This window comes from Variovorax sp. CF079, from assembly GCF_900101545.1.
In the GTDB taxonomy this organism is placed as follows: Bacteria; Pseudomonadota; Gammaproteobacteria; order Burkholderiales; family Burkholderiaceae_C; genus Variovorax.
The window spans coordinates 1-55,914 of the sequence record NZ_FMZU01000032.1 but is presented as its reverse complement, the minus strand read 5'-3'; the positions used below and the strand labels follow the sequence as shown (position 1 = coordinate 55,914).

The following is a 55,914-nucleotide window of genomic DNA, read 5'->3' as shown; positions in this document are numbered from 1 at the left end:
GCATGTACACCGCGGTTTCTGTCCTTGCTGCACTGGCGCGGCGCAACGAGACGGGCGTGGGCGACAACATCGACATCGCGATGCTCGACGTGCAGGTCGCCACCCTGTCCAATCAGGCGATGAACTACCTGGTCTCGGGCAAGGTGCCGCGCCGCAACGGCAACGCGCACCCCAACATCCAGCCGCAGGACGTGTACGCCTGTGCGGACGGCGATGTGATCCTGGTAGTCGGCAACGACGGCCAGTTTGCGAAGCTGTGCGAGGTGTTCGGGCGGCCGGACTGGATCGCCGACGAACGCTTTGCCACCAACGCACAGCGGGTGCGCAACATCGGCGAACTGTCGGGCATGCTATGCGACGTTTTTGCCGAGTGGGAACGCGACCGGTTGATTGCAGCGCTCGACGAGGCGGGCGTGCCTTGCGGCCCCATCAACACCGTGGCGGACGTGTTCAAGGAGCCGCAGGTCAAGGCCCGTGAGATGCTGCGCTACGTGCCGCATCCGAGCGGGGTCGACGTGCCGCAGGTGGCCAGTCCGATGCGCTTTGCCGAGTCGCCGCTGCAGACGCAATCCGCGCCGCCGCTGCTCGGCCAGCACAGCGACGACATCCTGGCCGAACAGGGCTACAGCCCGGCCTGTATCGAATCATTGCGCACTGCGGGAGTGATCTGATGACGGCAAAGATGAAACTGCACTGGTCGCCCAAGTCGCCCTATGTGCGAAAGGTGATGATCTGTGCGCACGAGCTCGGCCTGCTGCCGAGGCTCGAACTCGTGCGCTCGGTTGCGGCCATGCTCAAGCCCAACCCGGCCATCATGGTGGACAACCCCTTGTCGAAGATCCCGACGCTGGTGCGCGAAGACGGCTCGACGCTCTTCGATTCGATCTTGATCTGCGAGTACCTTAACGACCACGCCGGGGGAGCGCTGTTTCCGGCACAGGGCGAGGAACGCTGGCAAGCCTTGCGCTGGCATGCGCTGGGCGACGGCCTGCTCGATGTTCTGATCCTGTGGCGCAACGAGCGCGAACGCGAGCATCCGTTGCAGGCGTTGGTGGATGCCTTCGAGCTCAAGACCCGGGCCTCGCTGAAACTGCTCGACGCAGAGGCTGACCTGATCGGCAGCGCGCCTTTCTCCATCGGCCACGTGACGCTTGGTTGCGCCCTTGGGTATCTCGACTACCGCTTCGAATCGCTGGGCTGGCGCGCGCTGGCCCCCCGTCTTGCCGACTGGTTTTCAACCTTGCAGGCCCGCCCTTCCTTCCAGTCCACGGAGCCCGTCGATGGCTGATCAACCGGCCACACGGTGGTCATCGGTAGAGGCTTTCCGGATTGATGCGCAGCACCCTGGCCGCAACGGCTTCGCTCCCCGCCCAGTCCTTCAACATGGCGAGCAATTGAGAGGCGTCGGGCGCGGGCGTCACGCGCAGGTGCGGCCAGTCGCTGCCCCATACCAAACGCTCGAGGTTGGCTTCGATCATCTTCTGTTGGAACGGCCGCCCCGCGTCCCAGTCCGGTGAACCCAGTAGGTTGCGGTAGGCGCAGAGCTTGACCCAGACCTTGCCGGTTGCAAGCAAGTCGAGCAGCGTGTGGAACCCTGCATCGTCGACGCCGGCGTTGACGTCGAAGCCGCCCATATGGTCGATCACGATGGGAATGGGCAGTTTCAGCAACTGCGGCGCGATGGCCGGCAATGCCTTGCAATCTGTCCAGAGTTCCGCATGCAGGCCGGCATCGGCCAATGCAGGGGCCAGCTCGCACAGGTCGTCGAATGACGTACTACCGGCAAAGTTGGTGCCCGGGCCGCTGCGATGGCTGAAGCGTGCGCCACGCACGCCTCGTTCACGCAAGCCGGCGAGTGCCAGTGAATCACCCGGTTGCACGACGACGACGCCGCGCAGGGCGGGCTGCACGGCCAGCGCATGCAGCAGCAGGGCGTGGTCCTTGCCATACGCACTTGGATGCACCAGCACGCCGTGGCCGAGGCCAAGTCGAGAGAGCAACGCCAGATACGCCGACTCGATCGCTTCAGGCGGCGTATAGCTGCGCTCGGGGGCCAGGGGAAAGCGGGCGTAGGGGCCGAACAAGTGGGCATGGCAGTCCCAGCCCGCGGCAGCCATGCCTGCGTTGTTCGTTTCGCTCATTTCAGGGCAGCTTTCTGAGGCAGCGGGAACGCCGGCGCCACTCCTTCCGGCAGAGGAATTTCGTGGCAATTGAGAGTCATCGCCACCATCGTGTAGTAGCCGACCAGCGCCGTCAGCTCAACCACGGTGCGCTCTCCCAAGCGTGCGAGGGCGACGGCGTAGGTCGCGTCGGATACCGAGTTGTGGCGATTGAGCTCGACGGCGTAGTGGTAGACGGCTGCGTCATCTGCCGACATGCCGGGCGGTTCGGTCTGCGCGAGCAGCGCTTCGATGATCGGCTGCTCGATGCCGGCCTTCTCGGCTTCGACGCGGTGCGCGTACCACTCGAACGGCGAATCGCAGGCGCGACCGGTGACGAGGATGGCGATCTCCGACAGCCGCGGCGGCAGGGTCGTGCCGTAACGCAGCAGGGCCCCAATTGCCTGCCACTTGTCCGCGAGCTCAGGGTTGTGGAGTGCGGCCCGAAGCGGGCCCTGGATGCGCCCGCGCGGCCCGGAGATGATCTTGTCGTAGACGGCGCGCTGCTCGGAGCTCATGGTCTCCGGCGCGGGCAGGGAAATTCTGGGCATGCACGTGTCTCCTGTGGTCGTTCGTTGCCAAAGAGCTTAGGTGACGGAGGTGTCACGCGCATCCGTGCGCGGCGCAACGCTGCTATGCGCGGGCGTGCAACGCGGGGGTCATGCGGGATCGCCGGAATGCCACATGCCGCTGCGTGCGCTGTCCTCCACGATGCTGACGATCTCCGACGCGACGGCCGACACCGCCCGGCCCGGTCCCTTGGAGCGCGCCAACGCCATGGAGACGATCCGCTGAAGCGCCGGCGAGACGATCCTGGCGGCTTGCAGTTGGCCTTCCTGCACTTCCGTCCACACTGCATGAATGGGCAGCACGGTGTAGAGCCTGGCCTCGGCGACCGTCAATCGCATGAGCGGAAGCGAATCGGCCTCAAGGACCGGCGCCAGCGTGATGTGCTCCTGCCGTGCCATCGCGTCGAGCGCCGTGCGCAGCCCGTTCGGTGCGCTCGGCAGGATGAAGGGCAATTCGTGCAGCGAGGCGAAGGGGATCTCCGGCTTCGCCGTCAGCCGGTCGCCCGCCGGCCCGATGAGATAGCTGTCGACGGTCGCCAGCGCCTGCTCCTGCTCGTTCAGCGCGCTGCCGTATCGATACAGGATGGCGATGTCGACGCGCGCGTCCGAAAGCCATTCCTCCACCTGCCCGCTGGACCCTTCGAGGATCTTCAGTTGGATGCCGGGGTGTCGCTCGCGCAACTGCTTGAACAGGCGGCCGACGATTGGATTCGTGATGGAGGGCAGCGATCCGATGGTGACCCGGCCGGAAGGCTCGCGCGCCTCGCCGTGAATCTCCAGTTCCAGTTGCTCCGCGTCCGACAGCAGGGCCTTCACCAGCGGAAAGATGCGCTGGCCCACATCCGACAGCGCCACGCCGCGTCCGGTGCGGTTGAAGAGCCGCGCCTTGCATTCCCGCTCGAGCGCATTCAGGTGGCGGCTCAACAGCGACTGGTTGCTGTCGAGGAACAGGGCCGCGCGCGTCAGGCTCCCGAGTTCGGCAATGGCCAGGAAAGCGCGCCACTTTTGCAGATCCGACGTGATGTCGAGCTGGATTTGAGTGGCTTTGCCAGATTGCATGGGACGTTGTTCGCAGCGCGGGATGCGTGCGATTGTCCCGCGTGCGGGCGGCATGCGAATGCCTGCTTTCCCTCAGAGCGCCTCGTGGTCTGTGCTGGGGGCCACGCATCGCCTTGAGCTTGGGCTTCTGGCCGCACTCGTCCTGTTGTGGTGACCGATCGCAACCACGGTCTCGGCGCCCACGATCAGGAATGCGGGTGCAGACATTCAGCAGAGATTGACCTCGAAGCCCCGAAGCAGGCTCGGATGGCACCTCAATCCTTTTAGCACCGGCGTCTTCCAAGCGCCATATACCGTCCGTTCCGGACGGCAGACCCTGTTGGAGGGCGGCGCGCGCCGCCAGTAAAACTTACACGTCCAACTGTTCGGCGATATCTAAAGCGTCTTCCACTTCAATGCCAAGGAACCTGACGGCGCTCTCAAGAGGGCAAGGCGTTTGGTCTTGCCCGATACCGACAGCCAGCCACTTGGGACTAACGCAAAGCGGCCGAAGCAACCAATTCGAATCACAAGGTTTTCGCATAGAACACTGTCAGCTTGGCAATGGCGGCATCCACATACTTCGGAACCCAATAGGTTTCTATATGCGTGGCGCCCTCGATCCTGAATAACTCCTTCTCCCTCGTGCCGGTGGCCTTGGCAAAAGCATCTTCGCTCATGTACAGGCTGTCTGCCCTGCTGCCCGCGATCATCAGCAAGGGCTGCTGGATCAGTTCAATCTGATTGGTGGCATCGAAGCGCATCAGATCCAGCAAGCTGCTCATGGTGTACTTGAAGGTCGAGTTGGGGTGCGCGTGTGTCTTCCAGTAGTACTCATAGCCTTGCCTATACAGATCGAATGGCAACTTGGCGATCTGCTCATCTGTCATGTCGGCATCTCCCGCATAGAGAACTTGCCCGCCGGACATTTCCTGGGCGCGGGCGGCTGATGCCTGCTGCAGGCGTTGCTGGACGGTGTCGAGTTGAGAATCCACGTAGCCGTTGCGGCGAACTCGCCCGGAATTGAACATGCTCACTGTCGCAATCGACTTGAACCGCTTGTCGGTCTGCGCCGCGGCCAGCGAGTACCCGCCTCCGCCGCAGATGCCGAGCAGGCCCAGTCGCTTCACATCGACGCCGGCATACCGGGTGATGAAGTCCGCCATGCCGTGTATGTCCTCGATGCGGTTCGCAGGCTTGTCCACGCTGCGCGGCATCCCGCCGCTTGCCCCCTGATACGCCGCATCCGCGGCAATCGTGATGTAGCCTTTTTCGGCCAGTCGTTGCGCATAGAGGCCAGCCACCTGCTCCTTCACCCCGCCATTCGGATGCGCGACCACCACCGTTGGATAGCTCTTCTTGGGATCGTAGTTGGCAGGGGTATAGACGTTGGCAGCGATGTCCAAGCCATTGAGCTTGTACTTGACTGGATGAATGTTGACCTTGCCCGGTTCATTCTTTGCGATCGCGCCTTCGTAGGCCAGGGTAAAGGGATTTTTCTTGTAGTCCGCTGCGTCGACCCCGCTCGCCGAGATGCCGATCATTGCGGCCATGAGGGTGTTCTTTAAAGCTGTGTGTTTCATATAAATACGTCTCAAAAAGGTTCAAGGCTTGGAAGGATGTCGAGGGCGCGCTACGACCCTTGCCTGTGCCCTCGCGCACCCTTGCTTCTGTTGCGCGTTGGGCGCTCACTCGTCAGTCCACATCCTTCTGTGCGAGAAATTTTGAAACCAGGTCCGCGATCTGGAAGTTGTTCAAGTCAGACATGGGAAAGTGCGTGTTGCCCTTGATCCCTGCTTCCGGCAGGTGCAGCACCGTCACATCGCCGCCGTGCCGGTTGACCGTATCGCGCCACTGGCGGGCCATCTGCAGTCGCGCACGCCAGCTGTCCTGGGCCGGCAGGTCCATCCGTTGCTCGGGGATGTTGTCGCCGTAGACGATCAGGATTGGAATCCGCGTCAGCGCCATGAATTGCTTCTGTGGTACGGCTTCGCCTTTCACCGTGTCGAACGCGCTCGGGATGGGCGCCGGCACTTCACCCTCCGGAAAGATGAAGCTGCTGCCCGGCTCGAAAGAGACGATGGCCTTGACCTTGTCGTTCTTGACTGCGGTCAGCCAGCCCGGACCGCCGCCTTGCGAATGGGTAAACAAAATGGCCGGGCCGATCCTGTCGAATACCGCCGACACCCCGTCGGAGACGACTTTCATGTCGAACGGCCCGGTGTTCGGTGTCATGGCGCGGAAGAACTGGTTGAGCGTCTCCGGCTTTTGGTCGACCTGCACGCCCTGGAAGTAGTTCGGCCAGAGTCCGACACGGAACTGGTTGAACCATAGCTGTTCATCCGGGGTCGGCTTGAGCGTCGCCTCGGCCATGCTTCGGCCAGCATTGCCGCGCCGCGGCTGGTCGATCAGGTACACGCCGAACCGGCGACGCAGGAAGATGGTCTGGAAGCCTTCGCGGCCGTCGGCCGTGGTTTCCCAGGTCTTGGAGAACTGCCCCGCGCCATGCCACATGACGATCGGGTACTTGCGGGCGTCGACAGGGAGTTGGTAGAAGGCGTATGCGTGATCGCCCCGGTAGGTTTGCCCATCCGGCGCCATGGGCTTGCGCGGGTCGAAGGTGCCCGGCGCAGTGGTCATCGTTCCGCCGGCCGCGAAGCTGCCTTGGTCCCGAATCTGCAGAGCGCCAGTGGCGCTGCCGGGTCCGCCGGCTGCACAGGCGGTGAGCAAAGCAGCCATGACGATGGTGAGGATAGGAGAGATGGCTCTCATGATCAGCGTCCCGTAGCAGCGGCAAGCGCCTGCATCAGTGCAGCGTTGGCACGCTTGGCGGCCTGCTCATCCCCGCGCTCGGCAAGGACCTGCGTTAGTTGCCGCAACTGCGCAGCGCTCAGGCCCACCCGCATGCTGGCACGCATGTGCGACAGCAACTGCGCCTCCACGCCGGGCGTTGCTGCCAGCGCGCCGACCGTTGCCAATTCGCGGCTTTGCCAGTCGAGGTTGTCGCGCTCGAAGATGTCGCCGAACAAATGGGCCTGCAGGAACTGGTTGATGACGGGCGCAAAGTCGAACACCGGGCCAGTGACGGGCGCGCCCGAAATACGGGTCTGATTGGCGGTGCCGGCAGCGCGCAAAGCGTCAGCCGTAGGAATGGCGCGGCCGGGTTCACGCCCCGGCGCGTCTTGGACGCCGCGCTGCTTGCGCGCTTCCACCACCTTCATCAACTCGGCCAGGGCATTGAGGCTGCGCGGAAAGCCCACGTAAGCGTAGAGCTGCACAAGGATTTCCTTGGCCTCGCTGATCGACAGGCCCGCGTCCAGTCCCTGGTTCAAGGAGGCGTTGAGTCTTGGCAAGTCGCTCGTCGCCATGAAGGCGGCGATCAGCGGGATGGCCTGCTGCTTGGCGGACAGGGTGTCGGAGGAGGCGGTTGTGCTGGTCATGGTCTGCGGCACCGAGGCACCCTGGGCCGCCGCGAGGCCGGGCCACTGCCCAAGACTCAAGGCTACAGCGACGGCCAGCGCTGCGGTCGCGCGACATGTGGTGGGCGCTTCATGGGTCATCGGTAACGTGCTCCTGAAAACCGTGATGCTACGGAGCCTGATCGCCTAGATAAAGCCCATGATTGCGCATTCACTACTGAGCTGAACTCATGAATAGTCCGAGCGCGATCGCGCCGGTACGGCACTACGCGCGATGACGCAGGGCCTCGACGATCACCACCAGCGCGCGCGAGGATTGCCGACGGCTCGGATAGTAGAGGTGGTAGCCCGGATAGGGAGCACACCATTTGTCGAGCACCCGAACCAACCGTCCGGCGGCGATGTGCTCCAACACCATGTCCTCCGGCACAAAGGCCAAGCCATAGTCGGCCAGGGCCGCCCGCACGATGGGCGAACTGCTGCTGAACACCCATCGACCACTGACGCGGAACTTGATTTCCTGCCCGTCCTTGTTGAAGTCCCACGGCAGGAGCCCGCCCTGCGTTGGCAGGCGAAGATTGATGCAGTCGTGATGCACCAGATCATGGGGCGTCCTGGGCTTTGCGCGCCTGGCGAAATACGCAGGCGAGCCAACGACGGCTATGCGCAAGTCCGGACCAATGCGCACCGCAATCATGTCCTTGGCCACCTGATCGCCAATGCGCACGCCCGCGTCGTAGCGCTGGGAGGTTATGTCCGACAGCGTGTAATCGACAGTGATCTCGACGCTAATGTCTGGATACTGGTGCAGGACCTTGGACAGCTTGGGCCACAGGATGCTGTTCGCGGCATGCTCGGCCGACGTGATGCGGATTGTCCCCACAGGCTTGTCGTGCAGCTCCTTCACCGCGGCCAACTCGGCATTGATGTCTTCGAATCGTGGGGCAACGCTGCTGAACAGGCGTTCGCCTGCCTCGGTCGGCGCAATGCTTCGCGTGGTACGCGTGAGCAGCCGCACGCCCAACCGGGCTTCGAGTCCGCGGATGGAATGACTCAGCGCGGAGGGCGTCACGCCGACTGCGGCCGCTGCCCGCGTGAAGCTGCCCTCACGCACGACATGAACAAAGGCGAGGACGTCGTTGAAGGTTTGGATGGCCATGCGTGGATTGGTTCATGGAGTTGTGGCCGGATGGCGCAGCGCGTCGATGACCACCGACATGGCGCGTGACACGTGCAGGCGCTTCGCGTAGTAGAGGTGGTATCCGGGGAATGCCGGACACCACTCCTGGAGGACCGGCACGAGCTGGCCCCTGGCGATATGGGCTTGCGCCATCTCCTGCGGCAGGTACGCGAGGCCAAAACCCTCAAGTGCCGCCTGGAGGATCTGTCGGGGTCGGTTGAAGACGAGTTGGCCGTCGACCCGCACATTGATTTTCTGCTTGCCCTTCTTCAGTTCCCAGGCGTACAGGTCCCCGTTGCTCATCAAGCGCAGATTGATGCACTCATGATCGGCCAGGTCCTGCGGCTTCGTGGGGGCAGGGCGCTTCGCCAAGTACACCGATGATCCTACGATCGCAAAGCGAACGTCCGGGCTGATACGCACCGCGGTCATGTCCCGCGCCACTTCATCGCCCAGGCGAACGCCCATGTCGTAACGCTGGGCCACGATGTCGGTATAGCGGTGCTCTGCGGTGATCTCGACCTTGATCTGGGGATACCTGGGGAGCAGCTTCGCAAACGTTGGCCAGAGGACTGTCTCGGCAGCATATTCAGACGCCGTGATGCGAATGGTGCCCGCGGCTTCGTCGCGCAGTTCTGCCACCGCCGTCAGCTCCGCCTCGATCTCTTCGAAGCGAGGAGCGACGTTGTGCATCAAGCGCTCTCCCGCCTCGGTAGGCGACACGCTGCGCGTGGTGCGGGTCAGCAAGCGCACCCCCATTCTGGCCTCGAGAGCGCGAATCGTGTGGCTCAGCGCGGATTGCGAGACACCGAGCCGGGCCGCCGCGCGCGTGAAGCTGCGCTCGCGCGCGACGGCAATGAAGGCCAGCAGATCGTTGTAGCTCTCCATGCTCATTGATGAGGGCTCCTCACAAGTCTTTGCCAATTCTGCCATCTAGTCGCAGGGCGGTGCGATCACCAGAATTGAGCCATGCAAAAACGCAAACTCGGAAAAAGCAACCTCGAAGTGTCGGCCCTTGGCCTGGGCTGCATGGGCCTGAGCCATGGCTACGGCCCGGCCACGGACAGCCGGCAGGCGATCGCCTTGATTCGCACTGCAGTCGATCGAGGCGTCACGTTCTTCGATACGGCCGAGGTGTACGGTCCCTACCTGAACGAGGAAGTCGTCGGCGAGGCGCTTGCCCCGGTGCGCGACCAGGTGGTGATCGCCACCAAGTTCGGCTTCACTTTCGGTGACGACAACCGGCAGCAGATCCTCAACAGCCGGCCGGAACACATCAGGCGGGCGGTGGAAGGCTCGCTCGTGCGCCTGAGAACCGACGTGATCGACTTGCTCTACCAGCATCGCGTCGATCCCGATGTGCCGATCGAGGATGTGGCGGGCACCGTCAAGGACCTGATTGCCGAGGGCAAGGTCAAGCATTTCGGATTGTCCGAAGCGGGAGCACAGACCATCCGCCGCGCGCATGCGGTGCAGCCCGTCACCGCCCTGCAAAGCGAATACTCGTTGTGGTGGCGCGAGCCCGAAGGCGAGATCCTGCCGACGCTGGAGGAACTCGGCATCGGCTTCGTGCCCTTCAGTCCCTTGGGCAAGGGCTTCCTGACGGGCGCCATCAAAGAGGGAGCAACCTTCGGCAGTGACGACTTCCGCAGCAAGGTGCCGCGCTTCGCGCCGGAGGCGATCAAGGCGAACCAGACCCTGGTGGACCTGCTCGGCCAGATTGCCAAAGACAAGGGCGTGACGGCAGCCCAGATCGCACTCGCCTGGCTGCTGGCTCGCAAGCCGTGGATCGTGCCTATCCCGGGAACCACCAAGCTGCACCGGCTGGAAGAGAACGTGGGCGCCGCTTCGGTGGAGCTATTCGAGGCTGACCTGAACAGGATTGCGGGCGCACTGCACGAAGTAAAGATCCAGGGGGATCGCTATCCGGCGGCGTTGCAGGCGCGCGTAGGGCGCTGACCCGGGGGCAAGCATGGTCACGACGTTTCACGATCCGGGCCGCCGGTCAATGATGGCGGCGCTTGCGACCTTGTCCTTTGGCAGCGCCTCGGCGGCGTCGGGTCAAGGCACCGATGCAGTGTGGCGCGTCAGGTCACGCATGCTCGTCGCCTACTTTTCCCGATCGGGGAACACCCGTGTCGTCGCCGGCCTGATCGGGCGCGCGCGGGGCGCCGAGGTGTTCGAGATTCGGCCCGCGACGCCTTATCCGGAAGACTATCTGGAGACGGTGGAGTTGGCGCGCAAGGAGCGCGACAGTGGCCATGAGCCCGCCCTGGAGGCGAAGGTGCCCAACATGGCGGACTACGACACGATCTTCCTCGGCTTTCCCATCTGGGGAGAGACCGCACCGCCGCTCATCCGCTCCTTCCTGTCCGCGCACGATCTGTCCGGAAAGACCCTGGTCCCCTTCGTGACCCACGGTGGCTACGGGCTCGGCAACAGCCGCGCCGTCCTGGCCAGCGTCGCACCGAAGGCGCGGCTGCACGAGGGCTTCGCAATGGAAGCGGATCAGGAAAGACGCACCATGGACCGCGTAAGCGAATGGCTGAAGGCGAGTGCTGCAAAAAGTTGAAGCCTCTGCTCAAAGAATGGAATGACCCGATGAAGAACCGAATGCTTGGAAGCCAACTGGAAGTCTCCGCCCTGGGCCTGGGCTGCATGAGCATGAGCTCCCTGTACGGCCCGCCAGCGGACACGCAGGAGATGATCAAGCTCATCCGCGACGCACACGACCGCGGCGTCACCTTGTTCGATACGGCCGAATCCTATGGCCCCTTCACCAACGAGAAACTGCTGGGCGAGGCGTTTGCGCCGATCCGTGACAAGGTGGTGATTGCCACCAAGTTTGGATTCGACATCGATCTTTTGACTGGTGACCGGAGCGGTGGCACCAACAGCCGGCCTGAGCACATCAAGGCTGCGGTGGAAGGCTGCCTCAGGCGTCTGCGCACCGATCGTATCGACCTGCTGTATCAGCACCGCGTCGACCCGAGCGTGCCGATCGAGGACGTGGCCGGCGCTGTCAAGGACTTGATTGCGCAGGGCAAGGTCAAGCACTTCGGCTTGTCGGAGGCGGGCGTGCAGACCATCCGCCGCGCCCATGCGGTGCAGCCGGTGACGGCCGTGCAAAGCGAGTACTCCTTGTTCTGGCGCACGCCGGAACTGGAGTTGCTGCCGGTGCTGGAGGAACTGGGCATCGGCTTCGTACCCTTCAGCCCCCTGGGTGCGGGATTCCTGACCGGCAAGATCGACGAAAAGACCCAGTTCGATCCAACGGACTTTCGCAACACGGTGCCGCGCTTCTCCCCTGAAGCGCGCAAGGCCAACCTGGCGCTGGTCGACGTCGTCAAGGCCGTTGCGGTCCGCAAGAACGCCACGCCAGCACAAGTGGCACTGGCCTGGCTGCTTGCGCAAAGGCCGTGGATCGTGCCCATTCCCGGCACGACGAAGCTCCATCGCCTGGAGGAGAACCTGGACGCAGTGGAGCTCGACCTGAGCGCGGAAGAGCTCCTTCGAATCGACGAGGAAGTGTCGAAGGTCCAGGTCCAGGGCGAGCGACTGCCCGAGGCCGCGCTGAAGATGACCGGGCAATGAGCTGGAAGTTGGCTGGCGGGGTGCTGCCATCATTCCTTGCGTCGCCCCGAGCAAGAGAACACACGACTCGAGTCAAAACAATCGTGCGTCTCGGTGCACTTGCAATGTTGGGCGCATGCGCGGCTTTCGGGGGCTCCTTGCAGGCGCATGCGGAGGCCAACCGCGTCACATTTCCCAAGCTCGACGAACTGGTGCACTACACCACGGTTCGGCGCGGGAACGTGACCGAGCACATCTCTACTACGCGGGCCGCCATCGAGGCGATCCAGAAGGGTCTGACGGTTCCGAACGGCACGCATTTCGTGCTGGCGGATTATCGGGACGAGAAGATCTACCGGTACTTCGTCATGGAGAAAGGCGCCGGTTGGGGCGCGGACTTCGATGAGCGTCGCCGTACCGGCGATTGGCAGTTCCAGTGGTACTGGCCGGACCGGCAGATCAATCTGAAGGAGAACACGTCGCGCTGCATGTCCTGCCATTCATCGCAGAAGGAGCGGGGCTACCTCTTTACCGGCGGGCGCCTGTCGGAATTTCGCGGCAAGCCCGTCGAATAGCCGCTACCGCGACACAGGAGCCGTGCCTTGACCCCCGTTTTTCTGCTGAGACTGGTGCTCGACTGCACCGCCGCTGGGCTGCTGTTGTTTGCCTTCGCCTATTTCTGGCAGGGCAACGCTGCGCATGAACTGGCCGGCATCGGCATGTTCGTGCTGCTCATTATCCACAACGCATTCCATCGCCGCTGGTTCGCCGCGCTCCCGAAGGTGCCGCGCGAGCGACGAGCGAAGTTCAACACCGCCATGACCATGATGCTCCTGGCCGGGATGGTGGCGCTGCTGGCCACCAGCCTGACGATCTCCGAGACGCTGTTTGCGGGCCTTCGCCTGGATGACGATTCCACGGCGCGGCTGATACATGCCGGCATCGCCTACTGGCTGCTGCTCATCGTCGCAATCCACCTCGGCTTGCGCTGGCCACTGCTCATGGCCGCCGCCCGAAAGCTGCTCGGCATCGCGCATGCAAACGCGGCGCGCACGGCTGTGCTGCGCCTGATGGCCATCGGCATCGCGGTGCAGGGTGTGAGCAGCGTGTTCGCATTGAACCTGCGCTCCCGGCTCTTGTTCCGGATTTCGCTGGACTGGTGGAACTTCGAGGAATCCGTCGTGGGCTTCTTCGGGCACTGCATGGCGGTGGCCGGTCTGTGCATGTTCCTCACCTACTACTCGATGCAATGGCTGCAGCACCGCAAGCGCGTGTCCGCGTCCGGGCGTCCGGCACCAAGGACTCAAGTCATGAAACACAACCCGCAGCCCGAGAGGCTGCAGAAAGACTGAACATGAAACTTCCCGCAGCCGCCGCCATCGCCCTGTCCATGGGGCTGTCCACCGCCTCCGCGATGGAGCCTGCGCCCATCCAGGTCACCCGGATCGGCACCCAGCCATCCAGTGCCGGCGCCGAGCAGAACTTCACTGGCGCGGTGCGCGTGGACTCGCGCTTCCAGGCCGCCGCACCGGCTCGGGTGGGCGGTGGCATCGTGACCTTCGAGCCCGGCGCGCGCACCGCCTGGCACACGCATCCGCTGGGGCAGACACTCATCGTCACTGCCGGCGTCGGCCGCGTGCAGAAATGGGGCGATGCCGTCGTCCAGGAGATCCGTCCAGGCGACGTCGTCTGGATTCCGCCGGGGGCCAAGCACTGGCATGGAGCGAGTCCTACCGTGGGCATGAGCCATGTGGCGATCTCCGAGGCCCTGGACGGCAAATCGGTGGAATGGATGGAAAAGGTAAGCAAGGAACAGTACGGCCAATGACCGCGGCCGCCCCGTGCGCCCCGTTGCTCATCGCCAATCCAATCGGTGCATGCAACTCAGTCGATGAGTTGGCGGCTCTTCAAGACCTCTTCAGCCACTTTGAACGCCTCGCCTGCTGCCGGTAGCCCGCAGTACACGGCCGTGTGCAAGAGAATTTCTCGCAACTCGTTCACGGTGACACCGTTGTTGAGGGCGCCTTCCAGGTGGTGGCGCAGCTGCACGGGTCGATTCAGCGCCGTCAGCATGGCGATGTTGAGAATGCTGCGCAGCTTCCGGTCGATGCCTTCGCGTGCCCATATCCTCCCGAAGCACACCTCCTCCGAATACTCGTTGAGCACGGCCGTGAAGGCATTGGCCTTCTTGTCCTTGCCTTCCACATAGCCCTCTCCCATGAGCTCGTTCATGATCTGTCGGCCGATTTCCTTGCTGCTGCGATGCATGTGCAAAGGTCCTTCAAGGTGGTGTGTACGGCCCGTGGAGCCTCAGAAGTTGTGACGAATTCCCAAGTCGATGCCGGTGGAGGATCGGTTGGGTGCTGTGGTGGCGTTAGCGGTGGCATACCTCGCCCCGCCGCTGTTGCGGATCGTCGCAATGGTCGAATAGATGGCAGTTCGCTTCGAGAGGTTGTAGACCGCGCCGATTGCCAACTTTCTGCCTTCTGGGTCCTGACCCGCTTGCCTTGTCCGGATCGTCGAATAGGACGCCTTGAGCAGCGTCACGCCAACCGGCACTGTCAGCCCCACCAGCCAGCCGGACTGCCTAAGCCGGCCTTGCTGGTCGTGGTTCACATTGAAGGAAAGCCTGGCGACCTCGAAGTCATATGCACCAGCGATGTTGCGATAGATGGCATCCCCGGTGGCGAATGAGGTCTGCATGAAAGTCGCGGCTGCATTGACCGGTCCGCTGTCGTAGGTCAATCGCATCCCGCTGCCCGTGCCATCGCGCTCGGTAGGTGTTCCGCTGGTGTTCTCGCCGAACCAGTGTTGGACGTTGAGGCCGAACCCCCCGAAGACCTTGGGTGTGAGGTAGGTCATGCTGTTCGAGGCCCGAATCTGGTTCGGATTGATGCTGCCCGAGTAATTGATGCCGAGTCCCACTGCCAATGCGAACGGGTCGAACTTGCTGACGAATGTCTCGTAGCTGGGCGACCAATCGCGTCCAAGATGAATTTCGCCCCAGGATCCACCGAGCCCGACGATCGACCGACGGTTGAAGGTCATCAAGCCAGGGGCGGTCGCACCCGTCGGTTGATTGTTGATGTTGGTTGGCTGGCCGGTACCGTCGTCGGCGTTGAGCCCCGATTCGAGCCAGAACATGGCATACAGCCCTCCACCCAGGTCTTCGACGCCCCGAAAAATCAGCTTGCTGGTCGCGTTGCCGCCGCTGAGCAATCCTTTGCGACTTGTTTGCGAGCCTTTGGTGTAGGCCAGTCCAATGTCGACGGTTCCTTGCAGCGTCACGGACGACTGGGCATGTGTGGCGGTGACTGCTCCGAGCAGGGGAAGCAACAGCAGCGATTTCTTCATGGGTCTATGTCTCCGATTGTCCAGATGGAGAGTGGCAGCACTCGTGAGGGTGCGTTCGAGATCGCTGGTGTGGCGACCTCCGCGTCTTCTTCAGCTTCCGGCTTTCGTTGGCCGACTTTGCTCTGAGTGGCTTACGTTCTGGTCGAACCCATTGACCCAGTGCAGTGGTACGAAGCCGATCTCTTCGTACACGAGATGCAGTCTAGAAATGAGTCATCACACAGTCCATGGACATTTCTTGGACACGAGTTGCTGATTTCGTGGACGATCGAAGAGCGCCGTCTTTCTTCATCGCCAATGCGCTATCTCATTGGTGGGAGTAAAGCGTCGGTCCCTTCGCGAACCCCCTGGCCTTGAAGATCATCGCGCCCGTCTTCTTCAGTTCATCTCGCGCCAGGATGACCATCTCGTTGGTCCCTGGAATAAAGGCCATGCTGGTCACTTTCAGGAACTTGTCGTCCTCGCGTCCGGGTACGAGGATCTGACCGATCGGGACACCGCCGGGGCTGAGCACCAGCAGTCTTCCTTGGTGGTAGGCAGCCACATAGAGGTTGCCGTCTGCGTCCGTCCGCATGGAGTCCGGCGCGCGGCCGATGAATTGGTACGGGATAGACGTCCCCCATCTTCCGACCACGCCGGGTGATGCCATGTCGGCGCGGTGGATGCGTCCGGTTGCGAACTCGGAAGCCCACAGCACCTTGCCATCGGGACTGACTGCGACACCGTTTGCGGCGCCAAGCTTGGGAATGACAACGCTGACAGACTGAGTGCTCGGAGGCACGTAGTACACGCCGCCATCCGGCTGGGTGGAGGTGCCGCGGAAGTCCGTGAAGTAGATGCCCCCCGCGCTGTCGAAGGTCAGATCGTCGGCCAGGTACTTGCTCGCAGGCGGCACGATGACCTGGCGATTGCCGCCATTTGAGTCCAGCGCGATGACGGTGCCGGCTTCGAATGTGCCGTTCACTCCGATCGGCCCCAGCCCCGCGACAAAGATGCGTCCGTCCTTGTGGATGGCGAGGCCGGCGGGATGCAGGTCCTTCTCGGAGTACACCGTCGTCAGCTGACGGTCCGGCGTCAGCCGCAGCACTCTGCCCGCGTAGATGTCGAGGAAGTACAGGTTTCCTTGCCGATCGAAGGCCGGCCCTTCCAGCGCCATGTTGCCGCCCTCGCCAACTTTGAAGTACGGCTCGGCCACGGCGGTCGGCAAATCTCTTTCGGGCAGTGGAATCGCGGCCAGACCTTGCAGGCCTGGACGGTAGACGAGGGCATTGCCCACGGTTCCTTGCGGCCCGGCGCATGCCGTCAGGGTCGTGACGACGGCGGTCACGGTGCAGAGCCGGATCGTGCGCCGCCAAAGTGCGGTCTTCGTTGATTGCGTCATCAATGTCTCCTTCGCTTTGCTTGTTGAGAATCCAGTCTAGGAACGGCGCGCGCCAGGAGTCCATCGCTGTTTTCGGGACGCGGCGACCTCGATTTGCGAACGAACGCAACGGCTACAGCAGCACGCTCGTGAACACAGGTGCACGTTTCTCCGCGAACGCGGCGAGCCCTTCTGCATAGTCGACCGACCCCAGGATCTCGGGGAGCGCGGCGCGCTCCAGCTGCAATGCGGCCTGCAAAGGCAGCTCGATGCCCTGGTGCGCTAGCCGCTTGATCATTGCCAGCGCAATCGCGGAGCGGCTCGCGAGCAGACGAGCCAACGCGTCAGCACGTGCGTCCAGTTCCTCTGCCGCAACCACCTCGTTGACGAGGCCGATCGATAGGGCGTGTTCGCTGCTGACGGGCTCTCCGGTCAGCATCAGCTGCAGGGCGCGGCTGACTCCGACGACGCGCGGCAATCGCTGCGTGCCGCCAGCGCCCGGGAACGCACCGATGCGGCTTTCAGTCAACCCGAGGCTGATGCCGGCGGCGGCAATGCGCAGGTCGCAGGCCAGCGCAAGCTCGGTGCCGCCACCCAGCGCCAGTCCGTTGAGCACGGCCACCGTCACGCAGCGCGCAGCACCCAGCGCATCGATGGCAGCGCGAATCAGCGTGTTGTGCTCCAGCTTGCCTGCCAGGTCCATGCCCTTGCGCTCCTTGAGATCGGCACCGGCACTGAATGCGCGTCCTGTGCCTCGCACAAGAAGCACGCGTGCGTGCCGGGCCGCCGCCTCTGCCACGCATGCTTTCAATGCCACGACGCTGTCCATGCCCAGCGCGTTCAGCCGCTCCGGCCTGTTCAGCCGGATGCGGTAGATGCCGTTGCCCATGTCCTCCAGGGTCACGTCCCGTTGTTCGCTCATGAATGTGAGTCCTTGTTCCGTTGGGTGATGCGCCGCAGTGCGTCACGGTGCTCGGGGTGCGCGACGGCGATCAACCGGCGTTCGCGCTCGGCCAGCGAGCAGCCGCGCAGGTGAGCAACGGCATGCTCCGTGACAACGGCGTCCACGTCGCTCCGCGCCGCCGTCACCGGCCGTTCGCCCAAGCTCGCGACGATGCGTGAATGCCGACCGTCGGTCGTGGTCGATGGGAACGCGATGATGGAGCGGCCATTGGGCGAGGCCTGACCGCCGCGGACGAAGTCCACGTAGCCGCCGACAGCGCCCAGGTAGCGGCCGCCGGCCACCTCGGCATTCACCTGCCCGCTCAGGTCGATCTCGATGCCCGAGTTGATGGTGTGGAACTTCGAGAGGCCGGCCATCATGGAAAGTTGGTGTGTGTAGTCGGCGCTGCGCATGTCGAACAGGCCTGACTGCTCGGCGAAGTTGCGCAAGCGCTGCGTGCCGAACAATCCGCCTGTGACGGTGCGGCCAGCGTCAAGCCCCTTGTGCGCGTTCGTGACCACGCCGCGCTGGATCAGGTCGATCACCGCATCGGACAGCACGCCGCTGTGCAGCCCCAGGGCACGATGGCCACGCAAGGCCAGCGCCACGGCGGTCGGCAGCGTGCCCACACCCAGTTGCACCGTGGCCTGGTCGGGGATCAGTTCGGCCACACGCTGCGCGACGGCGTGCTCCACCGCCGATGGCTCCGGGTCCGGCAGGTCAAGGATGCGCTCGTCGCCGTCGACCAGCAGATCGATGTCCAGCGCCGAGACGATGGCGTCACCTCTCATGGCGGGCAGGCCGGGGTTCAACAGCGCGACGACCAGCCGCGCCTTCTGCAACATGGCGTGCGTGAAGTCACAGATGACACCCAGCGTGAAGTGCCCGTCCGCCAACGGCCGAACCTGCACCAGGCACACATCCACGCGCAGCCCACCGCAGCGAAAGAGTCCCGGCATTGCGCTGAGGTGCGCCGGAAAAATCTCGGCCAGCGCGGTCACACGGCGGCTGTTGCCGGCACCGTTCAGCGCACGCAGACCAAAGTCACGCGCCAGAGCGGGCTGCAGCGTGTCGGACTGCGTCAGGCCGAACAGCAAAGTGGGACGCTGTAGCGTCGGTCCCTGCGCTACGAGCCTCTCGGTCAGCGCCAGCGGTTCGCCCGGACCTTGCGGCCAGGCGATGACCTCGCCGGGGCGGACCAGGTCAGCGAAATCGAGTTGCTCAAGTTGGCACTGCTGCATGCGAGCCAGTCTAGAAACCGGCCCCCTGTTAAGTCCATGCGCGATTGCGGGACCATCGCTACGCGATTGCCGCAGATGGCATCTCAGGCCAGCGGTTTGGCGAGCCGCAGGTCGGGCCAGACGTCGGTGGTCGCTTCCAGGAATGCACGGATCAGCGGGTCATCGCGCCGGCTCGCCAGGTGCGCCAGGTAGCTCGGGTATTGCGCGTGCGCCAGCGGCGACAGCACCACGCTGCCTTGGCGTTCGGCCTGCAGGGCGTAGTCTTCGCGCACCAGATCGAGGCCTACGCCAGCCTCCAACATCGCTCGGCCAAGCAGCGCGTTGTCGAAGGTCGCTACCGAATTCAGTACCAGCCCGCGCTCGCCGAACATCTGCTGCAACATGGTGGTATAGGCCGCGCTTCCCTCCGTCGGCGTAACCCAGGGGAGGGCGGCCAACGCGGCCCAGTCGGCCTCTTCGATCCGTTGCTTCCACGCGGGCGGGCCGGCAACGCGGAACGCGAAAGTCTGCAATTCATAGCAGCTGAAGCTGGTGTCGGTCGGCCGGCCCAGTAGCAGCGCGATGTCCAGCTCGCCGGTCTTCAGGCCCTCGCGCGCGCCGGAGGACGGGCGTGCCCGAAGGTCCACGCTGACCAGCGGGTGGCGTTCGCGCAGCGCACTGGCCACCTCGCCGATGCGGCTGGCCGAGGGGTCGCTACTGGACGCCACCACGATGCGTCCCTCGACCTTGCCGCCGAGTTCGCGTGCGAACGACGAGAACAACGTCGCTTCGTTCAGCACCGCCTTCGCGCGGCCCAACAGCAGTTCGCCTGCGCGCGTCAGTTCGAGCCGGCGGCTGGCGCGCACAAACAGCTGCGTGTCCAGCGTGGACTCGACCGCGCGCACATGCGCGCTGGCGGCCGACAGGCTGATGTGCAGGCGTTCGGCGGCTCGCGTCAGGTGCCTCTCTTCGGCTACGGCGACGAATGTGCGCAGCTGCACGAGATCGATCATCACGGGCATGTCTCCATCGGTGGTAGCGGCCGATTGTGATGCTTCACGAATCGAGCACAGACGCTCCCGGCAATCGCCATGGACGCAGGGGCGGCCAGCTTCGACACTGGCGGCATCGTTCAGACACCCCCCAAAGGACATACCCCATGCCACGCCAGAGATTGATGTTGACCGAAGACCAGCGCGCCCTGATCGGTGCCGTGCGCAACCTGTGCAAGGCCAAGGATTTCAAGGGCAATTCGATCAAGTACCTGGACGGCACCTACCCGGCCGAGAACTTGAAGGCCTTGGCCGCCATCGGCGTGCTGGGCATGTCGATTCCCGAGGAATACGGAGGCTCCGACCTGCCGGTGTTCGACACCGCACTGGTGCTGGAGGAGATTGCCAAGAACTGCTACCCCACGGCCATGGGCGTCATGAGCAGCCTGGGCGTGCAGACCCGGGTGATCGCGACCTACGCCCCCGAGCCGATGAAGCAGGACATCCTGCCCAAGGTTGCGACCGGCGAGATTGCGCTGGCCGTGTGCATGACCGAACCGCACGCCGGCACCGACGTTCCGAACTACAGGACCAACACCGTCATCAAGGGAGACCGCGCCATCGTCCAGGGCGTCAAGACGCTCATCAGCAAAGCCAACGAGGCGCAGTGGTTCGTGGTGTTCACGCGCATCGACGGTACGCCAGGGCGGGAAGGCCTCGGCTGCGTGCTCGTCAAGCGCGACAGCCCTGGCTTCGAGGTCACGGCCCGCTACCACACCATGGGCGGCGAGTATCTCGCCGAGATCCAGTTCAACCAGGTCGAGGTGCCTGTTGAGAACGTGCTGCTCCGCCAGGGTGGCTTCAAGAAGCTGCTGACGGCTTTCAACACCCAGCGCTGCCTGAACCCCAGCATCTCGCTGGGCCTGGCTGAAGCGGCTTTCGAAGAGGCCATCAGCTATGTGCGCGAGCGCACCATCCGCGGCCAGCACGTGTCCGAGTTCCAGGGCATCCAATGGAAGCTGGCCGACATGTACCGCGACATCGAAGCCGGCCGCAGCCTGCTGTACCGGGCGGCGCTGACGGCCAACCCTTTCCCCGACCCGCACGAGGCCGCCATCGCGAAGATGTTCGTCAACGAGATGGCGATCCGTGTGACGAACGAGGCCCTGCAGGTGCACGGCGGCTACGGCTTCACCGACGACTACCCGATCTCGCGCATCTACCGCGGCGTGCGCTACGGCACATTGGGCGGCGGCGCGACCGAGGCGCTTAAGGACCTGGTCGGCAAGAAGCTGGTCGAGAGCTTCGACCCCGTCGACGGCTTTCTGTCGCAGGGCACGTTCTAGTGAGCCCCGCCTGGCCGCCCGAAGAGGCTTGCACCGCAGGCACCACGGTGAGTCCCTTGCGGCACCTGGTGCCAGAGCTGAGGCTGTTCCACGGGGCGAACAGCCTCGATGCGCTGCAGGGCGAGTTGGCGCGATTGGGCAGCACGCGCGCCGTCGTCGTCTGCGGAGCATCGCTGGCGCGTGACGGGGCGGCGATGGCGCTGCTGCAAGAGGCGTTGGGCGAGCGTGGTGCTGGCGTGCTGCCCTGCGTGCGTGCGCACAGTCCGCTGGATGCGGTGCAAGCGGCGGCGACCGATTTGCAGGCCATGGGTGCCGACGCCGTCGTGGCCGTGGGTGGCGGCTCGGCGGTGGTCACGGCGCGCGGCGCCAGCATTCTGTTGGCGGAGCAGGCGGACGCTCGACAGCTTTGTACGCAGCGCGGCGCCGATGGCGTGTTGCGCAGCCCGCGCCTGCTGGCGCCCAAGCTGCCGCAACTGGTCGTTCCCACCACGCCGACCACGGCAACTCTGAAGGCGGGTAGTGCACTGCTCGATCCCATGGATGGCGGCCGTCTCGCGCTGTTCGACCCGAAGACGCGCGCCAAGGCGGTCTTCGTGCATCCTGCGCTGCTGCAGACGCCGCCGCGCGCACTGATCGTCAGCGCGACACTGAACACGCTGGCGATGGCGCTCGAGGGTCTGATGTCGCTGCGGGGCGATCCGTTCTCGGACGGGCTGCTGGTGCATGCGACGCGGCTGATCGTGGAGCACCTGCCGGATGCAGAGGTGTCCGCGGGCCGCGAGGCCTTGATGTTCGCGTCGCTGATCTGCGGCCACGGCACGGACTACACCGGCGCCGGCATCGCGATTCCGCTCGGCCATGCGATCAGCGCGCGTTTCCATGTCGACAACGGGCTGGCCAACGCCATCGTGTTGCCGCACGTCGTGCGCTTCAACGCCCGGCACGCCGTGGCGGGTCTGGAGCAACTGGCCGTGGCCTTCGGACAGACCGCACGAGGTGCCGCGGCAGCCGATGCCGTCGTGCATGGCATGGAGCAGCTGTTCGCGCAGCTCGAGAGCCCCAAGCGCCTGCGCGACATCGGCGTCACGCGGGAGTCGCTGCCAGACTTGGCCGCAGTCTCCATGGACGACTGGTTCGTGCGCGACAACCCGCGACCCGTGCGGGATGCGGCAGACCTGCTCGGCGTGCTCGAAAGCGCCTGGTAGGCGTGCTCAAGAAAGACATTGCCATGCGATCCCTGCTTTTCGTGCCCGCGCACGACAACCGCAAATGCGACAAGGGCCTCGTCAGCGGTGCCGACGCGCTGATTCTCGACCTGGAAGATGCCGTGCCGCCGCCCGAGAAGGCGCTGGCACGCCAGCGCTGTGCCGACTTCGTGGCCCGCCACCGCGAGCGCATGCGCCTGTTCGTACGGGTCAACGCGCTGTCGACCGGCGAAGCCCTGGCCGACCTGAATGCCATCGTGCCCGCAGCCCCCTATGGCCTGATGCTGCCCAAGTGCGAGAGCGGCCGTGACGTGGCCCGTTTGGCCGCCCTGATTGCCGAACGCGAGGCCGCAGCCGAACCGCTGCGCATCCTGCCGATCGTGACCGAGACCGCCGCCAGCCTGTTCCACCTGGGCAGCTATGCGGCCGACGCCGGCCCGCGACTGTGCGGCCTGTTCTGGGGCGGCGAGGACCTGGCGGCCGACATCGGCGCCAGGGCCAACCGCGACGCGCAGCAGCGCTACACCGCGCCTTACGCGATGGCCCGTGCGCTTACGCTGCTGGGCGCCACCGCGGCGCGCGTGCCGGCCTACGACGCTGTCTACACGGACTTCCGCAACCCGGCCGGCCTGCGCGCAGAGGCGGACGAAGCCGAGCGCGACGGCTTCTCGGGCAAGGTGGCCATCCACCCCGACCAGATCGCGCCTATCCATACCGCCTTCACGCCGACCGAGGCCGCGCTGGCGCAGGCGCGCCGCATCGTCGCCGCCTTCGACGCAGCACCCACGGCCGGCGCGCTGGCCCTGGACGGCCGCATGCTGGACCGACCGCACTACCTCGCCGCGCAGCGTCTGCTCGCGCGTTGATCTTCATCCGGAGACCCCCATGACCGAGCCCACGAAACCCTTGCCGCTTGCTGGCATCACCGTCATCGACCTCTCGCACATCTACAACGGCCCCTACGCCACTTTCCTGATGGCCATGGCCGGCGCCGAAGTCATCAAGGTCGAGCCCTTGAGCGGAGAGAACCTGCGCAGCCGCGGCGACCTGGGCGGCGTGGTGCTGCCGTTCGCGATGCTCAATTCGAACAAGCAGCCCGTCACGCTGAACCTGAAGACCGAGCAGGGCCGCCAACTGCTGCGCGAGATGGTGGAGCGCGCCGACATCCTGGTCGAGAACTTCGCACCCGGCGTGATGGACCGCCTGGGCCTTGGCGCGGCGGCACTGCACGAGATCAACCCGCGGCTCATCTACGGCTCCAGTTCCGGCTACGGAAAGGACGGCCCGTACCGCGACTACCCGGCCATGGACCTCGTGATGCAGGCCATGTGCGGCGTGATCAGTTCCACGGGCCACCCCGACCAGCCCGGCGTGAAGTCCGGCGCCGCGCTGTGTGACTTCATGGCCGGCATCCACCTGTATGCAGCCATCATGACGGCGTTGTACGAGCGCGAGAAGACAGGTGAGGGCCGCGTCGTCGAGGTCTCGATGCAGGATGCGACCTATGCCTCGCTCGCCTCCAACCTCGGCATGCTGCACGCACGCGGCGAACAGGCGCCCGCGCGAACCGGCAATCGCCATGGTGGCCTGGGCGTGTCGCCTTACAACGTCTACGCCACGGCCGACGGCCACGTGGTGCTGAACGCGCCTGGCGATCACCATTTCCGCGCAATCCTCGACGTGATGGACCGCGGCGAGCTCAAGGACGACCCGCGCTTCGCAACGCGCACGGCGCGCGTGCAGAACGTCGAGGCCGTGGATGCGTTGATCGAGGATTGGACCCGCGGGCAAGTACGTGACGACGTGGCGCGCCGCATGCTGGCCGCCAAGGTGCCCTGCGCGCCCGTGCGCGAGTTGGCAGAAGTGATGGTCGACGAGAACATGCATGCGCGCGGCCAGTTGCAGTGGGTCGAGCACCCCGACCTGGGTCGCGTGGTGCTGATGCATTCGCCGCTGGTGTTCGAGGGAACGGCGCGGCAGCCGATCGCGCCCAGCCTGCCGATGGGCTCCTGCAACGAGGCGGTGTATGGCGGGTGGCTTGGCCGGTCCGCGGAGGAACTGCTGGCACTGCGAGCGGCGGGCGTGATCTCGTGACCTGATCGCGAAGCCCGCAAGCGGCCTCCCGAACTTCGCGATGGACCGGCAAAGCACACCGCTCGACACTTGCGGCCATGCCCCCAAACCCGAGCGGTAAACGATGAATGCATTGAACGGCTACGACTTCGAAGACCTGCAACCCGGCATGCAGGCCAGCTTCGCCAAGACCATCACCGAGGCCGACATCATGGTGTTCGCTGGCGCCTCGGGCGACCGCAATGCGATCCATCTCGACGAGGCGTTCGCACAGGCCACGCCGTTCAAGGGACGCATCGCGCACGGCATGCTGACGGCCGGGGTGATCTCGGCGGCCATTGCGGGCAAGTTGCCCGGTCCGGGCACGGTCTACCTGGGGCAGAACCTGCGCTTCAAGGGGCCGGTGCGTCCGGGCGACACGGTGCAGGCGACCGTGACTGTCAAGGAGCTCTTGGCCGACAAGCGCCGCGTCACGCTGGCCACGGTCTGCACGGTGGGCGACAGGGTCGTGATCGACGGCGACGCGTTGGTGATGCCGACGTCGCGCCAGCAGGGCTGACGCAGCGTCTCACGCTTCAGGCCCCGGGCCACGCCGCATCGCATTCGGCCTGCAGCTCCGGCAGACGATAGGTTTGGCAGGCGGTCCGATAGAAGAGCGCCTTGCGCTCGGCGACCGACAGCCCGGCCGTCGCGCGCTTGAACGCATTCCACAGCTGGCCGTAGCCGCAGGACTGCTTGTCCACGGGGAAATTGCTCTCCAGCATGCAGCGCGCCGGCCCGAAGGCCTCGATGCAGACCTGCATCAGCGGCTGCCAGGCCTGCACCAATGCCTGCGTCGTGGCCGGCCGATCTTCGTGCTCGAAGCCGAAACCGAAGATCGGCATCCCCATGCCGCCGACTTTCACGACCACGTTCGGCCGCTCTGCCAACGCGCCCAGATCCTGCGCCCAATGGCGACGCACCTCGGCACGCTGCGACGCGAAGTCCAGCACGCCGACCGGCATGCCGACATGGTTCAGCACGATGGTCGTGCGCGGAAAAGCGTCGGCCAGATCGGCCAGTTCGCGCAGCTGCGTGTGATAGACCAGCGCGTCGAAGCTCAGCTGGTGGCGTTCCAGTTGCGCGAACGCCCGCCGAAAACCCGCATCCGCCATCACGCGGCGCGGCGCGTTCGGGATGAACTTGGCCAACGGGCCGTCGTGGTAGGTCGTGTAGTGGCGCACGCCGCGCAAGCGGCCGGCGCCGGCCGCCACGTGTGCCTCCAGCACCCCGGCCGCTTCTTCGCCCAACGTCAAGTCCACATCCGAGACGATGCCCGCCGCCAGCCGGCACGGGCCCCGCGTTGTCGCGAGCGGTTGCGCGCTGAGCTGCACGATGCGCTCGACTTCGCCGACCGAGCGCATGGCCTTTGGCCCATCGCTGCGCCAACCTGCGCCATAGGCCGCGATGTAGACAGTGCCCAGTACGCGATGTCTGGTCGACAGGTCCTGCTCCATGTCTTCGCGTCGGTAGTACAGCGCGTCCGCCGTGCCGTTGAAAAGGTGGTGGTGCGGGTCGACGATGGGCAGGCCGGGCTCGAGCGCAGCTTCGGCGTCAGCGCGGGCCTGCCAGGCCAGCAGGTCCTTGGTGGGGCGGTGCTGGTTGCCGCGGTATGGGGTGGCCGGCGTGTCGGCGGATGCGGTGTTCGTCAACGGGTTGCACAGGCCCGCTTCGGCAAAAGCCACGGCGGCGGCGGCGAGGACGGTACGGCGAGTCGGGCGGGTGATGTCGGACAGCATGTGTCTCCTCGTTGTCTCGCTTGCAGTCTAGGAACGGGGCGGCGGCCACGTCCATGCCGAAGTTCGCGACCCCGCGTCCTGATTTGGCGAACGCGGGCGACCCGTGCACGTTTTTCCTGCATGCCGGTTGCAGGAAAGACGCATGGACGCCGCACCCCTGCCAAACCTACAGTTCGTCATCGCCAACACAGATATGGAACCGCAGACATGACCACCCAAGAGACAACCGACGCCGGCATCACGAAGGAGCTGGCCCTGGGAAAGTTCACCGACAAGATGCTGGCCGACATGCGCGCGCTGATCGGCACCGAGCTGCGCACCGAGTCTTGCCTGAACAATGAGTACGCCACGCGCCTGGCCGTCATGCGGTTTTGCGAAGGCATTGGCGACGACAACCCGCTGTGGACCGACAGCGCCTATGCCAATGAAGGCCCTCACGGCACGCTGGTAGCGCCGCCCAGTTTCATCTTCGCCTGCCTGGGCTCGGTGCAGGTGGGTTGGCCGGGCCTGGGTGGCTTCCACGCCGAGACCAAGATGACCTTCGGCGCGCCGATCCGCGTGGGCGAGAAGATCACCGCCAAGGTCGTCTTCGACGGCTTCGACGGCCCGATTGCCGACAGCAACTTCGGCGGCCGCCGCATCAAGGACTACCTGCGCCAGGAGTACCGCAACGACGAGGGCGACCTGAAGGCCACCTTCATCTGCTCGCGCATGCGCTTCGAGCGCGGCGAGATGCAGGCGCGCCGCGAAAGCCGTGCCATCGAAGTGCCCCATCCCTGGAAGGAAGAAGAGATCGCGGCCATCGAGGAGCAGATCCTGGCCGAGAGGCCGCGCGGCGCCACGCCTCGCTACTGGGACGATGTGCAGGTGGGAGAAGAGATCGACGTCATCACCAAGGGCCCGCTGGGCCTGACGGACTTCATCGCCTTCATCGCCGCCGGCGCCGCGCCCATCCCGCGCGTGGCCGCGCATTCGGTGGCGCTCAAGCGCTACCACAAGCACCCCAAGTGGGCCTTCCGGGACCCGCGCACCCATGCTCTGGAGCCGGTCTACTCGGTGCACTACAACGACTACGCGGCCCAGCTGCAAGGCGCGCAGATCGCCTACGACGTGGGCATTCAGCGCACCTGCTGGCAGATCCATTCGCTGACCAACTGGATGGGCGATGCCGGCCAGCTGCTCGCGCTGACCGGTCAGTACCGTTCGCATGTGTATCTGGGCGACGTCGTGCGCCTGGGCGGGCGCGTCGATGCCAAGGAGATCGACGCCGAAGGGCGTCACATCGTTCGCCTGACCACCTGGGCCACCAACCAGCGTGGCCAGCAATGCATGCCCGGCACCGCGGTGGTGGCCTTGCCCAAGCGCCCGGCCGCTTGAGCATCAGGACGTTCGCAGAACGAAGCATGGACGTAGACGAGCATGACCAAATCCATCGACACCCTGATCGCCGAAGCGACGAATGAGCAGCCGCATTCGACGGCGTTTGCCGAGCCGCCGCGCAACGATGGCGCAAGCGAAGCAGAGGGCTCGGCGTTGCCGCTCAGCGGTGTGCGCGTCCTCGACTTGACGCGCTATCTCTCCGGCCCCTATGCGACGCTGCTGCTCGCGGAGATGGGCGCGGAGGTGATCAAGGTCGAAGTGCCCGAGGCCGGCGACGACACCCGCCACATCGCGCCCCTGCAGGGCGACGTGAGCTTCTACCACTCCACCATCAACCGCAGCAAGGCCTCGGTGGAACTCGACCTGAAGTCCGAGGAGGGAAGAAAGCTCATCCACGCGATGGCTGCCGATTGCGACGTCTTCATCCAGAATTTCCGTACCGGCGTCGCCGAGCGCCTCGGCATCGGCTACGACGTGATCTCCAGGATCAATCCACGGGCTGTCTATTGCTCGATCTCGGGTTTTGGCGGGACCGGACCCGAGAGCCGGCGGGCCGCCTTCGATCTGATCGTGCAGGCCGAATCCGGCGTCATGAGCCTGAACGGGGAAGGCGACAGTCCACCCAGCAAGCTGGGTCTTCCAGTGGCCGACCTGTCCTCCGGCATGTTCGCGGTGCACGGCATCCTCGCGGCACTGCTCAAGCGATCGCGAACCGGTAAAGGAAGCCTGGTCGAAGTCAGCATGATGAGTTCGCTGCTGTCGCTCTCCGTGTACAACGCCACGCGGTATTTCGTGACCGGCGAATCACCCAAGCGGATGGGGTCACGACATCCGGGCGTGGTGCCGTACGGCCAGTATGCAGGTTCGGATGGAAACATCCTGCTGTCCACGTTCAGCGATGGTTCGTGGAAGAAGATCGTCCAGGCCATGGACCGCCCTGAACTTGCCGACGATCCACGTTTTGTGACCGCTGCTTCACGCGTCGTCCATCGCGACGCATGCGACGCACTGCTCGGCGAGGTGTTTTCCGGGTTCACCTCCGATGACATCGTGCAGCGGCTGCAGGTGGCAGGCATTCCCTGTGGCGTGGTGCGCAGTCTCGGCGAGGCGCTGGAAGTCGAGGCCGCAAGTGGCTCCGGGTCGATCGCCAATGTCGAATACCCGGGCCAGGTCGGCACGATCCGCAGCGTTCGGATTCCGATCAAGTTCGACGGCGAGTGGTGCCCCGCCAAGCCGGCGCCGGCGCTCGGCCAGGACAACGCGATGCTCGATCGCTACCGTAAGCCATGAGAAGCAGCATGGAGACATCGATGTCATCAGCAACAACGTCATGGGGCAAGGAGATCGCGACCGAGATGGTCGGCGGGATTCCTTACCGGATGTACACGGATCGTCCCCGCAGGGTCGAGCAGCTGCTGGCCTTCGCCGGTCGCTGGGATGCGCGGCCCCACCTCGTCCAGGGCGAGCGGGTGCTTTCGTTCGAAGACCTGCACCGCGGCGCGGTCGCGAAGGCCCGCGAACTCGCCGACCTGGGCATCCGCCGGGGTGATCGCATCTTCATCCTCGGCTGGAACGGTCCGGAATGGGTGGTCAATTTCTGGGCCTGCTTTTTCGCAGGCGCCGTGCCGGTGCTCGCGAATGCCTGGTGGAGCTCGCTGGAGGTCGCCAACGGCCTGGCTGCGCTGCAACCGGCCATGACGCTGGCCGACGAGCGCTGCGCCCCGCGCGTGCCGGCGGGCGCGCGTCGCGGGCCGTGGGACATCCCCCATGCTCGGGGCGCGGGCGGCCAAGTCGTGCCGGATGCGCAGGCCCCAGGCGACGAAGAAGAGACCGCCCTCATCATCTTCACCTCGGGCACTTCGGGTCAACCGAAGGCGGTGGTGTTGTCGCATCGTGCGCTGCTGGCGCGCCTGCAGATGACCTTGCACATCACGCGCAAGCTGCCGCACCAGATCGACGAAACGGCGCGCGATGTGACGCTGATCACCGGTCCGCTATTCCACGTGGGCGGCATGCAAACGCTCATGCGGGCAGTCGTGGTCGGCGATACGCTGGTGCTGTCGGAAGGGCGATACGACCCCGCCGAAGTGCTCGCGGCGATCGAACGCAACCAGGTCAAGCGCTGGAACGCCGTGCCGACCATGGTCACGCGGCTGCTGGACCATCCGGATGTGCCACGCCGGGACCTGAGCAGCCTGAAGTCGATCAGCATCGGTGGCGCGCCGGTGCATGCGGAACTGATGCAGCGCATCCGCACCCAGTTGCCGAGCGTCAGTCCACGGATTCCGACAGGCTACGGCCTGACGGAGAACGGCGGGCAGGCCACGGCCGCAGCCGGATCGGAGGCGCTGGACGAGCTGGGTTCCGCCGGCAAGCCGCTGCCCTGCGTCGAGATTCGCTTCCTCCCGCATCCCGGCCTGCCTGACGGGGAGATCCTGTTGCGCTCGCCAACGCAGATGTCCGGCTTCTTCGGGCTCGATGAATCGCCGATCGACGAGGAGGGCTGGCTGCGCACCGGCGATCTGGGCCGGCTCGACGACAAGGGCAACCTGTGGATCACCGGCCGCTGCAAGGACATGATCATCCGCGGCGGCGAGAACATCGCGCCCGCCGCAATCGAGCGCGCGTTGCTGAACATCCCGGGCGTGACCGAGACCGTGGTGTTCGGCGTGCCGCACCGCGACCTGGGCGAGGAAGTCATGGCCGTGGTCGTGACCGACGCCGACTTCACGCCGCAGCAACTGCAGGACCAGCTGCGCGGCCAGATCGCTTCGTTCGCGGTGCCCAGTCAATGGCGGCTGCAGCGCGAGCCGCTACCGACCAATCACACCGGCAAGGTGGACAAGGCCGCCATCAGCGCCCAAGTCCGGGCCGAACTGCAGAACGAAAGCTGAGTGCCATGCAGAACTTCCAACACATCACGCCGCCGCTGCGGCTGTACCACGGCCCCGACAGCCTGACGCACCTGGGGCGCGAACTGGACCGCATCAAGAGCCAGCGAGCCGTCGTCGTCTGCGGCGACTGGCTGGCGAAAGGTCCGCTGTTCGAGCGCATCCGCACCGCGCTGGGCGCGCGCTGCGCCGGCGTCTACGGCGAAGTGCTAGGCCACAGCCCGGTCGCCTCGGTCGAGGACGCAGCCGCGCTGTTGCGCCGCGTCGAGGCCGATGCGGTCATCGCGGTCGGCGGCGGCTCGGCCATCGTCACGGCGCGTGCGGCCAGTATCCTGGCGGCCGAGGGCAAGCCGGTGTCCGAGTTGTGCACCGTGACGGAAGCCGATGGCCGCCTGCGCAGCCCCAAGCTTGCAGCGCCCAAGCTGCCGCAGTTCATCGTGCCAACCACGCCGACCACGGCCACGGTCAAAGCCGGAAGCGCCGTGTTCGACCCCGCGAGCGGCCAGCGGCTGGCGATGTTCGACCCCAAGACCCGTGCGCAGTCGGTGTTCATCGACCCCGAGATGATCCTCTCGGCACCGCGCGGCCTGGTCGCCAGCGCCAGCATCAACACCTTGTCGATGGCCATCGAGGGGCTGACCTCGCGCTCGCACGACGCCATTGCCCACGGCGCCCTGATGCAGGCGCTGCGCCTTCTGGCCCAGCACCTGCCGCAGGCCGCGCGCGCCGACGATGCGGCCGTGCGCGGACAGCTCGTGCTGGCGGCGATTCTTTGCGGACAGGGCACGGACCACACGGCCGCCGGCATCACCACGGTGCTGGGTCATGCGATCGGCGCGCGCCACGAGATCGAGAACGGCACCGTGAATGCCATCGTGCTGCCCCACGTGCTGCGCTTCAACGCCGAAGCCGCTGCTGCCGGCATGGCGCAGGTGGCTGCCGCGCTGGACCTGCAGCGCAGCGCCACGCAGACGCCCGAGCAGCACGTGGTCGAGACCCTCGCGAGCCTGTTCGACGAGCTGGCCGTACCGCGCCGCCTGCGCGACGTGAAAGTGCCGCGAGAGTCCCTGCCCGAGACGGCCGCGCTGGCGATGGGCGACTGGTTCCTCAAAGGCAACCCGCGCCCGGTGCGCGAAGCCGCCGAGCTGCAACAGATCCTCGAAGAAGCGTGGTGAGACCATGATCGAACGCAACCAGATCTACATCGACGGCGCCTGGGTGCCGTCCACCGGCAGCGAAGTTCTGACCGTCGTGAACCCCGCCACCGAACAGGTGATTGCCACTGTGCCGCGTGGCACCGCCGACGACGTGGACCGCGCCGTGCAGGCGGCCGTACGCGCCTTCGCCGACTGGTCGCGCAGCAGTACCTTCACCCGGGTGACCTTGTTCCGCCGGCTGGCGCGGCTGACCGAGGCGCGCTTCGAGGAGATCGCGCAGACGCTGGTCGGCGAGCTGGGCTACCCCATCACGGCGCTTCGCAAGACGCAGGTACAAGGCGCAGTCGAAGAACTGGACATCATTGCCGAGTCGCTCGACCAGATCGAATGGGTGCACCAGGTCGGCAGCACCCGGGTGCAACGCGAACCGTCGGGTGTGGTCGGCGCCATCACCGCCTGGAATGCACCATTGCGCTCCGTCATATCCAAGGCGGGCGCCGCCATCGCGGCAGGTTGCACCGTGGTGCTCAAGCCTTCGGAAGTGGCGCCACTGACGGCCTTTGTGTTCGCGGAACTCTGCGCAGAGGCGGGGCTGCCACCGGGGGTGTTCAACCTGGTCTGCGGCACGGGGCCAGAGGTGGGCGAGCCGATTGCGGCGCATCCGCTGGTCGACATGGTGTCCATCACGGGCTCGGTGCGCTCGGGCCGCCGCGTCATGGAGGTCGCGTCCGAATCGATCAAGCGCGTGCACCTGGAGCTGGGCGGCAAGTCGCCCAACATCATCCTGGGCGATGCCGACTTCGCGCGCGCCGTGGAAGGCGGTATCGAGGACGCTCTGCGCAACACCGGCCAGGTCTGCGGCGGCCTCACGCGCATGCTGGTGCCGCGCGACCGCCTGGGCGAAGCCGAGCAGCTGGCCGTGCGCAAGGCGCGCAGCTATGTGTTGGGTGATCCGCTCGACGAGCGCACGACGCTGGGCCCGGTGTCGACTGCGGCCGCGCGCGAGCGCGTGCGCGGCTACATCCGCCAGGCGCGGGAGGAGGGCGTGCGCATGCTGACTGGGGGCGCCGAAGCACCCGAGGGTCTGGCGCGCGGCTGGTACGTGCAGCCGACCATCTTCTCGGGCGACAACCACAGCCGCATCGCGCGCGAGGAAATCTTCGGCCCGGTGGTCGTGCTGATTCCGTTCGACGATGAGGAAGACGCGATACGCATCGCCAACGACTCGGTCTATGGCTTGGCAGCCGGCGTATGGTCTGCGGATCCGGACCGCGCCCGTGCCGTCGCCGCGCGGCTGCGCGTGGGCCGCGTCCGCATCAACGGCGCGCCACTGGACAAGCGTGGCACGCACGGCGGCTTCAAGCTGTCCGGCGTCGGTCGCGAGTGGGGTCGCTTCGGCATCGAGGAATTCATGGAATACAAATCCGTGCTGGGCTGAACGCTCAGGACACGGCTGGAGACTAAAAAATGGAAAGACGAGACATCCTGAAAGCGCTGGCCCTGGGCCTGGCATTGCCCGCCGGGCAGACCTGGGCTCAGGCCAAGGGCCGCGGCGGCGCTGTGCGCGTCGTCGTGCCGCTGCCGGCCGGCAGCTCCAACGACTACGCCGCGCGCATGCTGCTGCCGCTGGTCGGCGCGATCAACGGCCAGAACTACTTCATCGACAACAAGGCGGGCGGCAACGGCAGTATCGGCACGCTGGAAGTGGTCCGCGCCGCTCCGGACGGCAACACTTTGCTGTGCGGCTCGAATTCGCCATTGGCGGCCAACCTGGCCTTCGTGAAGAACATGGGCTACGACCCGCGCAAGGACCTGACACCGATCGCGGGCGTGAGCCTGACGAACCACGTGCTCATGGTCAAGGCCGATTCACCGATCAAGACCTTCGGCGAGTTCATCGCCTACGCGAAGTCGCGGCCCGGCCAGGTCAGCGTGGGCTTCTCGACCACCGCGGTGCAAACGCAGATCGCCACCATGAGCCACATAGCCGGCATCCAGCTGCTGCCCGTCCCCTACAAAGGCAGCCCCGCGACCATCAGCGACGTGATCGGCGGCGTGCTGTTCGCCACGCTGACCGACCCGGGTAACGCGCAGGCCCAGGTCAAGGCCGGGCAGTTGCGCGCGCTGGCCGTGTCCTCGCTGAAGCGCAACCCGACCACGCCGGATTGGCCCGCCATTGCCGAGACACTGCCGGGCTTCGACTTCCCATCGTGGAACGCACTGGTCGGGCCCGCCGGCCTGCCGCGCGAACTGGTCACGCGCGTGAGCGATGCCGTGCTGAAGGCGCAGAAGATGCCCGAACTGATCGAGAAATACGCCAACCATGGCACGACGCCGCTACCGATGGGGCCCGACGAACTGAAGGCCTACATCGACTCGGAGACCACGCGCTGGGTCCGGCTCGCGCGCGAGGCCAACATCCGGCCCGAGTGATGTTTCGCGTCAAGGCCCGCTGCACCTGCGGCCCGCGGCAACCCTTCGTGCCGACGACCATCGAGCGTCGCGCGCCGGGGCCGCGCGACGTGCACATCGCCATCGCCTACGCCGGCATCTGCCAATCCGACGTGGAGCACGCGCACAGCACGCGCGGCAAGACCATCTATCCGCTGGTGCCGGGTCATGAGATGGCCGGGACCGTGCTGGCAGTGGGCAGCGAGGTCACGCGCCATCGCGTCGGCGACCGCGTGGGCGTAGGCAACATGGTTGATGCCTGCCGTCGGTGCGACAACTGCCGCGCCGGCCTGGAGCAATACTGCAGCGGCGGCCGAACGCTGGCCTATGGCGCTATCGGACGTGACGGCCAGCCCACCTATGGCGGCTACAGCGAGCAGGTGGTCGTGGACGAGGCCTTTGTCGTGGCCATCCCGGACTCCATCGCGCTGCAGAACGCGGCGCCGCTGCTGTGCGCCGGCATCACCATGTATTCACCGCTGCGCCACTGGAGCGCGGGGCCGGGCAAGCGCGTGGCCATCCTTGGATTCGGCGGCCTGGGTCACGTGGGCGTGCAGATAAGCCGCGCGCTGGGTGCGCACACCACGGTGCTGGACCTCACGCCTGCCAAGCACGAGGATGCGCTGCGCCTGGGGGCCGACGACTACCGGCTCAGCAATGAACCCGACACGTTCACGGCGCTCGACAGCAGCTTCGACATCGTGGTCTCCACCGTGCCCATCCATGCCGACCTGGATCGTTACCTCGGCCTGCTGGCGCTCGATGGCGTGTACGTGAACCTGGCGGTACCCGCCTTGCCGCTCAGCGTGCCGGCCGCCGCGCTGCTGACCAACCGCCGCTCCATCGCCGGCACGCGCAGCGGCGGCATCGCCGAGACGCAGCAGATGCTGGACTTCTGCGCTGAGCACGGCATCGCCGCCGAGGTAGAGGTGATCGCCGCTGACGACATCGACGCCGCCTACCGGCGGCTGCTGGCCGGCGACGTACGCTTTCGCTTCGTGATCGACAACCAAACCCTGTGAGACCTCCAACATGCCCGACTTCCTGCTCTACGAACAAGACGGCTCCGTCGTCACGCTGACCATGAACCAGCCCGAGCAGCGCAATCCGCTGACCGGCAACACAGCCATCCCCGAATTCCTGGCTGCCATCGAGCGCATCCACGACGACCGCAGCGTGCGCTGCGTGATCCTGGCCGCCAACGGCCCCTCGTTCTGCGCCGGCGGCAACATCCACGAGATGAAGCGCCAGGCCTCGCCCGAGGTCAGCGAGATGGACATCCGCCAGGACTACCGGCGCGGCATCCAGCGGCTGGCGCTGTCGCTGTTCAACCTGGAGGTCCCGGTGGTGGCGGCCATCAACGGCCATGCCATCGGCGCCGGGCTGGACCTCGCATGCATGTGCGACATCCGCATCGCGTCCGAGAAGGCCAAGTTCGCCGAGAGTTTCATCAAGCTGGGCATCATTCCTGGCGACGGCGGAGCCTGGCTGCTGCCGCGCATCGTCGGCATGTCGCGCGCGGCCGAGATGGCGCTGACGGGCGACACCATCGATGCGCGCCAGGCGCTTGACTGGAACCTGGTGTCGCGCGTGGTGCCGCCCGACGAACTGCTGTCCGCAGCCCGCGCCATGGCCGACCGCATCGCCGTGAACGCCGCACACGGCATCCGCCTGACCAAGCGTTTGCTGCGCGAGGCCATTCATGCGCGGCTGAGCGAGGTGCTGGAACTGTCCGCCGTGTACCAGGCCGTGTGCCACAAGACGCCGGACCACAGCGAAGCCGTGAACGCTTTCCTCGAAAAGCGCGCACCGATTTTCGGCTGACGTCATGGACTCCGCCGCAACCCGCGAAGAGGAGCTGCACTGGCGCCGCATCGATATGCGTGCCTGGCGGCGCAGCGATGACCTGTTCGAGCTCGAAGGCCGCGTGACCGATCGCAAGCCTTACGACTTCGTGCCCGCGAATGGCGATAAGCGCTTTCCGGCAGGTGAACCGGTCCACGACATGGGTGTTCGCCTGGTGTACGACCGCGATCTCACCATCCACGCCGTGGCGACCTTTACCGAGGCCGCGCCTTACGACGCGTGCCCCGATGGTGGCAATGCGCTGCAGTCGCTGGTCGGCCTGCGCATGTCCAGCGGCTGGAGCAGGGAAGTCCGCAGCCGCCTGGGTGGCGAGCGTGCCTGCACGCACCTGATGGAGCTGCTGATTCCCATGGCGACGACGGCCTTCCAGTCGCTGAGCCAGGTGAACCGCGGACGCGCCGAACGCGTGGACGCGAACGGCCGGCCGCTGAAGATCGACAGCTGCTACGCCTATGGCGCGACGCGCGAACTGGTACGCGTGTTGTGGCCGCAGTTCCACGAAAAGACAAAGAAGCAAGGAGACTCGTGATGAACATCGCGCGGCGAGGGCTGCTGTTGGCAGCAGCCTGCCTTGGCCTGGCCGCAAGCCTTGCTCTGGCACAGACCTATCCCAACCGGCCGATCAAGCTGATCCTGCCATTCCCCGCAGGCAGCGCGACGGACGGGACAGCACGCGTCATCGCCGAGGACCTGCGCAAGGGCCTGGGCCAGCCCATCGTGATCGAGAACCAGGCCGGCGCGGACGGCAACATTGCAGCCATGAATGCCAAGCGGGCGGCCCCCGACGGCTACACCTTGTTCATGAGCACGAACTCCGCGCATGCCGTGAACAAGACGCTGTATGCCAATCTGGCCTTCGACCCTGAGAAAGATTTCGAGCCGGTGGCGGGCTTGATCAGCATCCCGTTGACCTTGCTGGTGCGAAAGGACTTGCCGGCGTCCGACGTCGAGAGCTTCATTGCCGTGGCCAAGGCGCACTCGGGCAGCAAGCCACTGAGCTTCGGCAGCGGCAACACGTCCAGCCAGATCGCGGCGGCCCTGCTGCAATCCGTCGCAGGCGTGGATATCACGCACGTGCCGTATCGCGGAACGCCGCAGGCCCTGACGGACCTCGTGGGCGGGCAGATCGACGCGCTGCTGGTCGATCCCTATTCGTCGATGGGCTTCGTGCAAAACGGTCAGCTCAAGGTGCTGGCCGTGACAGGCAAGGTACGCCACCCGCTGCTGCCCGACGTGCCGACCATGGGCGAGGCCGGTTACAAGGACGTGCAGGTCGTGACTTGGGCGGCACTGTTTGCGCCTGCCGGCACGAATCCGGCCATCGTCGACAGGCTGAACGCCGAAGTCGCCAAGAGCCTGTCTCGCCCCGAGACCAAGGCCGCCATCCAGAAGATGGCCATGGACCCCATGCCGATGACGCCCAGCCAGTTGCGCAGCTTCGTGCGCGCGGAGATCCAGCGCTGGGGCCGGCTGGTCGAACTAGCCGGGATGCCCAAGAAATGAACGAGGTACCCATGCACAACCACTCCAAGCGCCTGCAGGACCGCCGCATTGTGATCACCGGCGCCGCGTCGGGAATCGGCCGCGCGACGGCGCAGCTATTCGCCGCGGAAGGCGCGACACTGAGCTTGCTGGACCGAGACGGCAGCCTCTTGCGACAGGCGGCGCAGCAGATCGGTGCGCATGCGTGCGAGGCCGATGTCACGGACGAAGCATCGGTTGCGCGTGCAGTCGCGGACAGCGCGGCCCGCATGAGCGGCATCGACGGCGTGGTCAATGCCGCCGGCGTCATGCTGCGCGGCTCCGTCCTCGAAGTCAGCGTGGCCGAATGGCGTCGCGTGCTGGAGATCAACCTGACGGGCGGCTACATCGTCGTGCGCTGCTGCCTGCCGTGGTTGCAGAAGGCGGCGGAGGCCACCATCGTCAATGTCGGATCCGGGCAAGCGCTGTTGCCCAACTCGCCAAACCGTACCGCCTATTCGGCGTCGAAGGGCGGCGTGCTGAATCTCACGCGGGCGCTTGCGGCCGAACTGGCGCCCGCGATCCGCGCCAACACGGTGTGTCCCGGTCTCGTGGACACCGCCATGGCCGACGGCGTGCGTGCGAACGTGAGCAACTACGCGCTGAAGCGCCTGGCGCAGCCCGAGGAAATCGCGCGTGCCATCCTGTTCCTGACCAGTTCCGAATCGTCCTATGTGACCGGCGCCGCGCTGGCCGTGGATGGTGGGCGGTCATTCCACTGAAGGCGGCGACGATGCCATCGGCTGTCGAAACCTTTGTCCTGCGGTCCTCGCCCACGTCGCCGTTCGTGCGGAAGGTGCGCATGGCGATCGATGTGCTGGGGCTGGCGGACCGCGTCACGCTGGTGCCGACCGACACGGCGGACGAGACGCTGCGCGGGCAGAACCCGCTGGGCAAATACCCCTGTCTGGTCCGCGAGGATGGCACGGCGGTCTACGACAGCAGCGTGATCCTCGAGTTCCTGCAATGGGTGGCCGCAACCGACAGGCTGCTGCCGAACGCAGGGCCGCAGCGCATCGCGATGCTGACGCAGGCACGGCTGGCGGACGGCATCATCGATGCCGGCGCGCTGATCATCTACGAGGAGCGCTACCACGACGCCGAGCGGCGGTCGTCCGAATGGCTGGAGCACCAGCGCGGCAAGATCCGGCGCGCGCTCGCGGTCTTCGAGGCTGCACCGCCGGACCCGAACAAGACCGATGCGGTGACGATCGGCCTGGCCTGCGCGCTGGGATTTCTCGACCGACGCCAGCCCGTGGCATGGCGCCCGTCCAGCCACGGCCTGGCGAGCTGGTTGGCCGCGTTTGCCGGCCATGAGCCTGCCTTCGAGCGCACGCGGCCGCCGGCCAGTTGAAGCGCACGCGGGAAACCCCGCTGCGCCAGCGCGCGGTATCGCACGAAAATCGCTGGCCTCGACAACTCTCGTACAAGGCCCGACGAACCATGATGATCGATCTGGTCCAGCTGCGCACCTTCGTCGCCGTGGCGGAGGAGCAGCATCTCACGCGTGCGGCCGAACGGCTGCACGTGAGCCAATCGGCCGCCAGCGCACATGTACGCGCGATCGAAGAGAACCTGGACCTGCAGTTGTTCGTGCGCACCAACCGCAGCCTGGAACTTACGCGCGCGGGGCAGATGCTGATGCGTCAGGCCAAGGAACTGCTGAATGGCGCGGCCGAGTTCACCTCGTTCGCGCGCGACATCCGTGGCAAGGTCGAAGGCAACCTGATCGTCGGCGCCAGCAGCGACCCCACCTCCAGCCGCATCGGCCCCGTGATTGCCGAACTGCGTGCCAAGCACCCGCTGATCACCGTCGACCTGCGGGCGCGTGCGTCCGCCGGCACGCGCCAGGCGCTGAAGACAGGCGAGATCGATATCGGCATGCTGCTCGGCCGCGCGGTGGACGCCGGCTTCACCTACTACGAGATGGCGACGGTGAACTTCCGTGTGGTGGGGCCAGTGGCCTGGAAGGAGAAGATCGAATCCGCCGATTGGACCGAACTGGCCGAACTGCCATGGATCACGCCCAGCGACACCAACCTCTCGTACGCCTTCATGATGGAGAAGCTGTTTGCAGAGAAAGGCCTGGAGTTGAACAGCGTCGTACGCTTCGACAACTCCGCGCTGGCTCGTGCGCTCGTGCAGTCGGGTGTCGGCATGCTGCTGATGCGCGAAGAGTACGCACTTCAGGGCGAGCAGGAAGGCTATCTGGCGCTGTCACCGCTGGCACGCGCGGAGTACCCGCAGTTCATCGCGCATGTGGCGAGCCGTGGGAACGATCCGCTGATCCGCGCGTTCGTGGATGCGGCGGCCGAGGCCTGGCCGGACATGCGGAGGATGGCGCCGTTGGCGCGCCGGTGATCGCTGTCGATCAGACGCCGCCAAGCTCACGATCCACGGGTGGCTGACGCTTGTAGCTGACGGTCAGCAACTCCCACACATGACCATCCGGTTCATGCCAGTAAATGCGTTGGCCTCCGTACACCAGGGCGACCTTGCTGTCATCCGGACCGTGCGGCAGGCTACGGAACGGGACGCCAGCGGCATTCATTCTTTGCACGATCAGGTCGAAGTCCTGCTGCCCGACCCGGAAGCACAGGTGTTGCTTCGGAAGAGGGCCGTCGCTTTGCGCAAAGTCGAGGGTCAGGCCGGCATTGACGTACACCGGAGAGTACGCGCCGACGGCCCCTTGTTCTGCCCATGGGACACCGAGCAGCTCTGCAAGCAGCTTGGCAGATGCAACCCGGTTCCCCGAGGGGACAGTGACGTGGTCAAGGCAAATGGGCATGTTCACAGCATTTCCGACCCGACCCGCTCCACCGTTCCCCCTGCACGCAGCAACGCCGCTTCCAGCGCCAGCGCCTGCGGCATCACCGCTTCGGCATAGAAGCGCGCTGTCGCCATCTTGGCCTCGCAGAATGCCAGGTCTTCTTCGCGCCTCGCGTGCGCTGCAAGCATCGTCCTTGCCATCTGCCAGCCGCACAGCAGCACACCCGCCAGTCGCAGATACGACACCGCCCCCGCGTAGACCTGCACGGGCCGCTCCTTCGCGTTGGCCAGCACGTAGTCCACCGCGGACTCGAATGCCATCCTGCCGGCATGCAGCCCTTGGCGCATCACGCGGAAATCCTCGCCCTGCGTCTGCGCCAACGCCCGCTCGGTCTCTGCGACCTGCGCACAGACGGCTTTGGCCGCGGCACCGCCGTCACGCACCGTCTTGCGCCCCAGGAAGTCATTCGCCTGAATCGCCGTCGTGCCTTCGTAGATGGGCAGGATGCGCGCGTCGCGGTAGTGCTGCGCGGCGCCGGTCTCCTCGATGAAGCCCATGCCGCCGTGGATCTGCACGCCCAGGCTGGCGAGCTCGACCGCCATCTCCGTGCTGTGACCCTTCACGACCGGCACCAGGAACTCGTACAGCGCCAGGTTGTCGCGCCGCTCGGCTTCGTCCGCCGCATGGTGCGCCACATCGCCGGCCGCCGCGGCCAGATAGGCCAGCGCCCGCGCGCCTTCGATGGACGCCTTCATGGTGAGCAGCTTGCGCCGCACATCCGGGTGCTGGACGATGGGCGGCGCCGCATCGCTGCTGCCGAGCGCGCGGCCCTGCACGCGCTCGCGCGCGAAAGCCAGCGCCTGCTGGTAGGCGCGCTCAGCCACAGCGATGCCCTGCAGGCCCACGGCGAAGCGCGCGGCGTTCATCATGACGAACATGTACTCCAGGCCGCGGTTGGCCTCGCCGACCATATCGGCTACCGCGCCCTGCGCGCAGCCGAACTGCAGCACCGCCGTCGGGCTGGCCTTGATGCCCAGCTTGTGTTCGATGCTGATGCACTGCACGTCGTTGCGCGCGCCCAGGCTGCCGTCTTCGTTGACCAGGAACTTCGGCGCCACGAACAGGCTGATGCCCTTCACGCCCGGCGGCGCATCGGGCAGGCGGGCCAGCACCAGGTGGACGATGTTGTCCGCCATGTCGTGCTCGCCCCAGGTGATGAAGATCTTGGTGCCGAAGATGCGGTAGCTGCCGTCTGGCTGCGGCTCGGCACGCGTGCGCACGGCTGCAAGGTCTGAGCCGGCTTGCGGCTCGGTGAGGTTCATGGTGCCAGTCCAGTTGCCGGCGATCAGTTGCGGCGCGTACCTGGCGCGCAGGGCCGGGCTCGCGGCCGTCAGCAGCGCCTCGATGGCGCCGTCGGTGAGCATGGGGCACAGGCCCAGCGAGACATTGGCCGCGTGCAGCATCTCCGCGCAGGCCGCGGCGATAAGCTTGGGCGCGCCTTGGCCGCCGTAGGTCTGCGGATGGGCCAGCCCTTGCCAGCCGCCCTCCGCGAACAGCCGATACGCCTCCTTGAAGCCCGGCGTGGCCGTGACTTCGCCGTCGTGCCAGTGCGAGGGTTGGCGGTCGCCCACCGCGTTCAGCGGCGCGATGACCTCGCGGCACAGGCGGGCGGATTCTTCGAGGACCGCCTCGGCCGTGTCGGGACCAAAGTCCTCGAAGCCGGGCAGGGCGGCCACGCGGTCGAGCTGCGCCAGGTGGCGCATCGCGAACAACATGTCCTTCACGGGGGGCGTATAGCTCATCTCGATTCCTGATTCACTGTCGGCAGGAAGCGTCCGCTCATTCGGGCTGGATGCCGGCGTCCTGCGCGACCTTCTTCCAGCGCGCGGTCTCCGCGTCGACGTGCTTGGCGAACTGCTCTGGCGTGGTGGGCCACGGCTGCACCGCGCTCTCGGCCAGCTTGGCGATGGTGGCCTTGTCGCGCAGCGCTGCGTTCAGCCCTGCGTTGAGCTTCTGCACGACATCGGCCGGCATATTGGCCGGGCCGATCAGACCCGACCAGGCCGGTACCGAGAGACCAGGCACCGTCTCTGCGGCAGCCGGCAGCCCCGGCGCCAGATCGCTGCGCTCGGGCAGCGATATGGCCAGCACCTTCAGCTTGCCGCCCTTGGCCATCGTGATCGCGGTGGCCGAGTCGACGATGCTGACGTCCAGCGTGCCGCCCATCACGTCGGTGGCGGTGGTGGTGGTCGACTTGTACGGCACCATCAGCAGGTCGACCTTGGCCAGACGGCCGAGCGCTGCAAACTGGATCTTGGTCAGCGCCGAGTAGTGGCCCACCGAGACCTTGCCCGGATGCTTCCTGGCATAGGCGACGAGTTCGGCAAAGCTGTTCACGGGCAGCTGGTTCGAGGCGATGTAGCCCTGGAATGCGTTGTAGATGCCGCCGATCGGCGTGACATCCTTGCGCGGGTCGTAGGGCAGATTCTTGACGACCGATACGTTCAGTGCCATCGGCGAGATGCCGCCCAGCATCAGCGTGTTGCCATCGGGTTTGGAACGCATCAACTCCTGCATGGCCAGCACGCCGTTGGCGCCGGGCTTGTTGTCGATCGTGATGGGCCGCTTGAGGTTCTCGCTCATGGCGGCGGCCACGATGCGCGTGGCGAAGTCGCTTGGCGTGCCGGGGCTCAGCGGGATGATGATGCGGATGGGATCTCCGCCACCTTGCGCGAAGGCAGTGCCGGCCAGCAGGCCCAGGCTCAGTGCGGCGGCTTTCAGAAGCGTTCTCTTGTCCATGGCAGTCTCCGTTTATCGTTTGTGAGTGAAGGGGCGGCCGAGAGGATCGTGGCACGCGCAAAGGCGTCTTGGCCGCAGCCCGCCCTTGGATCAGGTGATGGTGCGCATCAGTTCGGCGATGTCAGCGACCGATTCGAGCCGACCGACGGTTTCAGTCAACCGCGCTGCCGTGTCGGCCGGAAGCGCCCTTGCGGCAAAGGTCGCGCAGTCGGCTGTCTTGGCGGTGAACTCGGCCGGCAGCATCGGGTTCCTGGGGTGCCCCTTGGGGTAGTCGATGCGTGTCTCCACGGTCTGCCCGTCGCGGAACTCCACGACGACGCGTGCCGGCGTCACGAAGCGGCTCCAGTCGCGTTCGATGTCGGCGTCTACATAAGGCCGTACGCGCGCGGTCAGCGCCAGGATGTCCTTGCGCTGAAGACCTTCGTCGGAGAAGTGGCCGATCCCCATGCGGCCGTCGATCCAGGCGGCCGCCACGGTGTAGGGAATGCTGAACTGCGCCTCGACGATGGTGCGCGGCGCGAGTCGAACTGCTTCAGGTACGCACACCATCTGGTAGCCGGGTGCCGTCACACCGACCCGGATGGTCTCGATGTCGCTCGCGGGTCGGCCTGTTTGCGCGCGCAGTTCCAGCGCCGCGTCGATCGCGGAATGCGTATCGCGGCAGCAGGGGTAGGGCTTGTAGCTCAGGCTCAACAGCTCGAAGCGCTGGCCCAGGTCCTTGCGCACGACCTCGCGGTCCACGCGGCCCTGCAGGTACACGCGTATAAAGCCGTCGGCGCCATCAAAGACCTCCTGCGCGCCGCGGATGCCGCGCTGCGCCAGCTGCACCGCCAGCACCGCCGCCTGCGCGGCCAGGCCGGGCTGCAGCCGCTTCATAAGCGAAGCGTCGCGCGTGACCTGGTGGTTGCCCGCCACCGAGCTGTAGACGATGCCGAACGCATTGCGCATCTGTTCGTCGTTCAGCCCCAGCGCGCGGCCGGCTGCGGCCGTGGCACCGAAGTAGCCCAGCAGCGAGGTGTAGATGAAGCCGCTCTCGACGATGTCGACCTTGACGCCCACGCCCAGGCGGCAGGTCACCTCCAGGCCAGCGGCCACGGCCGCGATGAGCTCGCTGCCCGATACGCCGCCGCGCAGCTGCGCGGCCGCAATGGCGGCCGGCACGGCCGTCACGCCGGCGTGCAGGATGGCAGCGTCGTGCGTGTCGTCGTAGTCCCGCGCATGGGACATGCCGCCGTTGATCAGGGCCGCGTGGTGGGCCGGGAACTTGCCGCCGAACACGAACATGTCGGCTTGGGGCGTGCCGGCCCATTCCTGCACCAGACCCGAGACCTCGGCGATGGCCTTGGCCGAGGAGCCGGCCAGCGCGCACGACAGCGTGTCGAGGATGTTGGTCTTGACGGCTTCGACAACACTGCGGTCCAACCGCGCGGTGTCGATGTTGGCGGCGAAGCTTGCCAGGTCGAGCACCAGGTCGGGTTGGGTGGGCGGTGTCTCCAGGGAGTGGTGGGCGGTTGCCGTCATGGTGCCTGCTGCAAGCTTAGGGTGTCGATGGCGCAGTTTAGGAAGCGGTACCGCCGCGGGTCCATGCCTGTTTTCGGGATGCGGTGTGCTCGTTTCTCGAACATCACGCGCGCCGCCGCCGGCGCGAATCGGGCGGAATCGAAACGATCGGCGGCCGCCTGGCTGTGCGGAAAACCGGGACACGAGCTTTCGCATTTCGCCATGGACTGCGGCGCGGAGCGCTTCCTACACTGCCCCGCAAAGGAGACCTCATGAGCACCAAGGAACAGTCGAGCATCCCGCCTGTGCGCATCCGCATGCAGATCGACGGTCAATGGCGCGAAGCCGAGCAGACACACGATGTTCGCGACCCCTATCGTGGCGATGTCATCGCGCTGGCCCCCATCTCGTCACTGCAGGACGGCGAGGACGCATTGGAAGCTGCGCGCAAGGCCAAGACCGCGATGGCGGCGCTGCCGGGGTATGAGCGTGCTCGCCTGCTGCACCGCGCCGCCGACCTGGTGGCCGCGCGCACCGAGCAGATCGGCCGCACCATGGCGCGCGAGACCGGCAAGGCGCTGCGCGATTCCATCGTCGAGACGCAGCGTGCAGCCGAGCTGATCCACTTGTGCGCCGAAGAGGCCGTGCGCATCCAGGGCGAGCACATCCCGATGGACGCCAGCACCATCGGTGCCGGCAAGATCGCGATGCTGATGCGTTATCCGGTCGGCGTGGTGACTGCCATCACGCCCTTCAATGGTCCGATCAGCCTGACCGCGCACAAGCTCGGACCGGCCCTTGCGGCCGGCAATGCCCTGGTGCTCAAGCCTTCGCCCAAGGCGCCGCTGTGCGTGCATCAGCTGGTCGAGACGGTGTTGGAGGCAGGGTTTCCGGCCGGCGCCATCAACACCGTATATGGCGACACCGTGGGTCCCAGGATCGTCAGCGATCCGCGCGTGGACTTCGTCAGCTTCACGGGCTCGATCCGCGTCGGCAAGTTGATCCGCGATGCCGTGGGCATGAAGCGCGTGGCGCTGGAGTTGGGCGGCGTGGGGCCGACATTCGTGCACCACGATGCCGACATCGCCGCAGCTGCCAAGGCCTGCGCGCGCAATGGCGTGGCGTTGGCAGGCCAGAGCTGCGTGTCGGTGCAGAACGTCTACGTGCACAAGCGCGTGCACGATCGCTTTGTGGACGCGGTGCTGCAGGAGGTGGACGCCATTCGTTTCGGCGATCCACTGGACATGGCGACCGAGGTCGGAACGCTGATCGACGAAGAGGCCGCGATCCGCGTGGAACGCATGGTTGCCGAAGCCGTGGAGGCGGGTGCCTGCGCTCTGCGCGCGGCCACGCGCCGCGGCGCGCAGCTCGGCGCCACCGTGCTGAGCCAGGTGAACCCGAGCATGCGCGTGGTGTCCGATGAGATCTTCGGCCCGGCGTTCAGCATCCAGCCGTACGAAGACATCACACCGCTGTTCGCGGCGATCAGCGAGAGCGCCTACGGCCTGCAATGCGGCATCTACACGAATTCGCTGGACCTGGCGCTGTCGGCGATCCGCACCATCCGCACCGGCGGCGTGATCGTGAACGGCACGTCGCGCTGGCGCTCGGACCAGATGCCCTATGGCGGCGTGAAGGACAGCGGCATCGGCCGCGAGGGGCCGAAGTTCTCGATCCGCGACATGACCGAAGAACGATTGTTCGTTCTGAACTGAGCGGGAGGGGACACGACATGCAGATGACTGCCGCCGTTCTGCACGAGCAGGGCTTGCCGGCACCCTACGCCGACAGCCGGCCGTTGAAGATCGAGCAAGTGGAGTTGGAAGGGCCGGGCGAGGGAGAGGTGCTGGTCGAAGTGCGCTCGGCCGGGCTGTGCCATTCCGACCTGTCCCAGGTGGCTGGCCTGCGCAAGCGCACGCTGCCCGTGGTGATGGGCCACGAGGGCGCTGGCATCGTGCGCGAAGTCGGTCGTGGGGTGACGGCTTTCAAACCGGGAGACCATGTCGTCATGACCGTGGGTTCGGGCTGTGGCGCGTGCGACTTCTGCGTGAACAGCCGCCCCGTGCTTTGCGACCTGGTGGCTGCCTCGCGCGCCAAGGGTGTGCTCATGACCGGCGCGCGGCGTCTGACGCGCGGGGGCATGGGCCTGTACCACCACAGCGGGGTGTCCTCCTTCGCTCAATACGCCGTAACGGTGCCGGGCACATTGGTCAAGGCCGATCCGGCAATTCCGTTCGATGTGGCGGCCTTGTTCGGCTGCGCCGTCGTGACCGGTGCCGGCTGCGTGTTCAACGCGGCCAAGGTGCGGCCGGGCCAGAGCGTGGCGGTGGTCGGCCTTGGCGGCGTGGGCTTCAACGCTGTGATGGCCGCGCGGATCGCCGGCGCCTCGTCGATCGTTGGCATCGACATCAACCCTTCCAAGTTCCCGCTTGCACGGGAGCTGGGTTGCACGCACACCGTCTCGGCGCGCGATGACAACGCAGTGGAGGCCGTGCGCGACCTCACGCGGGGCGGCGTGGACTTCGCCCTGGAAGTGTCGGGCAGCAAAGCCGGCATGGCTACGGCCTATGCGATCACGCGCAAGGGCGGCGAGATCATCTGCGTGGGCATGGGTGCATCGGGCGATCAGTACCCGTATCCGCACACCGCGTTGGTCGGCGAGGAGAAGGTCATCCGCGGCTCGCTGATGGGCAGCTGCGTGCCGCAGCGCGACTTGCCGCTGTACATGCGCTACTACCAGGAGGGCCGGCTGCCGGTCGAACGCCTGATGAGCGGCAGCTTCGGCTTCGACGAACTGAACCTGAACCTTGACCGGCTGGAGCATGGTGAAGTGCTGCGGCAGATCCTGCGGCCGCACGGCTGAAAGGAAAACCACCCCCGAAGCGCCTTCGGCGCCTCCCCCTCAAAGGGGGCGCACCCGGCGGCCCGGCAAAGCCGGTTCCGCGGGTGCCCACGAACATGCTTCGCTGCGCTCGCACTGGATTCATGCGTCGCGGGTCGCGCGATAGCGCGGTGGAAAACGGATATGAGAAGACCGGAAGACCGATAGGAGAAGAAATGCGAATGACGGCAGCAGTGATGTACGAGCAGGGCCTGCCGGCCCCTTACGCGCAAAGCAGGCCCTTCCGGATCGAGGAAGTGGAGCTCGACGGTCCGGGTGACGGCGAGGTGCTTGTCGAAGTGCGTGGCGCAGGCCTGTGCCATTCCGACCTGTCCGTCATCGAAGGCCTGCGCAAGCGGCCGCTTCCGGTGGTGGGCGGCCACGAGGGCGCGGGCATCGTGCGCGAGGTTGGCAAGGGCGTGCAAGGCCTGAAGCCGGGCGACCACGTGGCCATGGCGGGCGTGGCAGGCTGTGGCCAATGCCGCACCTGCCTGGCGGGCCGGCCAGGCATTTGCCAGGCTGTCAGCGCGGCGCGCTCCGAAGGCCTTCTGGCGACCGGCGCGCGCCGGCTGCATCTGGCGGACGGTGGGCGGCTGAACCACTACAGCGGCATCTCGGTCTACGCGCAGTACGCGGTGGTGGCGCCGCAGTCGCTGATCAAGATGGACCCGGCCGTTCCGCTGAATGTCGCAGCGCTGTTCGGCTGCGCCGTTGTCACTGGCGCGGGGGCCGTGTTTAACAGCGCCAAGGTGAAGCCGGGCGCCAGCGTCGCCATCATCGGGCTCGGCGGCGTGGGCCTGACCGCCGTGATGGCCGCGCGCGAAGCCGGTGCGGCCCGCATCGTCGGCATCGACGTGCTGCCGTCCAAGTTCGACCTTGCGCGCGCGGTCGGCGCGACCGACTGCATCGACGCGCGCGACCCGCAGGCCGTGCAGCAAGTGCTGGATCTCACGCACGGCGGCGTCGACCACGCGTTCGAGATCTCTGGCCATCCATCGGCGTTGCAGATGGCCCAGTCCATCACGGTGCGCGGCGGCGAAGTCATCGGCGTGGGGGTGGGAACGTCCAGCGCCACGTTCAGCGTGCCGCATCTGTCCTGGGTCTGCGAGGAGCGCGTGCTGCGGGGCTCCTTCATGGGCGGCGGCGTGGCGCAGGAGGACGTGCCACGCTACGTGGACATGTTCCTGCGCGGGCGGCTGCCCGTGGACCGTCTGCGCAGCGAGCACATCGGCTTCGACAAGTTGAACGAAGCGTTTGACCTGCTGCATGGAGGTGGGGTTGTGCGGCAGATCCTGCTGCCGCATGGCAACTGAGCCGACCATCTGCGGCGACCCCACGGCAGCGAGTCCACCGCCGCGCGCACCATGAATACGCTTTGCCACTCTGGTGCGACCTGCGGGCTGGCGCCGATCCCCGCCAGCGAGCGCGACATCGTGTCCGTGACGGCCGAGCCGTTCTTCCAGGTGGCCGAAGGACCGCTGCCACTGGAAGGCCCGGCATTCGACCGGCTTGGCAACCTGCTGTTCGTCGACATCTACGGCGGACGGGTGCTGTGCCTTTCTCCCGAGCGACGATTGACGACCCTGTATTCGGAGCCGGGACAGAACCCGTCGGGCCTCGCAGTGCACAAGGACGGACGCATCTTCGTCGCTGCCGTAGGCCCGCGGAACAGCCAGGGCTTGTTCGATGCGGGTACGGTGTTCGCACTGGATCCCGGCGGAGGCGGCCGGCAGACCGTCGTGCCGCCCAGTGCCGGCCATGCCGTCAATGACCTGGTGTTCGACCGGCAAGGCGGCTTCTACATGACGGACTTTCGGGGATCGTCGACGCGGCCGCTGGGGGGTGTGTACTACATGCCGCCGGACAGCAGCACGCTCAGGCCAGTCTTGCCGGATCTGTGCGGCGCCAATGGCGTGGCGCTCGGGCCCGATGACGGGGTTCTGTGGGCCACCGAGTTCAGCGCTTGCCGGCTGCACCGCGCCGAACTGAGCGCACCCGCCACGATTCCGCACACAGGCACTTCGATTCCCTACCACTTCATCGGCCCGGGGCCCGATTCGATGCGCACGGACTCGCAGGGCAATGTGTACGTGGCGCTGAACCGGCAAGGTCGCGTCCTCGTCTTCAGTCCGTACGGGATCCCCATCGGTCAGATTCTGCTGCCCGGGCGCGAGAAGAACCACTTTCTGCGCTGCACGAGCTTGGCGTTGATGCCAGGTTCGCGCGACCTGTTCATCGTTGCACGTGACGAGGTGGGGGGAGGCGGCGCCATGGTCTTCAAGGCCGGAGGCTTTGCGGACGGACTTGCAATGTTTTCACACCAGTAAGTGCGGCAGGCCGTCCCGTCCAGGCGAAAGGGGCCTTGCTTGCACGCGCGGCGGCGAGCATGCCTCGCCGCTGTTGTTCTCGACCACACGAAAGAAGGAGACAGGTCAATGACCATGACGCGCAGATCTTTGATGGTGGCTTCGGCACCCCTGCTTTGCTGGCGGGGCGCCCTGGCGCAAGGCAGCTATCCCAATCGACCCATCAAGGTGGTGGCCCCTTTCACGGCCGGGGCAGCGGCCGATACCCTGCTGCGCCGGGTCACCGAGTCCGCGGGCAAGTTGTTGGGCCAAGCCATGGTCGTCGAGAACAAGCCGGGCGCGCAGGCCGCCATTGCGGCCCGCATCGTTGCCAGGGCGTCCCCGGATGGCTACACGTTGATGATGGGCGGCAACTCTTCGCACGCGGCCAACGTCCATACGCTGAAGAACGCCGGCTACGATCCAGTAGCTGATTTCACGCCGATCACGCAGCTGAGCCTGAACCCGTTGATGCTGGTGGTTCCAGCCAGCCTGCCGGTGCGCACGGTGAAGGAGTTCATCCAATACGCCCGGGACCGGCCGGGCAAGCTGAGTTACGCCACCGGCAACTCGGGCATGCTGGTCGCCGCCAAACTGCTGACAACACAGGCGAGCATTGACGCGCTGGCCGTCAACTATCCCGGCGCCGCCCCGGCCACGACGGATCTGCTTGCCGGACGCATCGACTTCATCATGAACGATCCCGTAGTGGCCGCGCCTTTTGTGAAGACCGGACAACTGCGTGTCCTGGGCGTCACCTCGCGCCAGCGCATTGCCTTGTTTCCCGATGTGGCCCCGCTGGCAGAGCAGGGGCTGCCCGACTACGAATACACATCATGGTCGGCCATGTTCGCGCCCGCGGGCTTGCCGGCCGACATCGTACGCAAGCTGCACCAGGTCTTCACGCACGTGATGGCCGATCCCGCCATGCAAGCCTTTGCGGCGTCTGCGGGCATCATCCCCATGACGTCGACCGCACCCGTACAGCTGCGCGTCTACGTACAAGAGCAGATCAGCCTGTGGGGACGCTGGGCGAGAGTTGCAGGGCTTGCGCCGGAATAAGGACCAGACATCGCGTGCGGCTCCGCTCTCCGCAAAAGGCGTTGTCCCTAGGCGGGGCAGCGGCGGGTTTTCGCTCGCCCGTCGGACTCGGGCCGCCTGAGGAATCCAGCACTAGCTGTGAAGGTTCAATGGGTTGTTCATCCGTCTTAGATTTGGGAAGCTGTGCCACGGATCCGATGTTGATCACGTCGGGGTGCTGGTCAAGCTCAATGGTCGATCTGGATGAAACTGGTGATGAGGATCAAGGTCCGCTCCTGGGTCGACAGCCGAAGCTCAGCACTTTTGCGGGCAAGGTCGGCTTCCGCTGCATACTTGCCGTGCGGCATTTCGTGGCTAGAGCAGGGCCGGGCCCGACTGCTGTCTGTTGGGGTTGGTGTCCTGCACTACCGCCCGAGCGCCTCGGCTTTTTCCATGAGGTCGTTGAACCCGAGCAGCTGTTGGCCAGGCCATCGAGTACGCCAAGTGCATAGCACCTGATTGCAATACTGCCTACGCCATGTCGAAGAAGGCGCTTCAAGACAGCGTGATGAGGCAGATCGATGAAAGGACGGTCGCCCTCGACGAACGTTTGGCAGCAGGGATGAGCGATGAGGGCAACCGGCGTGCGCAAGATCGCAGGCGCCGTGAAATCATGAAACAACGGTGAGCAACCGATGATCGATCTCTACAGTTGGCCCGCTCCGAACGGGCACAAAGCGCACATCATGGTCGAAGAGCTTGGGATTGCCTATCGCATCATCCCCATCGACATCACTAGCGGCGCTCAGCATGAAGCGAGCTACAGAGCAATCAATCCCAATGGCAAGATCCCCGCGATCGTCGATCACGGGATCTCATAGGGATATTCGCCGCCTACTTCATCGCGCACGGCGGCAAGCCGCTCCCGGCGCGCCTCGAGCTCTGCCTCGGAAAAGCATAGGTTGAAGGCGCCGTTCTGCCTGGCCTGGACATCGTCGCCTTCATCCAAGACCGTGATGTTCTTGCCGAGCTGGCCCAGCCCGTAGGCCACTGCCGTGCCCACCAAGCCGCCGCCAATCACGATCACGTCGCTCGAAAACATGTATGCCTTTGGTGCCGGTCGCAGGCGCGGCCTAGAAATCAGCGACCTTGCCCCATGCCGAGCCGCTGAACCGCTCGGGCCGGTACGGCAAGGGATCAACGATCGGTTCGGCACCAGTGGCAAGGTCCGCGATCAGGTGGCCGGCGCCAGGGCCGATGCCGAAGCCGTGTCCCGAAAAGCCCGCAGCCAGGATGAAGCCCGGTATGGACGGCACTTCGCCGATGCCGGGAACACCATCCGGCGTGCTGTCGACAAAGCCGGCCCAGGCGTCCGTGATCCTTGCTTCGCGCAGTTCAGGCAGGAGTTCGACAGCGCGGCGGTGGGTCTCCCTGACCGTCGCCAGATCGGGCTTCGGATCCAGGATGCGCACGCGCTCCATCGGGGTCGGCGCATCGAGCCGCCACCGCTTCAGCGTTTCGTGGCCGCCGCGAACGCCTTCCAGGCCTCCAGGAAGAAGGCTGCGCCAGCGCTTGGCGAACATGGGCACGAATTGTGGAGCGAATCGCATGAACTGTGGCGTCACGTCCACGCGTGCGCGGCCGCTGATGGCCAGTGCGTAGCGTCCGTCGTTGCGGCGCGTGACGGACACGCCCGCCGTGAACAGGGCATCCGGCAAGCGATGTTCCACAGGGGACACGCTAAGGATAGATTGCCGGATCGAGGCCTGGGGAAAACGGATGCCAAGCTGCCGGCAGAACGAGGAGGCCCAGGCGCCACCGGCGAGGACGGCGGTCCTGGTCTTGATGACCCCGGCTTCCGTGATGACGCCGCTGACCCGTCCTCCTTCCGTCTCGATGCCGCGGGCCGCGCAATTCTGATGAACGCTGCCTCCGAGCTTGATGAGCGCGGCTGCCACGGCCGGCGCAGCCTTGGCAGGATCGGCGGTGCCATCGGTGGGCGAGAAGACGCCGCCTTTCCAGGCGCGGCCGGTCGCTTGCCCGCGTTGGGTGGCCTGCCGGCTGTTGAGCATGTAGGTCGTCACGCCGGCGGTCTTCGCAAAATCACGCCAGCTGGACCAACGGGACAGCTCGGCCTCGTCGTTGCTGAGATACAAGAGCCCGCAGCGATGAAAACCCGTGTCTTCACCGCTTTCGGCAGCAAATCGTTCCCAGAGATCGAGGCTCTTGCTCGCCATGGGCAGTTCGCGCGCGTCGCGGTTCTGCTGCCGGCACCAGCCCCAATTGCGGCTCGACTGCTCGGCGCCGATCCTGCCCTTTTCAACCAAGGCGACCGAAACCCCGCGCTTGGCCAGGTAGTAGGCGGTAAAGACACCGATGATGCCGCCGCCGATCACGACGACGTCAGCGGAGGCCGGCGGCTTGGGGGAAGTGTTGATATGGTGCAGCGGAGGGGACATGATGAAACTCGCTCGTCGATTCAAGCCTGGACGCTTTGGACCACGTAGAACTTCGCCACGCGATCACTACTTTCCCATCCGATCGGTGCGCCCTGGGGTACGAAAAGCGCATCGCCCGCGCCCACCGACAGGACGCTTCCATCAGGGGCTGCGAACCGCACGCTGCCGGCGCGCAGCGGCGTGATGCCGGGGTTGTTCGGCCCCTCTGCCGCTGCGGCGCAGAACACGAACAGCGTGCGCGATCGGGCCAGTATGCGAACTGCAGTGCCGCGGGCGATGACGGCCCCTTCACCGGGGTTGAGCACGAGCGGTGCCGCGCCGGCCGCCGTCAGGCTGAGCTCTCCGGCCATGACGACGATGGTCTCGGTGTGGGGAAAGCTCGGGACTTCGAGCTCACCGATGAAGCTGATTCGGCCTGCGCTCATCGAACCCGGTCCTTCCCATGCGATCTCCCGATGCCGCGGAAAGGGGTCATCCTTGCCGAACGCCGCCCTGCGGAAGGAGGTTGAAACGGGCGCGCCGTCGGCGCGATGCAGCACGAGGGCCACGGTCATGATTGCTCCTGCGCAATGCGCGATGTTTTCACTGAAAGCGTGTCAGTCGGTACTGGGTGCCGAGGCATCCTGGAAGCCAAGAACGGCCTTGGTTTCCAGGTACTCCTCGAAACCTTCTATGCCGTATTCGCGGCCATTTCCCGAGCGCTTGTAGCCGCCGAAGGGGGCATGAGGGTTCCAGGCCGGATAGTTGATGTGCACCTGCCCGGACCGGATGCGCGCCGCGACGGCGCGCGCCGCGCCCAGATCCTTTCCTTGCACGTGGGCGCCCAGGCCGTAGACAGTGCCATTGGCGATCTCCACCGCCTCGTCCACGCTGTCGTAGGGGATCAATGCGAGCACGGGCCCGAAGATTTCTTCCTGCGCGATCTGCATCCGAGGCTGCACCGCGGTGAAGATGGTCGGACGGCAGTAGAAGCCGCGGCTCAAAGCCTCTGGCCGCCCGAGGCCGCCACAGATGAGCCGCGCGCCTTCGGCGATGCCGATGCCGATCATTTCCTGCACCCGATTGAACTGTGCGCGATTCGCCACCGGACCGTGCGTGGTCTGCGGCGAGCGCGGATCGCCCACGACGATGCTGGCTGCCGCTTCCAGCGCGATCCGTTCAACCTCCAGGAGGCGCTCGCGGGGCACGATCATGCGCGTCGGAGCGCTGCAGGATTGGCCGACGTTGCGGAAGGCGGCCGCCACGCCTGCCGGTATGGCACGCGCCAGGTCCGCATCCGGCAGGACGAGGTTGGGCGATTTTCCGCCGAGTTCCTGTGCCACGCGCTTCACGGTCGGCGCGGCCGCTTGGGCAACCAGGACGCCGGCCCTTGTCGAACCGGTGATCGAGATCATGTCCACGTCCGGATGCGCCGACAGCGCGGCGCCGACCTCCGGCCCATTGCCGTTCACCAGGTTGAACACACCAGGCGGGATGCCGGCGTCGTGCATCACCTCGGCAAAGAGCAAGGCGCTCAGGGGCGACAGCTCGCTGGGCTTCAGGACGACCGTACATCCCGCTGCCAGGGCGGGTCCGACCTTGGCGGTGATCTGGTAGAGCGGCCAGTTCCAGGGGGTGATCAGGCCGCACACGCCGATGGCCTCGCGCATGATGGCCATGTCCCCCCGATGGGTGACAAACGAATAACTGCGCGCATTGTCGCGGGCCACGCAGATGTGCTGTGCCGCAGACGGCACCTGCGTGCTGCGCGCAACGCCGATGGCAGAGCCCATCTCCAACGAGATCGCCTGAGCGAACAGTTCTGCGCGCTCGAGGATCAGGGAGTGGACGCGATCGAGAAGCAAGGCCCTGCTCTGGGCGGAACTCACGGACCAGGTCGCGAAGGCGCGCCGCGCCGCAGCCACAGCCGCGGCGACATCTCTTGCACTGCCCAGCGCGATCTCTGCGACAGGCTCCTCCGTCGACGGATCGATGACAGGGGCTCGAGCTTGCCCCTGAGGCACGACCCACTCGCCGTCAATGAACATGCGATCCAGGCGGCCAGCGCTCCTGAGCTGCTCGATGATGGAGGAGTTCATGGAGTCGGCCTTCTGGAAAAGACGTGAGGGTTGTTCATTGCCATCCATGAAGGCGTGGCCACGGCGGCTTGGCAATGCGGAGGGGTGCGTCATGAAGGGGCTGAGGTCGGGCCTTTGATGTCCAAAAGTTTAGGCTGCGCACCCCTCGCGCCGGTGCTTCAATGAGGGTCTTGCACAAAGCAGGCTGCGGTTGTGCGACTCGCTACAGCAGATCTTGCTGTCGTGCATGCGTCAGAGGCCTTCACATCGGACGCACTCGACTGTTTGCGCCCGCGCCCAGCACCAAGCCAATAGGCCCATCAGCACCAGTCGCAGTGTTTGACCCGCAGATGTCTCCGTCGACCGCGCTGAAGCGTTCGGCTGGGCGGCGAAGTCGCCGGGACCGAAGCGCATTTCTTTGAACAAGTACGTGTAGTAGTCGCCCGTCAACCGCGGCTGCGCCAGTGGCCCGCCAGCGCAGTGGCGGGCATGGACGAAACGAAGGCGCGCCTCTCAGCGCTGGTTGGGAAACAGCCGTTCGATCGGACAGTGCGTCTTGATGAACGGCGACTTGATGACGATGTAGCTGAAGTACTTCGCAATGCCGA

At 65.8% G+C, this 55,914-nt stretch carries 55 protein-coding genes and 2 pseudogenes (1 of these 57 only partly in view); 33 read left to right on the top strand and 24 right to left on the bottom strand.

Features of this window, described 5'->3' with window-relative positions; genetic code table 11:
* Both BLS74_RS31200 and BLS74_RS31195 read left to right on the top strand, forming a co-directional pair.
* Positions 1-671, top strand: partial view of a CaiB/BaiF CoA transferase family protein gene (locus tag BLS74_RS31200; RefSeq protein WP_093111496.1) — the 3' portion only. Its footprint begins 559 nt before the window's first position; 671 of the gene's 1,230 nt are visible here — the last part of the coding sequence; its start codon lies off the left edge, out of view; it ends in the stop codon at positions 669-671.
* Positions 671-1,288 (top strand): glutathione S-transferase family protein, encoded by a 618-nt coding sequence (locus BLS74_RS31195; protein ID WP_093111494.1) that lies wholly within the window; start codon positions 671-673, stop codon positions 1,286-1,288. Before BLS74_RS31200 ends, BLS74_RS31195 begins: the two co-directional genes overlap by 1 nt.
* A gap of 19 nt (positions 1,289-1,307) precedes the next feature.
* On the opposite strand, the gene BLS74_RS31190 is transcribed toward BLS74_RS31195, so the two are convergent.
* From BLS74_RS31190 to BLS74_RS31155, 8 genes are all read right to left on the bottom strand, one after another.
* Positions 1,308-2,117: an amidohydrolase family protein gene (locus tag BLS74_RS31190; RefSeq protein ID WP_093111518.1), complete on the bottom strand. Its 810-nt coding sequence runs from the start codon at positions 2,115-2,117 to the stop codon at positions 1,308-1,310.
* 20 nt (positions 2,118-2,137) lie between these two features.
* A complete protein-coding gene (locus BLS74_RS31185; protein WP_093111492.1) occupies positions 2,138-2,710 on the bottom strand; it encodes a carboxymuconolactone decarboxylase family protein in 573 nt (190 codons plus the stop codon).
* Between the two features lie 108 nt (positions 2,711-2,818).
* On the bottom strand, positions 2,819-3,841 hold the full coding sequence (locus BLS74_RS31180; protein ID WP_244504105.1) for a LysR substrate-binding domain-containing protein: 1,023 nt from the start codon (positions 3,839-3,841) through the stop codon (positions 2,819-2,821).
* A 452-nt stretch (positions 3,842-4,293) separates the two neighbouring features.
* Positions 4,294-5,319, bottom strand: coding sequence for an alpha/beta hydrolase (locus BLS74_RS31175; RefSeq protein ID WP_212733729.1), 1,026 nt, complete (start codon positions 5,317-5,319; stop codon positions 4,294-4,296).
* Between the two features lie 142 nt (positions 5,320-5,461).
* Entirely contained in the window at positions 5,462-6,538 is a 1,077-nt protein-coding gene (locus tag BLS74_RS31170) for an alpha/beta hydrolase (protein WP_093111486.1), read from the bottom strand.
* 2 nt (positions 6,539-6,540) lie between these two features.
* On the bottom strand, positions 6,541-7,326 hold the full coding sequence (locus tag BLS74_RS31165) for a carboxymuconolactone decarboxylase family protein (RefSeq protein WP_093111484.1): 786 nt from the start codon (positions 7,324-7,326) through the stop codon (positions 6,541-6,543).
* A 124-nt stretch (positions 7,327-7,450) separates the two neighbouring features.
* Positions 7,451-8,344, bottom strand: a complete 894-nt coding sequence (locus tag BLS74_RS31160) for a LysR family transcriptional regulator (RefSeq protein ID WP_093111482.1) — start codon at positions 8,342-8,344, stop codon at positions 7,451-7,453.
* 12 nt (positions 8,345-8,356) lie between these two features.
* A complete protein-coding gene (locus BLS74_RS31155) occupies positions 8,357-9,259 on the bottom strand; it encodes a LysR family transcriptional regulator (protein ID WP_093111480.1) in 903 nt (300 codons plus the stop codon).
* Positions 9,260-9,334: 75 nt separating this feature from the next.
* Here BLS74_RS31155 and BLS74_RS31150 point away from each other — a divergent pair, with 75 nt between their 5' ends.
* From BLS74_RS31150 to BLS74_RS31125, 6 genes are read left to right on the top strand one after another with little or no spacing between them, the layout of a single operon-like run.
* Complete coding sequence (locus tag BLS74_RS31150) at positions 9,335-10,324, top strand: aldo/keto reductase (protein WP_093111478.1); 990 nt, start codon at positions 9,335-9,337, stop codon at positions 10,322-10,324.
* A 13-nt stretch (positions 10,325-10,337) separates the two neighbouring features.
* Complete coding sequence (locus BLS74_RS31145; protein ID WP_244504104.1) at positions 10,338-10,937, top strand: flavodoxin; 600 nt, start codon at positions 10,338-10,340, stop codon at positions 10,935-10,937.
* Between the two features lie 29 nt (positions 10,938-10,966).
* The gene (locus BLS74_RS31140; RefSeq protein WP_093111476.1) at positions 10,967-11,959 is read left to right on the top strand and encodes an aldo/keto reductase; all 993 of its coding nucleotides are present in this window, start codon (positions 10,967-10,969) and stop codon (positions 11,957-11,959) included.
* Positions 11,956-12,513, top strand: coding sequence for a cytochrome P460 family protein (locus BLS74_RS31135; protein WP_244504103.1), 558 nt, complete (start codon positions 11,956-11,958; stop codon positions 12,511-12,513). Before BLS74_RS31140 ends, BLS74_RS31135 begins: the two co-directional genes overlap by 4 nt.
* A gap of 54 nt (positions 12,514-12,567) precedes the next feature.
* Positions 12,568-13,290, top strand: coding sequence for a DUF4405 domain-containing protein (locus BLS74_RS31130; RefSeq protein WP_244504102.1), 723 nt, complete (start codon positions 12,568-12,570; stop codon positions 13,288-13,290).
* Positions 13,291-13,292: 2 nt separating this feature from the next.
* Complete coding sequence (locus BLS74_RS31125; protein ID WP_093111470.1) at positions 13,293-13,766, top strand: (R)-mandelonitrile lyase; 474 nt, start codon at positions 13,293-13,295, stop codon at positions 13,764-13,766.
* Positions 13,767-13,822: 56 nt separating this feature from the next.
* On the opposite strand, the gene BLS74_RS31120 is transcribed toward BLS74_RS31125, so the two are convergent.
* The 6 genes from BLS74_RS31120 to BLS74_RS31095 form a co-directional block, all read right to left on the bottom strand.
* Positions 13,823-14,206, bottom strand: coding sequence for a carboxymuconolactone decarboxylase family protein (locus BLS74_RS31120; protein WP_093111467.1), 384 nt, complete (start codon positions 14,204-14,206; stop codon positions 13,823-13,825).
* A 42-nt stretch (positions 14,207-14,248) separates the two neighbouring features.
* On the bottom strand, positions 14,249-15,292 hold the full coding sequence (locus BLS74_RS31115; RefSeq protein WP_093111465.1) for a porin: 1,044 nt from the start codon (positions 15,290-15,292) through the stop codon (positions 14,249-14,251).
* Between the two features lie 307 nt (positions 15,293-15,599).
* Positions 15,600-16,673, bottom strand: a complete 1,074-nt coding sequence (locus BLS74_RS31110) for an SMP-30/gluconolactonase/LRE family protein (protein WP_093111463.1) — start codon at positions 16,671-16,673, stop codon at positions 15,600-15,602.
* 112 nt (positions 16,674-16,785) lie between these two features.
* Positions 16,786-17,541, bottom strand: a complete 756-nt coding sequence (locus BLS74_RS31105; protein ID WP_170855782.1) for an enoyl-CoA hydratase/isomerase family protein — start codon at positions 17,539-17,541, stop codon at positions 16,786-16,788.
* Positions 17,542-17,570: 29 nt separating this feature from the next.
* Positions 17,571-18,836 (bottom strand): acetyl-CoA hydrolase/transferase family protein, encoded by a 1,266-nt coding sequence (locus BLS74_RS31100; protein WP_093111459.1) that lies wholly within the window; start codon positions 18,834-18,836, stop codon positions 17,571-17,573.
* An 83-nt stretch (positions 18,837-18,919) separates the two neighbouring features.
* A complete protein-coding gene (locus tag BLS74_RS31095; RefSeq protein WP_244504106.1) occupies positions 18,920-19,828 on the bottom strand; it encodes a LysR family transcriptional regulator in 909 nt (302 codons plus the stop codon).
* Positions 19,829-19,974: 146 nt separating this feature from the next.
* Between BLS74_RS31095 and BLS74_RS31090 the strand changes: the two genes are divergently transcribed.
* The 5 genes from BLS74_RS31090 (at position 19,975) to BLS74_RS31070 (ending at position 24,990) form a co-directional block, all read left to right on the top strand.
* Positions 19,975-21,153 carry an acyl-CoA dehydrogenase family protein gene (locus BLS74_RS31090; protein ID WP_244504101.1) on the top strand — a complete coding sequence of 393 codons (1,179 nt, stop codon included), beginning with the start codon at positions 19,975-19,977 and terminating at the stop codon, positions 21,151-21,153.
* The gene (locus BLS74_RS31085) at positions 21,153-22,358 is read left to right on the top strand and encodes an iron-containing alcohol dehydrogenase family protein (RefSeq protein ID WP_244504100.1); all 1,206 of its coding nucleotides are present in this window, start codon (positions 21,153-21,155) and stop codon (positions 22,356-22,358) included. Before BLS74_RS31090 ends, BLS74_RS31085 begins: the two co-directional genes overlap by 1 nt.
* 23 nt (positions 22,359-22,381) lie before the next feature.
* Positions 22,382-23,224, top strand: coding sequence for an HpcH/HpaI aldolase/citrate lyase family protein (locus tag BLS74_RS31080; RefSeq protein WP_093111512.1), 843 nt, complete (start codon positions 22,382-22,384; stop codon positions 23,222-23,224).
* 19 nt (positions 23,225-23,243) lie between these two features.
* On the top strand, positions 23,244-24,452 hold the full coding sequence (locus BLS74_RS31075) for a CaiB/BaiF CoA transferase family protein (protein WP_093111453.1): 1,209 nt from the start codon (positions 23,244-23,246) through the stop codon (positions 24,450-24,452).
* Between the two features lie 103 nt (positions 24,453-24,555).
* Entirely contained in the window at positions 24,556-24,990 is a 435-nt protein-coding gene (locus BLS74_RS31070; protein WP_093111451.1) for a MaoC family dehydratase, read from the top strand.
* Positions 24,991-25,006: 16 nt separating this feature from the next.
* Here the strand turns inward: BLS74_RS31070 and BLS74_RS31065 are convergent, their stop codons facing one another.
* Positions 25,007-26,209, bottom strand: coding sequence for an amidohydrolase family protein (locus BLS74_RS31065; protein WP_093111449.1), 1,203 nt, complete (start codon positions 26,207-26,209; stop codon positions 25,007-25,009).
* A 207-nt stretch (positions 26,210-26,416) separates the two neighbouring features.
* On the opposite strand from BLS74_RS31065, the gene BLS74_RS31060 reads away from it, so the two are divergent.
* The 13 genes from BLS74_RS31060 (at position 26,417) to BLS74_RS31000 (ending at position 39,836) form a co-directional block, all read left to right on the top strand.
* The gene (locus BLS74_RS31060; protein ID WP_093111447.1) at positions 26,417-27,586 is read left to right on the top strand and encodes an FAS1-like dehydratase domain-containing protein; all 1,170 of its coding nucleotides are present in this window, start codon (positions 26,417-26,419) and stop codon (positions 27,584-27,586) included.
* A gap of 42 nt (positions 27,587-27,628) precedes the next feature.
* Positions 27,629-28,879, top strand: coding sequence for a CaiB/BaiF CoA transferase family protein (locus BLS74_RS31055; RefSeq protein WP_093111445.1), 1,251 nt, complete (start codon positions 27,629-27,631; stop codon positions 28,877-28,879).
* Positions 28,880-28,899: 20 nt separating this feature from the next.
* The gene (locus BLS74_RS31050; protein WP_093111510.1) at positions 28,900-30,483 is read left to right on the top strand and encodes a class I adenylate-forming enzyme family protein; all 1,584 of its coding nucleotides are present in this window, start codon (positions 28,900-28,902) and stop codon (positions 30,481-30,483) included.
* A 5-nt stretch (positions 30,484-30,488) separates the two neighbouring features.
* Positions 30,489-31,655 carry an iron-containing alcohol dehydrogenase family protein gene (locus BLS74_RS31045; RefSeq protein WP_093111443.1) on the top strand — a complete coding sequence of 389 codons (1,167 nt, stop codon included), beginning with the start codon at positions 30,489-30,491 and terminating at the stop codon, positions 31,653-31,655.
* A gap of 4 nt (positions 31,656-31,659) precedes the next feature.
* Complete coding sequence (locus BLS74_RS31040) at positions 31,660-33,075, top strand: aldehyde dehydrogenase family protein (RefSeq protein WP_093111441.1); 1,416 nt, start codon at positions 31,660-31,662, stop codon at positions 33,073-33,075.
* A gap of 29 nt (positions 33,076-33,104) precedes the next feature.
* The gene (locus BLS74_RS31035) at positions 33,105-34,070 is read left to right on the top strand and encodes a Bug family tripartite tricarboxylate transporter substrate binding protein (RefSeq protein WP_093111439.1); all 966 of its coding nucleotides are present in this window, start codon (positions 33,105-33,107) and stop codon (positions 34,068-34,070) included.
* Positions 34,070-35,110 carry an NAD(P)-dependent alcohol dehydrogenase gene (locus BLS74_RS31030; RefSeq protein ID WP_093111437.1) on the top strand — a complete coding sequence of 347 codons (1,041 nt, stop codon included), beginning with the start codon at positions 34,070-34,072 and terminating at the stop codon, positions 35,108-35,110. Before BLS74_RS31035 ends, BLS74_RS31030 begins: the two co-directional genes overlap by 1 nt.
* Positions 35,111-35,120: 10 nt before the next feature.
* Positions 35,121-35,912 (top strand): crotonase/enoyl-CoA hydratase family protein, encoded by a 792-nt coding sequence (locus BLS74_RS31025; protein WP_093111435.1) that lies wholly within the window; start codon positions 35,121-35,123, stop codon positions 35,910-35,912.
* A 4-nt stretch (positions 35,913-35,916) separates the two neighbouring features.
* Positions 35,917-36,483, top strand: coding sequence for a DUF2889 domain-containing protein (locus BLS74_RS31020; protein ID WP_093111433.1), 567 nt, complete (start codon positions 35,917-35,919; stop codon positions 36,481-36,483).
* Positions 36,483-37,457: a Bug family tripartite tricarboxylate transporter substrate binding protein gene (locus BLS74_RS31015; protein ID WP_093111431.1), complete on the top strand. Its 975-nt coding sequence runs from the start codon at positions 36,483-36,485 to the stop codon at positions 37,455-37,457. Before BLS74_RS31020 ends, BLS74_RS31015 begins: the two co-directional genes overlap by 1 nt.
* A gap of 50 nt (positions 37,458-37,507) precedes the next feature.
* Entirely contained in the window at positions 37,508-38,197 is a 690-nt protein-coding gene (locus BLS74_RS31010; protein ID WP_244504099.1) for an SDR family NAD(P)-dependent oxidoreductase, read from the top strand.
* 11 nt (positions 38,198-38,208) lie between these two features.
* Positions 38,209-38,829 carry a glutathione S-transferase N-terminal domain-containing protein gene (locus BLS74_RS31005; RefSeq protein WP_093111427.1) on the top strand — a complete coding sequence of 207 codons (621 nt, stop codon included), beginning with the start codon at positions 38,209-38,211 and terminating at the stop codon, positions 38,827-38,829.
* An 89-nt stretch (positions 38,830-38,918) separates the two neighbouring features.
* A complete protein-coding gene (locus BLS74_RS31000; RefSeq protein WP_093111425.1) occupies positions 38,919-39,836 on the top strand; it encodes a LysR family transcriptional regulator in 918 nt (305 codons plus the stop codon).
* A gap of 10 nt (positions 39,837-39,846) precedes the next feature.
* On the opposite strand, the gene BLS74_RS30995 is transcribed toward BLS74_RS31000, so the two are convergent.
* From BLS74_RS30995 to BLS74_RS30980, 4 genes are all read right to left on the bottom strand, one after another.
* Positions 39,847-40,263: a VOC family protein gene (locus BLS74_RS30995; RefSeq protein ID WP_093111423.1), complete on the bottom strand. Its 417-nt coding sequence runs from the start codon at positions 40,261-40,263 to the stop codon at positions 39,847-39,849.
* 2 nt (positions 40,264-40,265) lie between these two features.
* Positions 40,266-42,047: an acyl-CoA dehydrogenase gene (locus BLS74_RS30990; protein ID WP_093111421.1), complete on the bottom strand. Its 1,782-nt coding sequence runs from the start codon at positions 42,045-42,047 to the stop codon at positions 40,266-40,268.
* Positions 42,048-42,084: 37 nt separating this feature from the next.
* Positions 42,085-43,044, bottom strand: coding sequence for a Bug family tripartite tricarboxylate transporter substrate binding protein (locus BLS74_RS30985; protein ID WP_093111419.1), 960 nt, complete (start codon positions 43,042-43,044; stop codon positions 42,085-42,087).
* 90 nt (positions 43,045-43,134) lie between these two features.
* Positions 43,135-44,565 carry an MmgE/PrpD family protein gene (locus BLS74_RS30980; RefSeq protein ID WP_170855781.1) on the bottom strand — a complete coding sequence of 477 codons (1,431 nt, stop codon included), beginning with the start codon at positions 44,563-44,565 and terminating at the stop codon, positions 43,135-43,137.
* Positions 44,566-44,816: 251 nt separating this feature from the next.
* Between BLS74_RS30980 and BLS74_RS30975 the strand changes: the two genes are divergently transcribed.
* The 7 genes and pseudogenes from BLS74_RS30975 to BLS74_RS30945 all read left to right on the top strand — a co-directional run.
* Positions 44,817-46,259: an aldehyde dehydrogenase family protein gene (locus tag BLS74_RS30975; protein WP_212733727.1), complete on the top strand. Its 1,443-nt coding sequence runs from the start codon at positions 44,817-44,819 to the stop codon at positions 46,257-46,259.
* Positions 46,260-46,276: 17 nt separating this feature from the next.
* On the top strand, positions 46,277-47,407 hold the full coding sequence (locus tag BLS74_RS30970) for a zinc-binding dehydrogenase (RefSeq protein WP_093111415.1): 1,131 nt from the start codon (positions 46,277-46,279) through the stop codon (positions 47,405-47,407).
* A gap of 200 nt (positions 47,408-47,607) precedes the next feature.
* Positions 47,608-48,738 carry a zinc-binding dehydrogenase gene (locus BLS74_RS30965; protein ID WP_244504098.1) on the top strand — a complete coding sequence of 377 codons (1,131 nt, stop codon included), beginning with the start codon at positions 47,608-47,610 and terminating at the stop codon, positions 48,736-48,738.
* Positions 48,739-48,858: 120 nt separating this feature from the next.
* Positions 48,859-49,752, top strand: a complete 894-nt coding sequence (locus tag BLS74_RS30960) for an SMP-30/gluconolactonase/LRE family protein (RefSeq protein WP_244504097.1) — start codon at positions 48,859-48,861, stop codon at positions 49,750-49,752.
* 108 nt (positions 49,753-49,860) lie between these two features.
* Positions 49,861-50,832: a Bug family tripartite tricarboxylate transporter substrate binding protein gene (locus tag BLS74_RS30955; RefSeq protein ID WP_093111409.1), complete on the top strand. Its 972-nt coding sequence runs from the start codon at positions 49,861-49,863 to the stop codon at positions 50,830-50,832.
* 496 nt (positions 50,833-51,328) lie between these two features.
* Entirely contained in the window at positions 51,329-51,478 is a 150-nt protein-coding gene (locus tag BLS74_RS35400; RefSeq protein ID WP_244504096.1) for a hypothetical protein, read from the top strand.
* 7 nt (positions 51,479-51,485) lie between these two features.
* Positions 51,486-51,656, top strand: a pseudogene (locus BLS74_RS30945) (glutathione S-transferase N-terminal domain-containing protein); the annotation flags it as partial.
* On the opposite strand, the gene BLS74_RS30940 reads toward BLS74_RS30945, so the two are convergent.
* The 5 genes and pseudogenes from BLS74_RS30940 to BLS74_RS35395 all read right to left on the bottom strand — a co-directional run.
* Entirely contained in the window at positions 51,656-51,892 is a 237-nt protein-coding gene (locus BLS74_RS30940) for an FAD-dependent oxidoreductase (RefSeq protein ID WP_093111407.1), read from the bottom strand. The pseudogene BLS74_RS30945 and the gene BLS74_RS30940 sit on opposite strands and share 1 nt — an antisense overlap.
* 31 nt (positions 51,893-51,923) lie before the next feature.
* Complete coding sequence (locus BLS74_RS30935; RefSeq protein ID WP_093111405.1) at positions 51,924-53,249, bottom strand: NAD(P)/FAD-dependent oxidoreductase; 1,326 nt, start codon at positions 53,247-53,249, stop codon at positions 51,924-51,926.
* Between the two features lie 20 nt (positions 53,250-53,269).
* Positions 53,270-53,803: a cupin domain-containing protein gene (locus tag BLS74_RS30930; RefSeq protein ID WP_093111403.1), complete on the bottom strand. Its 534-nt coding sequence runs from the start codon at positions 53,801-53,803 to the stop codon at positions 53,270-53,272.
* Positions 53,804-53,845: 42 nt separating this feature from the next.
* A complete protein-coding gene (locus BLS74_RS30925; protein WP_093111401.1) occupies positions 53,846-55,327 on the bottom strand; it encodes an aldehyde dehydrogenase family protein in 1,482 nt (493 codons plus the stop codon).
* 492 nt (positions 55,328-55,819) lie between these two features.
* Positions 55,820-55,914: pseudogene (locus BLS74_RS35395) on the bottom strand (Lrp/AsnC family transcriptional regulator); the annotation flags it as partial.

Bases quoted from the DNA above. Each gene is read 5' to 3' on its own strand.
- BLS74_RS31140 (WP_093111476.1), top strand. From the start codon at position 10,967: ATGAAGAACCGAATGCTTGGAAGCCAACTGGAAGTCTCCGCCCTGGGC.
- BLS74_RS31160 (WP_093111482.1), bottom strand. From the start codon at position 8,344: ATGGCCATCCAAACCTTCAACGACGTCCTCGCCTTTGTTCATGTCGTG.
- BLS74_RS30985 (WP_093111419.1), bottom strand. From the start codon at position 43,044: ATGGACAAGAGAACGCTTCTGAAAGCCGCCGCACTGAGCCTGGGCCTG.
- BLS74_RS31155 (WP_093111480.1), bottom strand. From the start codon at position 9,259: ATGAGCATGGAGAGCTACAACGATCTGCTGGCCTTCATTGCCGTCGCG.
- BLS74_RS31125 (WP_093111470.1), top strand. From the start codon at position 13,293: ATGAAACTTCCCGCAGCCGCCGCCATCGCCCTGTCCATGGGGCTGTCC.
- BLS74_RS31055 (WP_093111445.1), top strand. From the start codon at position 27,629: ATGACCAAATCCATCGACACCCTGATCGCCGAAGCGACGAATGAGCAG.
- BLS74_RS31020 (WP_093111433.1), top strand. From the start codon at position 35,917: ATGGACTCCGCCGCAACCCGCGAAGAGGAGCTGCACTGGCGCCGCATC.
- BLS74_RS31025 (WP_093111435.1), top strand. From the start codon at position 35,121: ATGCCCGACTTCCTGCTCTACGAACAAGACGGCTCCGTCGTCACGCTG.
- BLS74_RS31180 (WP_244504105.1), bottom strand. From the start codon at position 3,841: ATGCCGCCCGCACGCGGGACAATCGCACGCATCCCGCGCTGCGAACAA.
- BLS74_RS31005 (WP_093111427.1), top strand. From the start codon at position 38,209: ATGCCATCGGCTGTCGAAACCTTTGTCCTGCGGTCCTCGCCCACGTCG.
- BLS74_RS31065 (WP_093111449.1), bottom strand. From the start codon at position 26,209: ATGCTGTCCGACATCACCCGCCCGACTCGCCGTACCGTCCTCGCCGCC.
- BLS74_RS31175 (WP_212733729.1), bottom strand. From the start codon at position 5,319: ATGGCCGCAATGATCGGCATCTCGGCGAGCGGGGTCGACGCAGCGGAC.
- BLS74_RS35400 (WP_244504096.1), top strand. From the start codon at position 51,329: ATGTCGAAGAAGGCGCTTCAAGACAGCGTGATGAGGCAGATCGATGAA.
- BLS74_RS31050 (WP_093111510.1), top strand. From the start codon at position 28,900: ATGTCATCAGCAACAACGTCATGGGGCAAGGAGATCGCGACCGAGATG.
- BLS74_RS30940 (WP_093111407.1), bottom strand. From the start codon at position 51,892: ATGTTTTCGAGCGACGTGATCGTGATTGGCGGCGGCTTGGTGGGCACG.
- BLS74_RS31195 (WP_093111494.1), top strand. From the start codon at position 671: ATGACGGCAAAGATGAAACTGCACTGGTCGCCCAAGTCGCCCTATGTG.
- BLS74_RS30925 (WP_093111401.1), bottom strand. From the start codon at position 55,327: ATGAACTCCTCCATCATCGAGCAGCTCAGGAGCGCTGGCCGCCTGGAT.
- BLS74_RS31015 (WP_093111431.1), top strand. From the start codon at position 36,483: ATGAACATCGCGCGGCGAGGGCTGCTGTTGGCAGCAGCCTGCCTTGGC.
- BLS74_RS31070 (WP_093111451.1), top strand. From the start codon at position 24,556: ATGAATGCATTGAACGGCTACGACTTCGAAGACCTGCAACCCGGCATG.
- BLS74_RS31090 (WP_244504101.1), top strand. From the start codon at position 19,975: ATGCCACGCCAGAGATTGATGTTGACCGAAGACCAGCGCGCCCTGATC.
- BLS74_RS30995 (WP_093111423.1), bottom strand. From the start codon at position 40,263: ATGCCCATTTGCCTTGACCACGTCACTGTCCCCTCGGGGAACCGGGTT.
- BLS74_RS31115 (WP_093111465.1), bottom strand. From the start codon at position 15,292: ATGAAGAAATCGCTGCTGTTGCTTCCCCTGCTCGGAGCAGTCACCGCC.
- BLS74_RS31000 (WP_093111425.1), top strand. From the start codon at position 38,919: ATGATGATCGATCTGGTCCAGCTGCGCACCTTCGTCGCCGTGGCGGAG.
- BLS74_RS31120 (WP_093111467.1), bottom strand. From the start codon at position 14,206: ATGCATCGCAGCAGCAAGGAAATCGGCCGACAGATCATGAACGAGCTC.
- BLS74_RS31145 (WP_244504104.1), top strand. From the start codon at position 10,338: ATGGTCACGACGTTTCACGATCCGGGCCGCCGGTCAATGATGGCGGCG.
- BLS74_RS30965 (WP_244504098.1), top strand. From the start codon at position 47,608: ATGACGGCAGCAGTGATGTACGAGCAGGGCCTGCCGGCCCCTTACGCG.
- BLS74_RS30955 (WP_093111409.1), top strand. From the start codon at position 49,861: ATGACCATGACGCGCAGATCTTTGATGGTGGCTTCGGCACCCCTGCTT.
- BLS74_RS31035 (WP_093111439.1), top strand. From the start codon at position 33,105: ATGGAAAGACGAGACATCCTGAAAGCGCTGGCCCTGGGCCTGGCATTG.
- BLS74_RS30975 (WP_212733727.1), top strand. From the start codon at position 44,817: ATGAGCACCAAGGAACAGTCGAGCATCCCGCCTGTGCGCATCCGCATG.
- BLS74_RS30980 (WP_170855781.1), bottom strand. From the start codon at position 44,565: ATGACGGCAACCGCCCACCACTCCCTGGAGACACCGCCCACCCAACCC.
- BLS74_RS31110 (WP_093111463.1), bottom strand. From the start codon at position 16,673: ATGACGCAATCAACGAAGACCGCACTTTGGCGGCGCACGATCCGGCTC.
- BLS74_RS31100 (WP_093111459.1), bottom strand. From the start codon at position 18,836: ATGCAGCAGTGCCAACTTGAGCAACTCGATTTCGCTGACCTGGTCCGC.
- BLS74_RS31135 (WP_244504103.1), top strand. From the start codon at position 11,956: ATGAGCTGGAAGTTGGCTGGCGGGGTGCTGCCATCATTCCTTGCGTCG.
- BLS74_RS31105 (WP_170855782.1), bottom strand. From the start codon at position 17,541: ATGGGCAACGGCATCTACCGCATCCGGCTGAACAGGCCGGAGCGGCTG.
- BLS74_RS31185 (WP_093111492.1), bottom strand. From the start codon at position 2,710: ATGCCCAGAATTTCCCTGCCCGCGCCGGAGACCATGAGCTCCGAGCAG.
- BLS74_RS31095 (WP_244504106.1), bottom strand. From the start codon at position 19,828: ATGATCGATCTCGTGCAGCTGCGCACATTCGTCGCCGTAGCCGAAGAG.
- BLS74_RS30990 (WP_093111421.1), bottom strand. From the start codon at position 42,047: ATGAGCTATACGCCCCCCGTGAAGGACATGTTGTTCGCGATGCGCCAC.
- BLS74_RS31075 (WP_093111453.1), top strand. From the start codon at position 23,244: ATGACCGAGCCCACGAAACCCTTGCCGCTTGCTGGCATCACCGTCATC.
- BLS74_RS30935 (WP_093111405.1), bottom strand. From the start codon at position 53,249: ATGTCCCCTCCGCTGCACCATATCAACACTTCCCCCAAGCCGCCGGCC.
- BLS74_RS31040 (WP_093111441.1), top strand. From the start codon at position 31,660: ATGATCGAACGCAACCAGATCTACATCGACGGCGCCTGGGTGCCGTCC.
- BLS74_RS30970 (WP_093111415.1), top strand. From the start codon at position 46,277: ATGCAGATGACTGCCGCCGTTCTGCACGAGCAGGGCTTGCCGGCACCC.
- BLS74_RS31060 (WP_093111447.1), top strand. From the start codon at position 26,417: ATGACCACCCAAGAGACAACCGACGCCGGCATCACGAAGGAGCTGGCC.
- BLS74_RS31045 (WP_093111443.1), top strand. From the start codon at position 30,489: ATGCAGAACTTCCAACACATCACGCCGCCGCTGCGGCTGTACCACGGC.
- BLS74_RS31150 (WP_093111478.1), top strand. From the start codon at position 9,335: ATGCAAAAACGCAAACTCGGAAAAAGCAACCTCGAAGTGTCGGCCCTT.
- BLS74_RS31190 (WP_093111518.1), bottom strand. From the start codon at position 2,117: ATGGCTGCCGCGGGCTGGGACTGCCATGCCCACTTGTTCGGCCCCTAC.
- BLS74_RS31170 (WP_093111486.1), bottom strand. From the start codon at position 6,538: ATGAGAGCCATCTCTCCTATCCTCACCATCGTCATGGCTGCTTTGCTC.
- BLS74_RS30930 (WP_093111403.1), bottom strand. From the start codon at position 53,803: ATGACCGTGGCCCTCGTGCTGCATCGCGCCGACGGCGCGCCCGTTTCA.
- BLS74_RS31030 (WP_093111437.1), top strand. From the start codon at position 34,070: ATGTTTCGCGTCAAGGCCCGCTGCACCTGCGGCCCGCGGCAACCCTTC.
- BLS74_RS31165 (WP_093111484.1), bottom strand. From the start codon at position 7,326: ATGACCCATGAAGCGCCCACCACATGTCGCGCGACCGCAGCGCTGGCC.
- BLS74_RS31080 (WP_093111512.1), top strand. From the start codon at position 22,382: ATGCGATCCCTGCTTTTCGTGCCCGCGCACGACAACCGCAAATGCGAC.